The sequence below is a fragment of the Dokdonia sp. Asnod1-B02 genome, from assembly GCF_045063955.1.
Lineage (GTDB): Bacteria > Bacteroidota > Bacteroidia > Flavobacteriales > Flavobacteriaceae > Dokdonia.
Map to the genome: position 1 here is coordinate 1 of NZ_JBEFNW010000002.1, position 57,671 is coordinate 57,671.

The window sequence follows — 57,671 nt, forward strand, 5'->3', positions numbered from 1 at the left end:
GCTCTATGCGCGGCGACAGATTCACAAATAAGTGTATATTTAAACAATCAATTAATAAACAAAAAATATAGGCTAACCAGCAATCCCGATAGCTATCGGTAGCCGCACTCGCTTTATGTAGTGGTCTATTGTACCCAATTAACCCAAACCACAAATTCCCTACTCAAATTGAGCTAAATACTTTGAAATTCAAAAATATAAGTTAAAATATTTTTTTTGTTTCTAATCGTTTGATTAGTTTGCAAAGTAATTTAGTTTTATGCCTAGAGAAAAGAAATATAAGGAAGCTGAAGTAATAGAAAAGGCAATGGGTCTGTTCTGGAAAAACGGCTATAGAAATACATCATTAAGGATGCTATCTAAAGAAATGGGTATCAATCAATTTTCTATAAACGCTAGTTTTGGAAATAAACAAAAGCTTTTTCTAGAAAGCTTAAAATTGTATAGAAGCAAGTTGCAAAAGTTAATCAATGTATTTGAAAACTCTTCAAACGGCATTGAAAGTATTAAACACTTCTTCTATCAGTTTGCTGAATTTGCTGACCAAAACAACTCAAAAAAAGGATGTTTAATGGTTAATACTATGTCAGAATTTGGTTTAGAGGTAGACCAAAAAGTGGGTAGTCTTATTTCAAATTATGAGGAGCAATTAAGAACCTTGTTTAAACACAATCTTGAGTTAAATAGCACAAAGGACAACCAAACTATAGAAAGACACATAAATTATCTTGTTCTAGCATTAAGTGGTTTGGCTTTAGCAACAAAAATTCAAAATGAAATTACCATTAACAACTATATAGAAACCACATTTCAGCACTTATAATATTTTTTTACCATAAAACTAATCAAATGATTAGAAATAAATTTAACAAAATACAAATGAAAACAAAAAACACATTCAGAAAAACAATAGTACTAACCTTAATACTCGCACTAAGTATGGCTAATACTTCTCAAGCTCAAGAAATCTATAATAAAGATGAAACAAATCAAAAACAAAGACCATTTATAGTAGATAAAAAGGAATATCCTTTTAAAAGTAATTGGTTCACTAAAGACGAAATATCAATGCATTACATTGATGAAGGAGAAGGAATCCCTATTGTATTAACACACGGAAACCCAGATTGGTCATTCTTAAATAGAAACATCATTAAAGAACTTTCAGGCGAAGCAAGAATTATAGCTTATGATTTACCAGGATTTGGCTTTTCTGACACACCAAAGGATTATGGTTTTACACCACAAGAACACGTTGAATGGATTAGTGCATTACTTTTTGAACATTTAAAATTAGAGAAGTTCATAATTGTGGTTCAAGATTGGGGTGGACCAACGGGTTTATCAGTAGCTACAAGTCATCCAGATAAAGTTTTAGGAGTTGTTATTAGTAATACTTGGGCTTGGAAACCTGAAGGGAAATTGGTTGAATTTTCAATGATGATGAGATCTTCTGAAATGGAATCCAAAGTTATGGAAGAGAACTTTTTTGTAACAGGACTTATGCGAGGTTCTATCAAAAAGGAATCTAGCAGTAATAAAGCAATTATGGATGCCTATGAAATGCCATTCCCAACAAAAGAATCTAGAAAAGGAACAGCAGTTTTTCCACAACAGATTACATTGGCATCGGATTGGCTAGGAGAATTAGAAAGCAAATTATCTACGCTACAGGAGAAGCCAGTTGAGCTTATTTTTGGATTAAAAGATGATGTTGTCGCTTCGCAAGATATTCAAGATAAATGGCGTTCGTATTTCCCAAAAGCACCTGTGCAATTGTTGCCTGATGCTGGCCACTTTACACAAGAAGATAGTCCAGAGAGTTTTGCTTTCTCACTAAGACGACTGCTTAAGAATTTATAACAAAAAAATGGAACCATCAACAGATTTTAAAGATTTTATTTTTGACCAATTACAAAGTTGGAGAAGAGTACGAATCAAAAGAATGTTTGGTTGTGTTGGTTTGTATGCAGATGATTTAATGTTTGGAATTATAGCCAAAGAAGTCATTTTTTTTAAAGTAGATAAAAGTAATATTTCTAATTATTTAGAAGCTGATTCTCAACCTTTAAAGTTATTCAAAAATGAAAGTAAAGTACTGTCATTTTATGAAGTTCCTATTGAAGTTTTAGAAGATGCTAATCAATTTGTCCTTTGGGCAGAAGAATCATTAAATATTCAAAAAAATAAATCAAAATGAAAAAATCAACAAACATATTTAACAAAATAGTATTAATAGCTGGTATTTTAAATTTTCCAATTGGACTTGGAACTGTGTATCAAGCAGTTTCAACAAAAACAGGTGAAGATTTAATTCACAGTGCAGTAGTTGGCTTATTTATAATGTTCGCAGGAGCAGCAATAATTTGGGCTACTAAAAAACTAAACACAAGAGCTCCGCTAATTGTTTGGAATGGTTTAGTTCGCTTAATTAACGTGTTTATTGTAGCCTATGCAGCTTTGGGTGATGGAGTTTCGCAAATGACATTAACCATAACAGGAATGGATTTAATGCTAGCTATAATCTTTACGATAGGAACAGTAAAAGTTACTGAAATTCCATTTTCAAAATTAATAGTAGGAAAAACAAATAATTTATAATTAACTGGGTACAACAACCTATATAATTTATTGCTGGCTTCTCGCCTACTTACGAAAGTCCTCGCGGACTTTCTTGGTCAGTAATTATTTACTAAGTTAGTTGCATAAAGCACGCAACAAACCATATACAAACACGTGGACGGCTGATTGCCAAAGGACATGTTTTTCATCTCAAGATAAGCCACATCCAAGGCAGTTGTATACTTGCAAATTCCCGCCGTCGTATGGCTCCGCTTCAAAATAAAAAAACCTCAAAAGTCGTTGAAATATCGAAGAGTTGGGTATAGATCAAGTAAGAGTAAATCCGCAAGGATTTTAAAGCTCTTAGTGTCTTTTTATTGAATATCGGTTATGGCATGACTAAGCGGTTCTTTGATGCCTTCCTCTCGCTATGCTCGTCGGAGGCAGGACTCAAAAATGTCTTTCATTTGTACATCATAATTATAGAAAGCTCAAACATTGTTGCGCCTGTGCATTCCTCTCGTTCGTTCATCACTCGTCGGATGCAAGAACTACAGCATAAAGCGAATGTTGTGCCTTATTATAAATCTCATCCAGCATCATTCTCTCAGTCGCTAACTCCTTCGTCGATGATGGGAGAGGCAAGTTTGAAAGCTCTATGCGCGGCGCACAACTCCAAAATTCATTGCATATTTAGATCAAACAAACAAGACCATAAATTAAAGCAAATCAGCAAGGCTTTTACTGAGCCTGTCGAAGTATGCCACACTCGCTTTATGCAGTGGCCTGTTGTGTATAATTTGGCTACGTTACCAAGAATTGGTATGTTTGAGTAAAAATTTAGTCAAAATGGGAAAAAACACATCAATATCACTCGGAAATCATTTTGAGGATTTTATAAGAGAAGAAGTAAATTCTGGAAGATATGGTTCGGTTAGCGAAGTAATTCGTTCAGCTTTACGTTTGTTAGAACGTGAAGAAAAAAAGGAAAGGGAACTGATTAAAGCTCTCGATGTTGGGGAAAAAAGTGGGTTTGTTGAAAATTTTGACCCAAAACAACATCTGAAAGAATTACATCGTAAACACTTATGAGTAAAAACAAATATCGTATAAGTCAACAAGCGATTAAAGATTTAGATAAAATTTGGATTTATACGCTTGATAAATGGTCTAAAGAACAAGCTGACCGATATTACGACTTGATAATTACAGAAATTGAATTTATTGCTGACAACTTTATGACTGGGAAGTCAGCGGAACAAACTCGAAAGAATTATCGAGTGACTAAATTAAAATCCCATCTGATTTTTTATAGAAAAGTGGAAAATGATATTGTGGAAATAGTTAGAGTTTTGCATCAAAGAATGGATATTAAAAAACGACTGAAATAGAAAAACTGTACACAACAATGGCTATAAGTAATTGCTTGTTCTCGTCTACTTCTGAAAATCCTCTCGGATTTTAAGCTTGGTGTGTACTTGTAAAGTTAACCGCTAACCCACGCAACTACGCTTAACCGAGCCGTGGACGGCTGATTGCCAAAGGACATGTTTTTCATCTCAAGATAAGCCACATCCAAGGCAGAAGCATACTTGCAAATTCCCGCCATCGTATGGCTCCACTTCAAAATCAGAACACCTCAAAAAGTCGTTGAAATGTCGAAGAGTTTGGTATAGATCAAGTTAGAGTAAATCCACTAGGATTTTAAAGCTCTTAGTGTCTTTCTATTGATTATCGGTTATGAGGTGTCTAAGCGGTTCTTTGATGCCTTCCTCTCGCTATGCTCGTCGGAGGCAGGACTCAAAAATGTCTTTATTTGTACATCATAATTATAGAAAGCTCAAACATTGTTGCGCCTGTGCATTCCTCTCGCTCGTTCCTCACTCGTCGGATGCAAGAACTACAGCATAAAGTGAATGTTGTGCCTTATTATTAATCTTATCAGCATCATTCTCTCAGTCGCTAGCTCCTTCGTCGATGATGAGAGAGGCAAGTTTGAAAGCTCTACGCGCGGCGCACAACTCCAAAATTCATTGTATATTTAGATCAAACGAACAAGACCGCAAATTAAAGCAAATCAGCAATCCCGATAGCTATCGGGAGCCGCACTCGCTTTGTGCAGTGGCCTGTTGTGCAACAATATTACAAAAATTTGGTTTTGGTTCGATTTTGGTGTAAATTAGCATCAAAATATATTTCTTATGGCTAGACAAAGTATATCTTTCACGCAACCCAATGACGAGTGGTTAAAGACACAAGTAGACAATCAGGAATACTCAAGTAAAAGCGAGCTTGTGAATGATTTAATTAGACAAGCAAGAAGCCAGCAAGTCCAAATTGATTGGATTAAATCTAAGCTAGATAAAGCAGAAAATAGTGGGTTTACAAGTGATACCAAATCCGAAATACTAAAGCAGTCTAAAGCCATTCTTAATGGCTAAATATAGATTAAGCAATTCCGCAAAAGAAGACCTTATAAGAATTCATCATTACGGAGTTAAAAAGTTCGGAATGAGTCAAGCCGACAAATATTTTGATTCATTTTTTAAATATTTTGACATAATTGCTCAAAGACCTTATTCGTTTGAATCGGTAGATTTCATAAAAAACGGATATCGAAGATGTGTTTGTGGGTCGGACAGTATTTACTATCGAATAAATGATGATACTGCTGAAATAATGGCGATTGTTGGAAAACAGGACTTGAAAAATATACTATAAACTATTCGCAAAAAAAATACTGTTGCCAACAAAACCTATAGACAATACGGGCTTCGGGCTTAAACGAATGGTTTGTGTATTTTTATAAAGTCCGCAAAATCTTTCGGATTTTGCTTTAAACAAGAAAAAGAAAAAACAAAACAAAAAGATTTCGCTACGTGCGTGGCGGAAAGCAAACGCTAGTTTCCTCCCGTACTGTTCATAGCTAAACCGTGGCGGCTGATTGCCAAAGGACATGTTTTTCATCTCAAGATAAGCCACATCCAAGGCAGTAGCATACTTGCAAATTCCCGCCGTCGTATGGCTCCACTTCAAAATCAGAATACATCTAAAGTCGTTGAAATATCGAAGAGTTGGGTATAGATCAAGTTAGAGTAAATCCGCTNTCTGCATCCGTCTGTACCATTGTAGCTCCAGTTGGAACTACTAAACTCACAGTCGTTACATCTAAAGTTCCATCAGGATCGGCATCTACACCAAAACCATTATCAGCGGTTGGATCGATACTCACCGTAGCGCCAGGTGTACTCGGAGTGCTTACATCATTTTGTGCTACTGGTGGAACAGCATAAGCTGCAGTTACTTTTGTAGGAGTTGTCGCATTACCTTCATTATCTGATACTATATAAGAGATGTCCATTGGACTACCTTCAAATAATCCTGTACAACTAGCATCTGGAACTCCGGCTGCAGTACAAGGTGCGAACGTAATCGCTCCGCTTGAAGGATCGACAGTCCATACTCCTACTCCAGGCTCTACCAAACTTGTCACAGGAACTCCCGGATTTGCTGGGTCTATTATCATTACTGTAGTAGGATCAACAAGGTCACCATCAACATCATTTGCTAATACATCAATTACAGCATCCATGCCAGGCATAACGTCAGTAATCTCATCTACTGTTGCAACAGGCAAATAATCAATTGTTACAGTAGCTACATTCGATGGGTTACCATCATTATCATCTATCGTATAACTAGCAGGATCTGTTGGATCATCGTTAAAACCAGCTTCTGGTGCAAAACTAATCTCACCAGTTACAGGATTAACTTCCCAAGCGCCTTCACCAGGTACTGTGTATCCTATAATATCACCGTCTGCATCCGTCTGTACCATTGTAGCTCCAGTTGGAACTACTAAACTCACAGTCGTTACATCTAAAGTTCCATCAGGATCGGCATCTACACCAAAACCATTATCAGCGGTTGGATCGATACTCACCGTAGCGCCAGGTGTACTCGGAGTGCTTACATCATTTTGTGCTACTGGTGGAACAGCATAAGCTGCAGTTACTTTTGTAGGAGTTGTCGCATTACCTTCATTATCTGATACTATATAAGAGATGTCCATTGGACTACCTTCAAATAATCCTGTACAACTAGCATCTGGAACTCCGGCTGCAGTACAAGGTGCGAACGTAATCGCTCCGCTTGAAGGATCGACAGTCCATACTCCTACTCCAGGCTCTACCAAACTTGTCACAGGAACTCCCGGATTTGCTGGGTCTATTATCATTACTGTAGTAGGATCAACAAGGTCACCATCAACATCATTTGCTAATACATCAATTAGTCCATACTCCTACTCCAGGCTCTACCAAACTTGTCACAGGAACTCCCGGATTTGCTGGGTCTATTATCATTACTGTAGTAGGATCAACAAGGTCACCATCAACATCATTTGCTAATACATCAATTAAAGCATCCATGCCTGGCATAACGTCAGTAATCTCATCTACTGTTGCAACAGGCACATAATCAATTGTTACTGTAGCCTGATTAGAAGTATTACCCGCATTATCATCTATTGTATAAGTGGCAGGAGATGTTGGATCATCATTAAATCCAGCTACTGGTGCAAAACTAATCTCACCGTTTACAGGATTAACTTCCCAAACTCCTTCACCAGGAACTGTGTACCCAATAATATCGCCATCTGCATCCGTTTGTACCATCGTAGCTCCAGCTGGAACTACTAAGCTCACGCTCGTAACATCTAATGTACCGTCAGCATCATCATCTATACCAAAACCATTATCGGCGGTTGGATCTAAACTTACTGTAGCTCCTGGAGTACTCGGAGCACTTACATCATTTTGTACCACTGGTGGAACACTAGGAACTGCTCCTTGATTATTTGCATCTGTTGATAAATCTTGATTATTGGCAGTATTCGGATCATCTTGATCTGCTTCTACAGTAGCACCATTTGAAAAGGCTCCCTCACTATCAATTGTTGCTGTAACTGTTATCGTCACATCATTAGCAACACCCGCAGCAATACTTGCTATAGTACATGGGAATGCCGTACATCCTCCTCCAGATACATTTGTAATAGTTAAGTTTTCAGGAATATCTGTTACCACAACATTTGTTGCTCCATCAGGCCCTGCGTTACTTACTGTTAATATATAAGTCACTGCATCTCCTACTAAATAAGGGCTACTATCGACTAACACTTTATCAATACTTACATCGGATTCTGCGATAGTAAGTATAGCTGAACGAGTTTCTGTAAAACAAACATTATCATCATGAGTAACTACAACAAAATACTCCGTAGCATCTAAGCCTGTTACATCATTAACCGTTAAAGCATTTGTATTCTCGCCACTATAATTAGTATCGGCTGCAGTAATAAGAGTTCCTGATGTATCTGGATCACCTATGTACCACATATAATTTATTCCAGCATTTGCATTTCCAGGAGTTCCGTAATCTGGAACACCTGCTGTAAATCCAGTCGAATTATCTGCTGTTGCCATAATTGTAAACGTAGCAGACTCACCAGTTGTAGCCGTTTGGTCGGCAGGTTCCATTGCTGTAACATTAACTTGTGTTGCTACAATTTCATTTCCGTTTGCTCCATCATAACCTCCAGTTGCAGGAGAACTTCCTATTACTAACCCATCATTATCTACCATAGTTGGTATTGCCCCTAAGATTCCGTCTCCATTTGGATCAAGACCGCCAGATTCTAAAACGTCATTACACAAGTCATTATCACTATCTAAATCAAATGAATCAACAACTCCATCTCCGTCTACATCTGAACAACCTATTGGAATAAATGCAAAACCTTCAAAATTTGTATTTACATTAGAATCAGTATCGTAATTTAAGACAAAAGGATACGTAGCACCTTCTAAGTCAATATCTAAAGTCCATCTAGAAAACTGAATTTGACGAGTTCCTGAATTTAAGCTTAGTACATCTCCAGAAGAAATCACAGCTCCATCTGCATGACTCACTATTTCACCTAGAGGATCATTTAACACTGCAGAGGTACCTCCCGGCCAAGTTAAAGTTATTTCTTTGACTGCATTTTGCCCAGCAAACGTGGTCCCTGGAGCAGCACTTGCTACTCTCAAACTTGTTAATTTTCCATTCTGTAAATTATCTAATGTTAGTGTTAGATCCATTTCACTCAACCCAGCAAGTTGTGACCGGCCATTATCACCTTCATCCCAAGTAATCTGCATCCCTTCTGTTATCCCAGCTATTTGCCTTGTAAGCGTGATTGGCTCCATGGTTCTTGGATCTACAATAAGCGTTGGTTGACGTTGAAAAACAAACGGATTCACAGTAGTAGTAGCCAATTGAAAATCTAAAGTGAATAGATCTCCTGCGTATTGTCCGGATATGGTTTGAGTGCCAACTCCCGTAACTCCAACTGGCAGTAATACTCCACATTCTTCCGTATCTAAAATACCATCATTATCATCATCAAGATCACAACTGTCACTAATACCATCACCATCATTATCTGGATTTCCAGATGCTAGTGCATCACACGGATCTGGAAGAAATGTCAACACTGCTGATCTATTTTCGGATACACAAACATTCTCATCATGACTAACAACAACAAAATAATCAGTATTGTTTAATCCAGAAGAGTCATTAACTGTTAAAGTATTTGTGTCTGCGCCACTATAGTTAGTATCTCCAGGAGCAATAGGCACTCCTGAAAAATCCGGATCACCTATATACCATTGATAGCTCAAACCTCCATCCGCATTACCAGGAACACTATAAGTAGGTGAACCACCGGTATAAAACGTAGCTTCATCTGCACTAGCTGAAACTGTAAAGCTCACAGGATCACCCTCAAACACAGTTTGATCCATAGGGTTGCCAGCAGCAACATTAACTTGCACCGCGTTCAACTCATTTCCACTAAGCCCATTATACCCTCCAGCTACCGACCCAGAACCTGTGACACGGCCAGCACCATCAACAGTTGTGGGCAGTACACCAAGTATTCCATCGCCATCAGGATCTAATCCACCAGACTCTAAAACATCACTACAGCCATCACCATCACTATCAGTATCAAAACAATTTGCAATTCCATCATCATCTGTATCAAAAGGAGCATCTGTGGTAAATCTAAAACTATCTATTCCGTGAAAATCAGTACCAGTTGCAAGAGGGTTTGAATTATCATAAATTGAAGTTCTCCTTATTTCAACTTGACCTACTGCTTCACGCCCTATAAAGCCAATAAAATTTTCAGTATTCTCACCCTGAGTTACGTTACCCAAAGGAACACCTTGATCACTGAAAACAGGAAAAGGACCTGTTGTACCTGCATCGATAGACAACTCAGGCCCCAACTGATAGACAAGAACACCATCTACAAAAACCTCCCAAGTATCTGTAAAAAGCCCAGTTCCATGATCATTAAAGTCAATCAAATCGAAGCCAAAGGCATAGACCGGTGTAGTAAAATCTATAATTGTCGAAAACACTAAACTTTGATCTGCCTCTAAATTCGCAGTACCTGGATTGACACCCAATGTTCGCGTATCACTACCTGACGCCCAAGCTCCATTATTAGTAGCAAAAACACTATAAGGATTTGCCACAGGATTAGCAGCATCGTTAGACCCACTAACAGTTCCGTTTGAAAATGTGGTACTCGTCAAATTAAGCTGACTCTGTATGCTCGCTCCAGTGCCGGTAACGGCCACATCCCAACCGGTTTCAGAAAAACCTAAGCCGTTGGTATTTCCACCAATAGTAAAAACCTGCTTGCCACCTAAAGTAGTATAGACAATTGCATCAGACTGCACTGCACCACCAGTAGGAACGACAAACGGACACTCTAAATCATCCAAGATCCCATCATTATCATCATCTTCATCCACAGTATTAGACACCAGGTCACCATCACAATCTGTAGCAGTACCCACACATTGACCATACAAGGAAGATGTAAAACAACCAAATACCGCAATTAGGACAATTATCTTTTTTGAGATAATTGACAATTGCAACTTTTCAATCTGTCCGGAAGGAATAGTAATTTTTCCCATATATATAAATTATAACTTAATTCAACTTTTAATACAACCTGAGGCCTTAACAAACATCAGATATCATTTTCTTTTTTGCGTTATCTCAATGTGAAATTAAAGTCAAAAATAACACACTTACATTTGCACAAACAAAATTAGAATTTTATACTAATACAGTGTTAAAAATAAACACTTAATCGATTAAATTTAACCATTAGTAGACATTCTACATGTATATTTCGATGAAATGCGCGTTTGTGTCGACGAATGACACAAAAAACACATAAACACAACTGTCTTTATATCAGTGTTTTACGAAATGTGACGAATTAAAAACATCAAACTTACCGACAATTCCTACAACAGACAATCAATCAGACTGTTATTTTTCTAAAAAATAATGGTTAGATGTCACAGAGAATAGCTCAAAAAAGTTTGAAAAAAATTTGGAAAACCCTTTGCCAAAAGAAGAAAAAGATTAAATTTGCATCCGCTACGAGAAATAGCGTCGTTCTTATAGAATGCAATGCGAAAGTAGCTCAGGGGTAGAGCATCACCTTGCCAAGGTGGGGGTCGCGAGTTCAAATCTCGTCTTTCGCTCTAGTTTGAAATTATAACGCTTTCGCGAAAGCGTATAAAAATAAATACCAATTTTTTTCACATTTGTGAAAATGCTCGAGTGGTGGAATTGGTAGACACGTTGGACTTAAAATCCAATGTCCATTAGGACGTACGGGTTCAAGTCCCGTCTCGAGTACAAAAGGCTTCCATTAGGAAGCCTTTTTTATTTTTATATATTTCAACAATGGCAACAGTCTACATACTTTATTCTAAAAAGATTAAAAGATACTACATCGGGAGTTGTTTAGACTTAGACCAGAGAATAAAAGAACACGCAACAAACAGATACAAAGGGTTTACTACTAAAGCTCAAGATTGGGAGATATTTTTCGAAATAACCAATTTAGAATATCAACAAGCACGGAGCATCGAAAAACACATTAAGAGTATGAAAAGCACAACATACTTAGTGAATATCAAAAAACATAAAGAAATAGCACAAAAACTAGTTCAAAAATATAAGTAACGGGTTCATCCCGATAGCTATCGGGACCCGTCTCGAGTACAAAAGGCTTCCATTAGAAAGCCTTTTGTATTTTTATATATTTCAACAATGGCAACAGTCTACATACTTTATTCTAAAAAGATTAATAGATACTACATCGGGAGTTGTTTAGACTTAGACCAGAGAATAAAAGAACACGCAACAAACAGATACAAAGGGTTTACTATTAAAGCTCAAGATTGGGAGATATTTTTTGAAATAAGCAGTTTAGAATATCAACAAGCCAGAAAAATCGAAAAACACATCAAGAGTATGAAAAGCACAACATACTTAGTGAATATCAAAAAACATAGAGAAATAGCACAAAAACTAGTTCAAAAATATGAGTAACGGGTTCATCCCGAGTACAAAAGGCTTCCATTAGGAAGCCTTTTTTATTTTTATATAGTTTAATTAACCTTCTAAGAAGTAGCACTACCTTTCTTTTTAACCAGCATTCTCTTTATCTCGTTAAGTTTCATAAGCGCTTCTACCGGCGTAAGTGTATCAATATCTATATGTAAAATCTCCTCTTTAATATCTTCTAGCAATGGATCATCTAGATTAAAGAAACTAAGCTGCATTTCTTCTTCGCCAGCTTCTTTAAGTTTACCTGTAAGCTCCTCACTTCCGTGAGATTTCTCCAGCTTCTCCATCATTTTTGTCGCTCTACGTAGTACCTGTTGAGGCATTCCCGCCATCTTCGCGACATGTATCCCAAAACTGTGTGCACTACCTCCTGGCACTAGTTTACGTAAGAACAATACATTATCCTTAAGCTCTTTTACGGAGACATTGTAGTTCTTTATGCGGTCAAATGTCTCACACATCTCATTAAGTTCATGATAATGCGTAGCAAAGAGCGTTTTAGGTCTTCCCGGATGTTCATGTAAAAACTCACTGATAGCCCAAGCAATAGAAATTCCATCATAAGTACTGGTACCACGACCTATCTCATCTAGCAAGACTAAACTACGGTCACTTAAGTTATTAAGAATGCTAGCCGTTTCATTCATCTCTACCATAAAGGTACTTTCACCCATAGAGATGTTATCGCTCGCTCCTACTCTTGTAAAGATTTTGTCTACCACGCCTATATGTGCCGCTTGGGCTGGTACAAAACTCCCCATCTGGGCGAGCAAGACTATTAAAGCTGTCTGTCTTAAGATGGCACTCTTACCAGACATGTTAGGCCCAGTAATCATAATCATTTGTTGATCACCACTATCTAAATACACATCATTTGCCACATAAGCCTCGCCTAGTGGGAGTTGCTTTTCTATTACGGGATGTCGTCCTTCTTTTATATCTATTGCTTGTGACTCATCTAGCGTAGGTCTCACATAATTGTTTTCCCTTGCTAATTGTGTAAAGCCTAATAAACAATCTAGTTGTGCTATCTGAGAGGCATTTGCCTGCACTTGAGGAATAAAACTACTCATCCAGTTTACCAATGCAGAAAATAGCTGCTGCTCTATCGCCTGAATACGCTCTTCGGCTCCTAAAATTTTGCCTTCGTATTCCTTAAGCTCCTCGGTGATGTAACGCTCTGCGTTAACTAGTGTTTGCTTTCTTATCCACTCTTCTGGTACTTTGTCACGGTGGGTGTTACGCACCTCTATATAATACCCAAAAACATTATTTGACGCTATCTTAAGCGAGGTAATCCCTGTACGCTTAGTCTCTCGCTCTAGCATTTGCTCTAGGTAATCTTTACCTCCTTGAGACAACGCTCTCAACTCATCTAGCTCTTCATGAAAGCCAGCTGCAATTGCTCCGCCTTTTATTATAGAAACTGGAGCCTCTTCTTTAAGTGTTTCTTTTATTTTATCTCGTAACACCACACAATCTTGAAGTTGCTCGCCTATAATTTTAAGTGATTCATTATCCGTACTAAGCGCTAACCCCTTTATAGGAACGATTGCTTCTAGCGAATTCTTAAGCTGAATAACCTCTCGCGGACTTATTTTACCCGTAGCAACTTTACTTATAAGACGTTCTAAGTCTCCTATTTTCTTAATATTAGACTGCATTTTATCAAAAATCCCTCCATTATCTGAGAGAAAAAACACCACCTCATGACGCCTTTCAATTTCATCAAGACGTTTGAGGGGTAATGCTAGCCAACGTTTAAGTAGACGCCCTCCCATAGCCGAAGTGGTCTTGTCTATAATATCTATTAACGTAATGGCCTTTACTCCAGAAGCCGAGTTATAGAGTTCGAGATTTCTTATGGTAAAGCGATCCATCCAGACATAATCATCTGCAGCAATACGGCTTATTCTCGTGATATGCTGTAGCTTGTGATGCTGTGTTTCTCCTAAATAATGAAGCGCTGCGCCAGCCGCAACCACTCCTTCTGAAAGATGCTCTACCCCAAATCCTTTTAAAGAATTTACATTAAAGTGCTTATGCAGAGATTCTGTAGCATAGTCTATATGAAATACCCAATCCTCTTGATAAAAAGTGTGGTAATCTGAGCCATATGCTTCTAAAAAAGTCTTTTTTTGCTTTTTACATACTAGCAGTTCGCTAGGAGCAAAATTTTGTAATAGCTTATCTATATAAGCGATATCACCCTGAGCAGTGAGATACTCACCAGTAGATACATCTAAGAAAGCAACTCCTACCTTTTCTTTATTAAAAAAAACAGCCCCAAGAAAGTTATTTGTTTTTGCAGAGAGTATATCATCATTCATTGCAACACCAGGCGTTACAAGCTCTGTCACACCACGCTTTACAATTTTTTTAGTCTGCTTTGGATCTTCTAGTTGGTCACAAATAGCCACCCTACAACCTGCCTTTACAAGCTTAGGCAAATAGGTATTTAGAGAATGATGTGGGAAGCCAGCAAGCTCCGTGCGATCACCACCATTATTGCGACTTGTTAATGTGATATTGAGAATTCCCGCTGCTTTTACAGCATCCTCTCCAAAGGTTTCATAAAAATCTCCTACTCTAAAAAGCAACAAAGCATCCGGGTATTTTGTTTTAATACCATTGTACTGCTGCATTAAGGGGGTCACTTTTTTCTTAGCCAAATCATTTATTTTAAGAAAAATAAAAGTACACTATTCTATTGGGTTCGCTTTCTCAAAAATGACCAGACTTTCCTAGTTTTTCCACATTTTATACACACGCTTTCGCGAAAGCGCAAAATAAGGCGTTTTAACAGCACTTCAAGCTCGCCATGATTATAGACTCATAAAATTGAATACTTTCTCTTAAAAAAGAGCTTAAAGATTAAAATTAGATAGATTATAATTATCACAAAATTAGATTTAATAGATAAAATTTAGTTATTCAATTTTTAACATTTTAAGGTGATACTTAATAACCGTGAGAGTAAAAAAGCCAAAGACATTTTTACAACACCCTTGTAATCATCAATCTAATCAATAATCGTATGAAAAGTTCTCAAAAGAAAGCTGATTTATTTGAAGAATCAAGATGACGATTGGCAAATTCGCTTATTTCGTGTAATTTTTAGAATATTATTAGCATATAGTTAACTATTAGTTAAATAAGTTAAATATTATTTATAATTTGGATTATAAACTAAATCAAATATCAAATGAAACAAAAGTACCCATTACTCAAAATGGTCTATTTCTTGTTATTTTTAATTCCTTGTGCCCTGATGGGTCAGTCTGTTGTTACAGGAGTTATTAAAGATGCTGGAAATAACCCAATTCCCTTTGTCAATGTTATTGAAAAAGGAAGTTCAAACGGAACCACCTCAGATTTTGACGGTAATTACTCCATTACATTAAACGGTAATTCTGGAACCTTAGAATTTTCATACCTAGGGTATGCTACACAAGAAAAATTAATTTCAAGTTCACAAACATTAAATGTAACTCTTGAAGAATCCTCAGAGTCACTAGATGAAGTAGTAATTTCTGGACTAGCATCTTCTGTAAAGAGATCTAATGCTGCAAATGCTGTAGCATCAGTATCAGCAGAGCAAATTACTGGCACCACACCACCACCTACATTAGATGGAGCGCTGTATGGTAAATTTGCTGGAGCACTAGTAAGCCAAAATTCTGGGGCACCAGGAGGAGGACTTTCTATCAAACTTCGTGGAGCTACTTCTATCCAAGGTAACACACAACCGCTTTATATTGTAGATGGTGTTTATGTAGATAACTCTTCTATCTCTGCAGGTCTTAATGCAGTTTCTGCAGCATCTGCTGGAGGAAGTGCTTCAAACCAAGATAATCCTACAAACAGGATAGCAGATATTAATCCAGATGATATTGAAAATATCGAAATATTAAAAGGAGCATCTGCTGCCGCTATATATGGTTCTAGAGCTGCTGCCGGAGTTGTTATCATTACAACTAAGAAAGGTAAAGCAGGAGAAACTCAGTTTAAATTTGGACAATCTTTTGGATGGACTCAGGTAACTAGATTATTAGGACTACGTGATTACAATGAGCAACGCGTAGAAGATAGTTTTGGAGCAGAGGCAGTGCCGCTTTTTGTAGCTGCAAGAGATGAAGGAAGACTTGTAGATTATGAAGAAGAAATTTATGGAGAAAAAGGTCTTATAAGTAGAACTAACTTTAGCATGAGTGGTGGAGATGAAAAAACACGCTTTTATGCTGGGGTTACGCACAGCAATGAAAATGGTATTGTAAAAAATACAGGCTACGAAAAGACTTCACTTCGTCTTAACTTAGATCATAGAGCTACAGACTTTTTAAAAGTATCACTTAACACAAACTATATTAATTCTAGATCTAATCGTGGCTTCTTTAATAATGATAACTCTGGAACTACTATTGGTGTGACTTTAACTGGTACAACTCCATGGTTACAATTATTTCCAGATGAAAATGGTGTATACCCGGATAATCCTTCAGGAGCATCAAACCCATTACAAACTAGAGACAGAGTAACTAACAGAGAGATTGTAGATCGCTTTATTATTGGTGCTTCTGCAAATCTAGATATCTTCAAAAAGGAAAAATCAAGCCTTGAATTAATTTTACGTGGAGGTTTAGATACTTATGGACAGAAATCTAGAGCTATTTTCCCAAAGGATTTACAATTTCAAAAACCTGCTAATGGAGGTCAAAATGGAGTTGCTGTGCAAGGAGATACTCAAAATAGAAACTACAATCTAGCGGCTTTCTTAGTACATAATTATAGAACAGATAATGATTTATCTTTTAGAACGCAAGCCGGTGTTACAAGAGAGTATTTTGACAGAAACACGCAGCTTATTACTGCGAGCGGACTTGTAGCTTCAGAAACTAATGTTGATCAAGCTGCAAATACTGGAACTAACCAGTTTAGACTACTCCAAGAAGATGCTGGATTTTTTGTACAAGAAGAAATCAATTTTCAAGATAAGCTTATAGGAGCGATAGGATTAAGAGGAGATAAATCTTCAAATAACGGAGATGCAAACGAACTTAACTATTACCCAAAAGCATCACTTGCAGCAAACTTTAATGAGTTTGATTTTTGGAAAGAAGATAGCTTTGTAGACAAATTTAAACTACGTGTAGCTTATGGAGAGGCAGGTAACTTTGCTCCTTTTGGTGCATTATTTACATCATACACATCATTCTCTACAGATGGTCTATTAGGAATAAGCCTTGTAGGGGTGCGTGGAGATGCTGGTTTAAGCCCAGAACGTCAAAAGGAATTAGAATTTGGTACAGACCTTAGTATTCTTGATGGTAAAGTAGATTTTTCTGCTACATACTACATCAAAACTGTAGATGACTTAATTCTTAACTCTGCACTACCTCCTTCTTCTGGATTTACAAGCGAATTTGTAAATGCTGGTGAATTACAAAACAAAGGACTTGAATTATCATTGAATAGTAATATCATTGAATCAGAGAATTTTGTGTGGAATGCGAGTGTAAACTGGTTTAAAAACACTTCAAAAATCACTCGTTTAGATGTTGACCCTTTTAACGTAGGAGCCTTTGGAGCAACACTAGGTACATTTAGAATTGAAGAAGGTTCTAGTGCTACACAGATAGTAGGAATAGGCCCTAACCCAGGTGCAAATGGATTCCAGAAATTTGGAGATTCAGAGCCAGATTTTCAAATGGCATTCAATAACAGTCTTCAATACAAGGATTTCCAATTATCATTCTTATGGCAGTGGAAAAAAGGTGGTGATAACATCAACTTGACTACATTATTATCTGACCTCAACGGTACAAGTGCAGATTATGATGATTCTGGACTTGATCCTTCTGGAGCACTTGCAAATGGTCCTTATAGAGTGAGCCAGCTAGGTTCATCTGCAGATGTATTTGTAGAAGATGCATCTTACCTAAGATTACGTGAAGTAGGATTATACTATACAATCCCAACTACAGCATTAACTAACTTCTTAGGAGGAAATATAGATAACATTAAAGTAGGATTTTCAGGAACAAACCTAATCAACATATTTGATTACAATAGTTATGATCCAGAAGTTTCAAACTTTGGAGGTGGAGGTATCTTTACTGGTGTAGAGGTTACGCCTTTCCCATCATCAAAGCGCTTCTTATTTAATCTCGCTGTAAACTTTTAAAAAAAAAAGATGAAAAAATATATAACTAAAAGCCTACTTGCACTGAGTATTTGTGCTGGGCTTTATTCTTGTGACGTACAAGAATATTCAGACTTAAACAACCCCGAGGTTGATGCCTTTGAGGACAATCTAACTCGCGGAGACTTACAAGACCTAGTGGGCGGAGTGCTATATAGCTCTCGCGTAGGTCTGGGAACTTACTTTGATGATTGTGGGGTTATAGGTAGAGAATATTATAGATTCTCAAGCTCAGACCCTAGATTTACAAGTGATTTACTAGGGGGAGAAAATGCCGTTTTAGATAACAATACCTTCTATATCACAACCCCATGGGCTGCAAGATATAGAACCGTAAAAAACGCTAACCTTATCTTAGGATTTATTGAAGCACAAGATCTTTCTGCAATATTTGCGGCGGAAGAATTGAGTGCAACAACTGGATTCTTAAAAACAATGATTGCTCATGAACTTTTACTCAACCTCAACCTAGTAGACGAAGGAGGTATACGTGTAGATGTGGCAGATGAAACTAACTTAGGACCATTTGTATCAAAAAGCGAAGCACTTACTTTTATAAGAGCTACTCTAGTAGATGCCGCAGCAGATCTAAGTGCTGGAGGTGAAGAGTTTCCGTTCTTACTTTCATCTGGATTTGATAGTTTTAGCGTGCCAACTGATTTTGCTTCAGTAAGTAATGCCCTCGCAGCAAGAGTAGCAGCTTATCAAGGAGATTTTCCTGGAGTATTATCATTACTTGATGACTCCTTCTTAACATTGGATAATAATAATCTTGATCTTGGTGTTTATCACAACTTTACACAAAATCAGACAGATATTCTTAATCCTATGTTTTTTGCTGTAAACTCTTCTACTGCGGGTGCACGTATCGCACAACCATCTTTTATCACAGATGCAGAAGCAGATGACGCTCGACTTAGTAAGGTTGTCTTACGTAGTGCGGTGGATGAGAATGGAAATCCAATCGCAAACCCATTAACACTTGACGGTCTTACTGGTGAATATGACGTTTTTCGTTATACTTCTAACGTTGATGATATTCCAATTATTCGTAAGGAAGAGTTATTATTACTATATGCAGAAGCAAATATTACTGTAAATCCTGCCGAAGCGATAGTTGCACTTGACTTAATTAGACAAAGTGCTGGTCTAGATCCATATTCTGGGACTACAGACCCTACAGAGCTTACTGATGAGATGTTAACACAACGTAGATATTCTCTATTTGCCGAAGGACACAGATGGATAGATGTACGTCGTTACAATCGTCTTGATGAGTTACCTATTGATAGAGCAAATGATGATGTGTTTTCTCAATTCCCAGTACCACTTACTGAGAATCAATAAAACTCAGATAATTCATTTAAACCCTCTCAATTTCTATTGAGAGGGTTTTTTTATGCTTTCGCGAAAGCGAGACAACTCACAATAAACATCTCTAAGTCAGATTATTTAATGAGCAAAAAGCTAATGCAATTACCTTCCTATTAGCTTTTAATACGCTTACCAGTTGAAACTAATTAAGACGAACGGCTTTACTAACGCACAAAAAAATGCCCTCAACAATTACGTTGAGGGCATTTTATATATATCAGAAGTCAGTGTTATGCTGCTTCTTTAAGTGCTTCATTGTTTCTATCTGTTGCTGCACTTCCTCTTACTTTCACCTTAATACGATATACTATGTAATATAGCAATGGTACGATAATAAGAGTAAGAAAGGTTGCTATGATTAATCCGTAAATAACTGTCCACGCAAGTGGCCCCCAGAAAATCACGTTATCACCTCCTACATAAATACCAGCATCAAACTCTTGGAACAACCCAAAGAAGTCAATGTTAATACCAATAGCAAGTGGTATCAAACCAAGTACCGTTGTTATCGCTGTAAGTAATACTGGACGCAAACGTGCACGACCACCTTCGATAATGAGTTCTTGCATGGTCTTTTTATCAAGCATTTGCTTTCCTTCCAGATCCTGCGCTACTTCCTTACGATCTACAAGCAGCTGTGTATAATCAAGTAATACCACTCCATTATTTACCACAATACCGGCGAGGGAAATAATACCCATCATGGTCATAATAATCACAAACGGTGATCCACTAATAATAATTCCTCCAAATACTCCTATAAAACTTAAGAAGATGGCTATCATAATAATGATAGGCTTTGATATGGAGCTAAATTGAAATATCAACAAGAAAAATATCAATGCCAATCCGCCAAAAAAGGCACTTACCAGAAAGTTCATTTCCTTTGCTTGGTCTTCAATTTGACCTGTATAATTCACCTTAATATCCTTAGGAATATCATCAAAGTTTTGCATCTCTTCTTGCACTGCGGCAACTACTACTCCTGCATCTGTAAATCCAGCGGCAAGATTAGAATATACTGTCACCACACGTTTAGAATCTCTATGCTTTATCGCACTAAATGAAGAGGTATTTCTTGTAGTGGTTACTGCACTTACAGGCACTTCTTTTACTTGTCCCGTAGCAGGATCTCTAAAGGTAATATTCTGATTAAATAAAGCAGATTTATCATATCGCTGCTCTTCATTAAAGCGCACGTAGATATCATAATCTTCTCCATCCTTTTTATATACTCCTGCTTTATCTCCAAAGATAGAACGACGTAGTTGCAGCCCTACTTGACCAGTTGCTACACCTAGTTCTCCTGCCTTCTGGCGATCTACAAGAACTTCTGTTCCTGGCTTACCTCTATTTACATTAATCTTAAGTTCATCTACTCCAGGAACGTTACGGCTATTAATATAGTTACGCATCTTTTCTGCTGCGATGATGAGTTCTTGATAATCCTTACCTTCTAATTCAATATTGATAGGATATCCCTGTGGTGGTCCTGCTGCATCTTTTTCTACTGTAATTACAACTCCTGGATATACTCCTCTCACGGCGTCTTGCACCTTAAAACGTAGCTCTTCACTATCTGCTTCATTACGGTACTTATACTCACGCATAGTAGCTGTAATTTTTGCTCTGTGTGGCATTTCGGCGGCGCTTCCTCCGTCTGTTTGTGGGTTACCTGCGCCTTCTCCTACTTGTGACACAGAAGTTTCTACAAGTGCATTGTAATCTTCACCTTCTAAGTATGCCTCATCATTAAAGACCTTAAATACACGTTGTTCTATCTCCTTCGTGATTGCATCTGTTTTGGTGATTGCAGTACCCTCTGGATACTCTATATAAACTGTAATCTGGTTAGGTTTGTTATCTGGAAAAAATTCGATTGCCGTACGTCCAGCACTTACAGATCCTCCAAATGCCATAAAAGTGAGGATAAGCATAAGGAAAATCCCTACTACAAAGCCTATAGGTTTATAGCCTCTAATCGCCCATCCTAAGAATCTCTTATAAATATCTTCTAACCATGTTAAAAAACGCTTTTGAAAAACATCGGCAGCACCTTTAAGCACATACTTATATATCCACATGAAGATGATGGTTGCAATCACGAGACTTCCTAGTCCGCGTATGCTTCCACCTAAAAATAATATCATTAACCCAATAGGCAACATGATGAGTGAGGTGCGGATAAGAAATTTTCGCGAAAGCGCCTTCTCATCTGTTTTCATAAACTGTGATACGAGCATCGAGTTTATAAAAATTGCAACAAATAATGATGAACCAAGTACAACAGATAGTGTGATAGGGAAGTAAATCATAAACTGCCCCATAATCCCTGGCCACAATCCTAGTGGCACGAAAGCTGCTACCGTAGTAAGTGTGGAAATAATGATAGGAAAAGCTATCTCTCCGATACCTTTTTTGGCCGCTTCTATACGTCCCATTCCTTCTTCGTCCATGAGACGATACACATTTTCTACTACCACAATACCATTATCTACTAGCATCCCTAGTCCCATAATGAGGGCAAAGAGAATCATGGTATTCATCGTATAACCCATCAAATTGAGGATCATAAAACTCATAAACATTGACATAGGAATTGCAAACCCTACAAAAAGTGCATTTTTAAATCCTAAGAAGAACATAAGTACGCCTACCACAAGTATAATCCCAAAGATGATATTGTTTACAAGGTCGTTTACTTGGTTTTCTGTCTTTGCACTCTGATCATTTGCTGTACGCACTACAACATCTGGAGGAAACACCTCTGCCGTAGCAGTTGCTATAATCTCGTTGATTTGCTCTACGGCTTCAATCATGTTTTCACCAGATCGCTTTTTTACGTCTAGCATTACCACCGTCTCACTTATCTCCTCGTCATTTACCGTATCTCCTTCATATAATGTGAGATCTCTAGCATAGGTAGTTTTATCTTCTTCAGAAAAAGTTACCTCTGCAATATCTTTAAGATACACAGCACCGTTATCTGATTTGATCACAAAATCTTCAAGCTCTTCTGGGCTCTGAATTTCTCCTATCACACGAATGTTACGACGTTGCCCACTACTCACAAGGTTACCTGCAGATAGGGTCATATTTTCATTACCTATAGAAGCAAGTATGTCATTAAAACTTACTTGAGCAGCAATCATTTTATACACATCTACTGCTACTTCTACCTCACGCTCTTGTGCACCACGTATGGTCGCCTCCTTTATTTCTTTAAGGCTTTCTATCTCATCTTGTAAATACTCTGCATACTCTTTAAGCTTTATAGTAGGATAGTTACCAGATACATTTACATTAAGAATAGGCGTTTCCTCAGAGATACTTAAGTCAAATACGTTAGGCTCCACCTTTGCGTTGTTAAACGTAGGCCAGTCTTCATTTGCTGTTTCTGAGTCTACCTCATCTTTTACACGTTGCTTTGCAACTTGTACATCAACTCCTTCCTTGAACTCTATGGTGATGATTGCATAATCTTCTTGCGAAGTAGAAAGCACCTCAACCACGTCAGATAGATTCTGAAGTTTATCCTCCAGCGGATCAACAATAAGACGCTCTATATCCTCTGCTGTGTTCCCTGGATAAGGAGCCGAAATATAAATTTTAGTCTCATTAATTTCTGGGAAATTCTCACGTGCCATACCTAAATATGCACCCATTCCTAAGGCCAGAAACAGCGCCATAAGAACGTAAATAATGGTAGGATTATCAATCGCCCAACTGGAGATTGCAAATTCCTTATCTACATTTTTCTTTTTCTTATCTGTCATCGCTTAGTATGTTAAGATTTTTACAGCTTGGTTGTCTTTTACAGATCGTGCTCCTTCTACGATGATCTTATCGCCTACTTCTATACCAGAAAGTACTTCAATGCGATCCCCTTGAGATTTACCCGTGGTTATGATTTTTTGCTGCGCTATCATTTCGTCCGCTTTCGCGAAAGCGATATATACATATTGCTCACCATCTGCATTTTCATTAATCACATTGAGAGGAATTAAGATTGCATTCTCTGCTGTATAATCATTGATAGAAAGTCGCGCAGTAAGGTTAGGTTTTACTTTACCATCCTTATTAGGAACATCTACTTCTATAGCAAAACTTCTATTTGATGGTTTAATGTAGTTACCCGTCTGGCGTACAGTAGCATCAATACTCTCTCCTAGCACTGGAAACTCTACTTTTACCGTTTTACCAGCCGTAACTGTAGGTAAGTAGCTCTCAGGAATCTCTGCAGCTACATACATATTATCAAGATTTACGATTCTAAAAATGGCTACTCCTGGAGCAACTACGGTACCCTGGTCTGTAATCACCTCATCTATCACACCAGAAAAAGGTGCATTTACAGTAGTCTTACCTAGCTGACTTTTAATCTGATTCACCATATTTTGTGATGACTCGTATTGTGTTTTTGCTTGTAGATATTGAATTTCAGATCCTATTTTTTGATCCCATAAACGTTGTTGACGCTCAAAAGTAGTCTTTGCAAGTGCTGCCTGAGACTCTACTTGTGCCACTTGACTTCCTAAACCTCCATCATCTATACGAGCTAGCAACTGCCCTTTTCTTACGCGCTGCCCTTCTTTTACGAGCACTCTTGAGAGTGTTCCTTGATACTCTGGATATATAAGTACGTTTTGCTTAGTTTCCACATTACCTTGTACTTCTATAAAGTGGTTGAATAAAGTATCCTTAACGGTCATTGTAGTAATAAGAACCTCTTTCTTGTCTCTAGGTGTTTTTTCTTCTAGCACTTTTTCAATTTGTGCCAGTTGCTCATTACTAGTAGTTATTTCTGCCTTAAGCGCTTCTTTCTTAGACTGAAGCTCTTCTACTGTGCCAGATTCTAGGAGTGTCTCTACAGATTTTCCGCTAGAGTCTCCTCCACAAGAAACGAGTGCGATACTTAAGATAGCAAGTGTGATATATTTTTTCATCATTATTTTATTTCTGATTGGTAGCTTATTAAAATCTCTTGTTGAGAGAACTAGTTATTGGTATAATTAGGCATATTAAGTATGGTCTCTAGATCTGCCTTAGTTGTAATTATTTGTAACATTGCTTGCAGTAACTCTTGTTGTACTTGGTAAAGTTGCGTTTGCGCTTGTCTCAAATCAAAACTTGTACTTAATCCTTCTCTAAATTTTATTTGATTCTTATTCTCAATACGCTCTGCTAGCGTGATATTCTTAAGAGATGTATTGTAGTTATCTATGGCAAGCTCATGATCACTTTTTGCCGATGCATATGCAAGTTTAATTTGCTGTGCTGTCTCCTCTTTTTGAGTTTTGGCTTGATCCAGTGCTATTGCAGCTTGTGCCGTTCTCGCATTACGCATGCCAGAACTAAAAATTGGAATATTAAGTTGGAAACCAGTAATAGATTGCGGGAACCACTTCTCATCACTATCAAAAAAGTTAAACTCGTTACGCCCTGCAAATGTTCCTACATTTATGAACGCTCCTAATGTAGGTAATGCTTTACTTTTCTCAAGTTTAAGCTCAAGCTCGCGTTGCTCATTAAGATTATTTACAATCTTATAATCTACGTTTTGCTCTAAGTTTACGGTATCATTAAGAAGTCCTAATGCTGGTAGTGCGAGCCCTTCTAGCGTTTGAGTGAGTACCGTTTCTTCATTTACATCGATGCCTATTGCTAGATTAAACATTTGCTTAGCAATAGTTACCATACGCTGTGCATTTGCTCGCTGGTTCTTGAGTGACAAAAAGGTAATCTGTAGTTGCTCTACATCTTCCTCCTCTGCAAATCCATTTTCAAAAATGATTCTTGTCTCTCTCAAGTTGTCTTCTAGTGTCGCGATATTCTTGTCTAAAATTGCTACGCTCTCTTGAGCAAGAAGCACTCCTCCATATGCGTTTATGACACCCTTGCGCACTTCAAGTTGTGTCTTTTCATTAGCATTTTTAGAATAATCTAGAAAAGTCTTGGCTGCTTGTAATCCTACAAGGTATGACCCATCAAAAATAAGCTGACTCAACGTTGCCGTTGCAGTCGCATTCTGTTGTGTTCCAAAAACTACAGGAATAAAAGTACCTGCATCACCACCTACAAACTCGGCTGGAATAAGCTGTGTAGGCTGTTTTATCTGGTAGTTATAATCTAGACTAGCGCTTACCTGTGGTAATCCGCTAGCGGTGGTTTCCCATTTTCTCTTAATTGCCTTTGCGATGTCTCGGCGGCTATTGATAGCTGTATAATTGCTATCTAGAGCAAAGGTTACAGCCTCTTCTACGGTAAAACTTCTAGTTTGTGCTACCGTGGCAACACTTACTAGTAATAATATCGCTATAGATAATCTCTGTATCATTAGTTGTGGTTAGATTTGATGAGTTTATTTAAAATTTTTCTTCCTTTAGGTGTTACAATACCACGTATGTGATACTCTAGATACATATCATATAAGTCTGACACGGGAAATGTAGATTTAGGAAAAATAGTCTCATCCTTAATACCCGTCATCCCTGTGAAGTAAATATTTACTACAAACTCTACACTTATATCACTTATAAAAAGTTCTTGTTCTATCCCTTTTAGCACGTTTCTAGTCACACAACTTTGCATGTAATCATACTGACTCTTTCTAAGTGTCTGGTGTATTTTAGGATAATATTTTTGAAGCTGATACATAGAAGAAGTACGCTCTCCATTAATGTGCTCAAGTACATATTTCTTAATGTCATATAATTCCTCAATAGGATTTAACTCACGCTCAAATATGGTATCTATCCCTCCGCATACATCTGTAAACATCTGCATCGCACTTGCAGAGACTATTGCTTCTTTATTTGAATAGTAGCTGTACACTGTTTTCTTAGACATACCCATTTCTTTGGCTATATCATCCATTGTGATGCTCTTAAATCCCTGACTTAAAAACAATTCGGTGGCAGTGTGTAATAATTGGTCTTTCATATTTCGAGTGCAAAAATACGCAGGAAACTTTTAAAGTTTTTATAGTTTCCAATTATTTTAAACAAATTTTAACAGTTGTAGGGGTTTACGGTACGCTTTCGCGAAAGCGTAATAGGGCATAATCATCTCTTATCACTTATTTTTACAAAAAAAATTGCAATTCATGCGCAGCATTCCAGAATACACAGAGGTATTTATTGATTATTTAAATAAACACACCCTAGAGAAAGAGCCGAAAAATTTATACGACCCTATAAATTATATACTTGGTTTAGGAGGTAAGAGACTGCGCCCTGTACTTACACTTATGGCTTGTGAACTGTTTGAAAAAGACCATGCTATCGCACTTGATGCTGCACTGGCTATAGAGATTTTTCACAACTTTTCTTTAGTGCATGATGACATCATGGATGATGCTCCATTACGTCGTGGTAAGGAAACTGTACATGAAAAATGGGATATAAACACAGGTATACTTTCTGGAGATGCAATGCTTATAAGAGCTTACCAGTTATTTGAAAATTATGAAGGAGATACGTTTAAGGAGCTAGCAAAGCTCTTTTCTAAAACGGCAATTGAAGTTTGTGAAGGACAGCAGTATGATGTAGATTTTGAAACTCGTGACGATGTTACTATCCCTGAGTATATGAAAATGATTGAGTATAAAACAGCTGTACTCGTGGGCGCTGCTCTTAAAATGGGAGCTATAGTTGCTGGCGCTTCAAAAACTTGTCAAGAAGCAATTTATAATTATGGTCGTGATTTAGGTCTCGCATTCCAATTACAAGATGATTATCTAGACGCTTTTGGTGATCCAGAGAGTTTTGGAAAGCAAGTAGGCGGTGATATTATAGAAAACAAAAAGACTTTCTTATATCTTACTGCGCTTATAAACTCAGATAAAGATGATGCACAACAACTAGAGCATTTCTTCTCTATCTCACCAGCAGATCCTGCGGAGAAAATAGAAACAGTTAAGCAACAGTTTTTAGACTCTGGTGCAGCAAAAGCTACTGAACAAGAAATTGCCAAATACACGCAGAAAGCATTTACAGCACTAGATAACGTTGATATATCTGAAGATAAAAAAGAGGTGCTACACCTTTTTGGAGAGAGTTTAATGAAGCGTACTTACTAAGAATACGTAACATAATTATAACGCATTAATAGCTCTTACTCTCAAACTTAAACCCACGCTATCTTTAACTGGGAGCAAGGTAATCTTAAGTTGATCTCTTTCTAGTCCCTGACTTATGAGATACTCTCCTACTTCACCAGCTCTTGCCTTGGCAAGGCAAGCATCTGTGGTGTCACTGGCGCTTGAAGAATAATAACTTTTAACTTCTAGTGAGAGCTTACGTTCAAGTAATACACGCACTCTTTTATTGATGTAATGCTTATCATAATTAGATAATCTAGGCTCCATGCTATCACTAAGAATATCTAAAGTTTGATACTCTTTCCACTCGCAGAGTACCGCTTTCCATAATTTATCTTCACCTCCACCGTCACGTGAAAGGTAGCAAACCCCTGGTTTTGGGTTAGGAGGACCCAGTGCTACACTTGATGTTACGCCTTCTTGACCCATCAAAAGCGTAGTACAAAAGCAGAGTAAAAAACTAATTATCAATCTCATAGCATAAAAGTACACTTTTATAAGACTCTCAAAATTTCCTTAACATTCATTTGTGGCATTTCAATTGCATTATCTTTACTGTAAATCAATCTATTGTGAGATATTATACTTTTCTATTATTAGTAGCATGTTCTATAAGCTCTTGTGCTCAAGTAACCTTTACTTCACAAAGCGTCGCAATAGACGATTCTCTTAATATTGCGATTATCCAAATACCTAGAGGGACCCCAATAAAAGACGGTGATTTCCAGATTAACGGACTATCATATACTCTTAATCTTTCAAGTAAGGATTCTATTTATACTGCCTCGCACTTACTTAAGCATGGCGCAACTACTTATAAAACTTATTTTACTTCATATCCTCTTATACAGATAGATGCTCCACAGGGGATTGTAAATGAGCCTAAACGTATGGCAACAATCTCTTATGCATATAAAGACACACAGTTTACAAGTCACGCAGGGATAGAACTGAGAGGAAGCAGCTCTCTTGTGTTTCCAAAAAAGACGTACGACCTCAACTTTTATAAAGATAGCCTAGGTTTTGAAAATCAAGATTATGAGCTTGCAGGTATGCGCAGTGATGACGACTGGATTCTAGATGGGCTTTACAATGAGCCACTGAGAATGCGTTCTTATCTATCTCTCAATTTATGGAATGACATCTATACACCACATTATCTAGATAAAGAACCAACAGCCAAAGCTGGCGCAACGGCCGCCTATTCCGAGGTTTTTGTAAATGGAAGCTATCAAGGGATTTTCTTACTGCAAGAACAAGTAGATCGCAAACTCGTACAAGCAAAAAAGAATCGTGACGACACGGTGCGTGGTGAGATTTTTCAAGGGGCACGCTACCTAGGCGCTAGCTCTTTTGACTCCATACCTCCTAAAAAGAATTTCTTAGCAAGCTGGGGCGGTTATGATATTAAATACCCATCTGAAACTAATGCTCCGTGGGATAATGTGTACCCCTTTACAGACTTTGTCGTGAATAGTAATAATGAAGCTTTCGCGAAAGGAATTTCAAAACAATTTGTAATCGATAATGCGATTGATTATTTCCTATACATCAACGCTGTGCGCGCACCAGATAATTTAGGTAAGAATTTATATCTCATACGTTACGACGCAGGAGAACCTTACTTCTATGCGCCCTGGGACCTAGATGGAAGCTTCGGGACTATTTTTAGTGGTAAACGAATAAAAACCACCGACGATTTTCTCACAAACGGTCTCGTGAGAAGACTTATCAAAACAAATGCAGATGATTTTAACGCACGTTTTAAAGCACGATGGGCAACACTGCGCACTAAAGTATTAAGTGAGGAAGAACTACTCGCAAGACAACAAAACGTATATGAAACACTCTCGTCACATCTAGTTTTTGAAAGAGAAAAGCTGGTATGGAAAGATTTTATTTCTGACCATGAAGGACTAGACTATATGCAGCAATGGACTAAAAAAAGACTCGCGTTTCTAGACGATTATATTTTCAAACTCTAAATTACTCGTTTGCAAATTGGTTGATAATTGATAAGAAATCCGCTCTATTTTTTACAAAATCTAACTCTGAAATATCAATAATCTTTACATTGAGATTATGCTGAGTCTTTATAAAATCAAGGTACCCTTGGTTTATTTTTTCTAAGTAAGTAGGATCAATACTCTTCTCATAACTACGACCACGCTTCTTTATATTCTTAAGTAAACGCTCTGTATTTTGATAAAGGTAAACGTATAAGTCTGGCTGCGGCATATCTTTATACATCATCTCATGGAGACGTTTGTAAAGCAAAAACTCCTCCTCTTGTAAGGTTACCTGTGCAAATATGAGCGATTTGTAACGATCATAATCTGCGCACATAAAATCCTTAAAAAGATCATATTGTCCTAAATCATCTAGTAGCTGCTGGTACCTATCTGCCAGAAAAGACATTTCTAACGGAAATGCAAATCTATCTGGGTCTTTGTAAAACTTAGGTAAGAACGGGTTGTCTTTAAAACGCTCAAGAATAAGCTTTGCATTAAACTCATCTGAGATCATCGTGGCGAGGCTTGTTTTTCCTGCTCCTATATTTCCTTCTATAGTGATATAGTTGTAACCACCTAAATCAATACTGTCTTGTGGTTTCTTAAGCCACTTAGCCTGTTTTATAAGAATACTATCATCGTTACAAGCTTCTAATAACTCTAAGTAAGTGACTGGATTTTCAGGTGTAGATAATGCCTCGCAAACCTCATCACCTGCGATATCTGCAAGTGGCTGTAGTACAAACAACCGCTCTTGCATATGCTTATGAGGAACCGTGAGTTGCTCTGACAGCTTTACAACATCGTCATAAAGCAATATATCTATATCTATTATTCTTGACTGATAAGCTGTCCCTTCCTTTTCCTTACGACCTAGTAATTGCTCTATAGCCTGTGTCGTGTCTAAGAGTTTTTTAATAGGTAATGATGTTTCCATCCTCACCACACAGTTGTGAAAATCTGGCCCATCAAAACCCCAAGCAGGACTTTGATACACAGGGGAGATTTTCACAACCCTACCTACACGCTCAAAAAGCAATTGTATCGCTTTATCGAGTGCTTCATAAGTGTTTCCTTGATTACTGCCTAATGATAAGAATGTGGTATGCAAAGATCTAGCTGTTGAATTACGAGAATAACATTTCACAACAAATTAAGGAAATCAAAATCACAATGCGCTAATTTTGAAATCGAAGTTATTAAGAAAATGCAACTACCCTCTAAGGATTTAAATACAAAGGATTTACAACTTGCATATCGCATTTACGTGATTTTAGGCGCTCTTTTTATCTGCGCACTAGTTGTATCTAATCTAATTTTTCAAAAGTTCTTTTCATGGGACTTTTTTGGAATCTATACTTTTGAGATTTCGGTAGGGATACTTCCTTACCCAATTACCTTTTTAATTACAGATATAGTAAGTGAGATTTATGGTAAGAAAAAAGCAAACCAAATGGTAACTGCTGGTATTTTTGCCTCCCTATTTTCACTCTTAATCGTTTATATAGGTAACGCTGTTCCCGCTACGAGCTGGTCTCCTGTAGATGACACACTATTTACTAAGGTTTTTGGAGTTACTGCGCTGGCAGTTTTTGCGAGTATGATAGCCTATTTACTAGCACAATACGTAGATATTCACATCTATCACTTTTGGAAACGTATAACTAAGGGCAAACATCTCTGGCTCAGAAATAATTTTTCGACATTCTTATCTCAGTTTATAGATACATTCTCGGTCCTATGTTTACTCTGTATCTTTGGACTCATTGAGTGGCAATTGTTTGGAGGTCTTCTCTTAGGAGGATTTCTATTTAAAGTGATTATTGCCGCTTTTGACACCCCATTTCTATACCTAGGTGTAGGACTATTTAGAAAGAGATTTAAACTAGAGGAAGGTGAAGAATTAAAGCTACCTATTTAGGAGGTTGTTTATAAAAATTACAGATATGCTTTCGCGAAAGCGTACTAAAAACAAAGTAGTACAATAAAAAAGGGATGTAAATCTTGCTCGAAAGAGCCAATAAATATTATGAAAAAAGCACTCAAAATTACAGGTATTATACTTCTCGTTGTTGTGATACTGCTTGCAGCGTCGCCATTCCTTTTTAGAGGAAAACTAGAAGACCTACTCAAGAAAACCATCAATAATAATCTAAACGCTCAAGTAGAATGGTCTTCTCTAGAACTAAGCCTCTTTAGAAGTTTTCCTGATGCAACGGTTATAGTAAACGACTTTACGGTAATTAATAATGCACCATTTGCTGGTGATACACTTGCGAGTGGTAAAGAAATACGCATTGAGATGGGCGTTACCCAACTCTTTAAAAACACAGCAGATGAGCCTATTGCTGTAGACGCTTTATCACTGCTGGAAGCAAACGTACACGTACAAGTAGACTCCTTAGGCAATGCAAATTATGATATTGTAAAACAGACACCGACTACAGAGACTACTACTGAGGAGAGCTCAGAACCTTTTGTTTTTAACTTACAAGAGTACAGCCTCATAGACTCAAAAATAATTTATGATGATCACTCTACACAAACCCACTTAGAACTTACGGAGATAAACCATACTGGTTCTGGAGATTTTTCGGCTATTGAGAGTGAACTTGATACGAAGACCCACGCTGTAGTATCTTTTGATTATGGTGGCACACACTATCTAGACGGACACGAGCTCGACCTAGAAGCTGTAATCCAAATGGAGCTAGAAAAACAGAAGTATACTTTTAAGGAAAACTTAGCCAAAATAAACGAACTCCCACTAGAGTTTAATGGTTTTATAGAGCTTCTAGAAGATGGCAATCTTATGGACTTATCGTTTGAAACACCTTCATCAGATTTTAAGAACTTTCTAGCTCTAATCCCTAAGGAATATAGAGCAAATCTCGATGGGGTGGAAACGAGTGGCGATTTTCGCGTAAGCGGAATTATAAAAGGGAAAACAACGGAGACTAACATCCCAAATCTGGATATTGAGATTGTGTCTAACAATGCTTCTTTTAAGTATCCAGACCTACCTAAAAGAATGAACAACATCAATATAGATGTAAAGATTAAAAACGATACAGGCATCACAGAACTTACTTATATTGAGATAAACGATTTACGTTTTAAGATTGACCAAGACACCTTTACCGCAAAGGGAACGCTCAAAAACTTGATGGGTAACATGCTTGTAAATCTAGACTTAGATGGTGCGCTAGATTTAGGAAATATAGACAAAGTCTACCCACTTAATCTAGACCAGCCGCTACAAGGTAGACTTGTTGCAGATATTGTGACGAGTTTTGATATGAACTCTGTTGAGAAACAGCTGTATCAAAATATAAAAAGCTCTGGTAACGCTACGCTTAGTAACTTCACTTACAGCACTCCAGAACTACCTAATCCCATTGCTATACAAAATGCAGCTGTAAGTTTTAAAACAGGCAATATCACGCTTAACTCATTTGCTGCTACAAGTGGGACTTCAGATATAAATGCAACGGGATCTATAGAAAACCTCATCCCGTTTGTAATGTCTAAGGAAGATTTAAAAGGGCGTTTTGACGTGACCTCAAAGGTGTTCAACCTTGATGATTTTGCAACTAGCACAGCAACTACATCTGGCACTACTCAAGCTAGCACTAGCTCAAGCAATACAGCTATACAAATTCCAGATTTTCTAGATGCCTCTGTAAACTTTAATGCCGCAAAGGTAATTTATGATGGGTTAGAACTTAGTAACACAAAGGGTAGTGTGACCATTGCAAATGAGCAGGCATCATTAAGCAATCTTAACTCTGGCATCTTTGGCGGTGCGGCAGGACTTTCTGGATCTGTCACCACACGTGATGGTGCTCCTACTTTTAATATGACTGTAGATTTGAGCAGCATAGACATAGACCGCTCTTTTAAGGAGCTAGAGATGCTGCAAGGACTTGCTCCTATTGCAAAGGCACTACAAGGCGCGCTCAACACCAAGATACAATTGCAGGGACAGCTGGATGATAATTTTAGTCCTATCCTAAGCACTATTTCTGGGGATGCCTTTGCAGAGATATTGACTGCAGATGTAGATGCAGACAAGATGCCGCTTCTTAATCTATTATCTCAAAAACTTGATTTTATAAACCTTGATGACCTTAAACTAGACAAGCTCAAAACGAGCCTTACGTTTAATGATGGTCAGGTTGTTGTAAAGCCATTTGATTTTAATGTGAAAGGAATCAATGTGCAGGTAAGCGGTGGGCATAGCTTTACAAACGAGATGAACTACACCCTCAACCTCGATCTCCCAGCAAAATACCTAGGCGGAGACGTGAGCGGATTACTTTCAAAACTTACAGATGCCGAAAAAGAGAATATCCATATAGACGTTCCTGTTTCCCTTTCGGGAAATTTTACTTCGCCTAAAGTAGATCTTAATCTAAAAGCAGCTACCACAGCGCTTACTAACCAGATTATAGAGATCCAGAAGCAACGCGCAAAAGACAAAGTAGAAGATAAACTTACTGATGTATTAGGAGGTCTATTAGGTGGAAACAAAACAACACCAAATACCACTACAACAGATAGCACAACTACTAACACACAGACTCCTCAAAACACCACCACAACCCCAAAAGCCGAAGACGCCATTAAAGATGTTACCACGGGAATATTAGGTGGTCTCTTTGGGAAAAAGAAAACAACAAAAGAAACGGTGAAGGATACGGTTAATTAATGCTGTAGTAACTCAAGTTATGATGTGATATATAAATATGCTGCTTTCGCTAAAGCGGGATACTACCCCTCATCATCCACCTTAATCTCGTTGAGTTCTTCGTTTTTATACTTAGCATAGTCAAAGCCGCTTTGCCACCATATTTTCATCTTTTCTTTGTTAAAAATCAATGAATTTGTGGTGAGTACTGTAGGCGTATAATAGAAGTTAATTATTGCCTCTTTTTGATTGGCTGCATATTTACCTATGGTAATATTTTGCTTTTCTATACGGTCCATCATGAAACCATGCAGATTACTCAATAATGAAAATACATTTGTAGAAGGGAGGTTATTGTAATAAGTAACTTCTGTTTCTAGTATGATTACATCGACCTCCGTTGCACCGCGCTCTACAGCTTCCTTAATGGGCACTAGCGCGCCAAAACCTCCATCTGCATACTCACATCCATTTTTAGTCGCAAGACTCATAAAAGGGATGTAATTACACGACATCCACACCCAGTCGCAAAAATCTTCATAGGTTTCTACGTTACTAGATTTATACTCTGTTTTATGTAATGATAGATTTGAAACAGTGACTAGCACTTCCTTACCACTAGCCTGTAGCTGCGCATAATCCTCACGAGTAAAAGTACGCTCTATGAGTTTGCGTAATTTTTTACTCTCTCCAAAAGTTTTAGATCCTTTTAAGAAATTGCGCAACACACTCCAGTGATCAATCGCAATGGTTTGCTCTCCCCATTTATCTTTTTTGATTACAAATGGACACACATTAAAAATGGCATTCTGATTAACAGAAGTATACACATCCTTTATCTTTTCAATATTTTGAAGTGCGAGATGAGGCACTAGCAAACTGCCTGTAGAGGTTCCCACCAGCATATCATAATCCTTACCCATTTCTTGCATAAGGTATTGGGCTACGCCTCCGCCAAAAGCGCCTTTACTTCCTCCTCCTGAAATGACTAATGCTCGCATTGTGGGTTCTCTTTGAGCTCAGAAAAATAAGGTTTTTAATTAAGAAATGAGTGTTTTGTTGAGGTACGCTTTCGCGAAAGCGTTAAAAGAAAAATACCCCACCATCATTTGTTTCCCCCTTTTTACCTAGCGTGTTGAATTTCCAACTAAGACTGAGCATAAAATATTGCTCTAGTACAGTGCTCTGTACATCTTGTATAAAGTTTGCATTTGCAGTACGCCTTGCGTTTGTATTTTGATCTAGTACATCATACACTTTTAAGGTTGCGGTAGCGCGATCTTTTGCAAATGAATAAGCAAGTGTCGAGTTCCAAAACACTGCACTTCGCTGAAAATCTGATGCAATGTTAGGGTTGTAATTATAGTTAATATCGTTACGCCACTCCCAGTTTTTAGGAACAAACAAAGCCGTTCCCAATGAAACATTATGAGATATGAAATCTTGATCTTCAAAAGCGTCTAGACCAAACTGAGTTTTTGAAATAGAGATATTATAGCTAGGTTTAACTTCAAACAGATTTTTCCAAGTGTATGTAAAATTTACACGCGGCGTTAGAGATCTCGTTTTACTAGCGTATTGTACTTCGTTGTTAAAATTTACATTACGCCCAAAGTTTGTATAAATACCTCCTCCATATTTTATACTACGCAAGGAATCTATTTTTACATTTTTATTATAACCTCCTCCTGCTCCTACGCTATAATTCCCATTTACATTTACATAGGTAGTGCGACTTACTAGATTGTCATCTATGCTAGTTTTACGTACAATAGCATCGTTTGTAAATCTTCCACCTCCATTAACATACCATCCGCCTCCTTTTTGAAAGTCATAATTATTAAATCCTCCATAAAAATTATAATCATTTGCCGGAGCTAGATTAGGATTACCCTCTACAATATTAAGTGGATCCGACACATCCACAAAAGGATTAAGCTGCGTGACTTCTGGAGGTCTATTGCTCTTACCTAAACTTGCATACATAGATGCTTTAGGGCTAAACCTGTAATTCACATACGTATCAAGTTCTAGTGCTTCAAAATTTTGCTTGATGTCCAATTCTGGACGCAAGTTGTCGTTATTCTCTAGGGTGCGAAATACGTAACCTGCACTCACGTTCACATTGAGTTTCTCTCCATCAAGATTAAGTCCCAGTTTCGGAGTTGTGCGTGAATTGCGACCTTCAAAGTCTGTACTTAGCTCTTGATTGAGGATGCTATACTGCTGTGCTACCTCATCAAAGTCAAAGGTGCTTCGCTTGCGTTTTCTAGTATCGCTACGGTGACCAAAATCTACATCAAGAAATAACTTTTTAGCAACTAAAGGAACTCTATAAGTGAGGTTAAGATTATAACCGTCCAGTGTAGTTTCTCCATCTGTAAACTGATTACGATTAATTTCTGATGGGTTATCGCCAAATATCTCTGTGTTTGACACTATAAAGTCTTCACTTTCTTGTCTATTGATTTCGTTTTGTACACGTGCTCTCACATAAGCTCCTTTGTCTCCCCATTTCTTGGTAACACTTAAGGTGTTTTCAAAATTCTTCCCTTCGTCTGTCACGAAGTTGTTTGTTGCCGACTCATTGATTCTCTCACCGTCTTCATTAAGTGACTCCTCTGTACGGCGGAAGCGTGTCTCACTATTTGCAAAAGAGAACTTTGGTTTTATATTAATGAGTAGTGTAGAATCCTTTTTAATATTAATAGTGGTATTAATACTATGGTTATCTGAATTTGAGTCATTACGAGAATCGCTGTTTGTAAAGAATCTTCTATCTGGAAGAATATTCTCTCGCTCTACACGAGTCTCATCAAAAGAGTTTGCAGCCGAGTAGAAATAATCCATATTGGCATCAAATCCTTTTGCATACTCATCTGTATAATTTGCCCCTACACTACGGCTGTTTACAATTCCTTGTCCGCCACCAAAGCTTCGACCGTCAATACCAAAGCTTCCGTTGCCGTTGAAGTAGACACTTCTTCCTCCTCCAAACATTTTTCTTATCTCTCCAAAACTAAACCCAGCCGAGTTGATATTGTTACCACCAGCAAGCACACTGATGCGTCGCTCGTTATCAAAGGCATTTACAATACCTGCATATTCAAAACGATTATCTGTCCCGCCACCAGCAGCCACCCTACCAAAGACTCCTTTATTCTTTTCTTCGGAGATGGTGAGGTTGATAGTCTTACTTTCTTGATCACCATCTTCGCCAGCGAAGGCCTCATCATCTGTCTTAGTATCTACTACTTGTATTTTCTCTACAATCTCTTTAGTAAGGTTGCGCGTAGCAATCGTAGGGTCATCGCCAAAGAACGGCTTACCATTAACTAGAATTTTATTTACTTCCTTACCATTTACTAAAATCTTGCCGCTCTCGTCTACCTCAACGCCTGGCAGCTCCTTAAGCAAGTCTTCTATATTTGCATCTTTCTTGGTTTTAAAAGAAGAAACATTAAACTCGAGCGTGTCTTTTTTTACGGTTACCGGAGCTCTACTTTTTACAACGACTTCGCCCAAGGTGTTTGTAGAAGGTGCTACTTCTATATCTCCAAGCGCTATATCACCAGTACTTAAATCTACATTTTTTGTGAAGTTCTCATAACCTAAAAAAGAGATGTTCACACGTGCATTTTTCTCTTGCGCTCGACCTTCGAGTTGAAAGAACCCATCTTGATTTGTAATGGTATAAGTAATGAGTGTGCTATCCTTAACAGTCTCTAAGAAAACTGTGGCAGCCTCTAAGGTTTGCTTTGAATCTTTGTCTTTAAGAGTTCCAGTAATTGAAAAGTTTTGCGCCTGCATAGCTACAGATAAGCATAACCCTATCGCAAGGAGTACTAGTTGATTAATTCGCATTATAAACGGTTGATTGATTGATGTCTATCAAATAAACAATGTTTACTTCCAAATGATATGCTGACAGTTAAAATTTAGTAAATATTTAACAAGTTATTCTTCTTAAAATCTCAACTCATAACAGATTATTAACTCATACTAGAAATAGAGAAGTGTAAGTTTGTGTAACTAACCCTTAAACCAATTATCATGAATAAAATCATCAAAGGACTTATTGCCGCATATGGCGCAAAAAAATTAGGTGGCGGTTGCATAAGCACCATCATCATCTTCTTTATTATTTTCTGGCTTTTAGGGTTACTAGGCTAACATTCGGGAGATGCATTACAGGCTGGAAAGAGCCATTAGCAAACTATTATAAATAACAAAAGCTATCAGATGTCTGATAGCTTTTTGTTTTATGTTTCGTTTTCACGAAAGTGTACTTTTAATTATTTTTTTCTAAAATATATAGAAATAGGCACTCCTGAGAAGTCGTAAGCTGCACGAAGTTTATTTTCTAAGAATCTTCTATAACCTTCTTTAAGATACTGTGGCAAGTTACAGAACAACGCAAATTGTGGTTGTGGTGTAGGAAGTTGCATACAGTACTTAATCTTTACATATTTACCCTTAATTGCTGGTGGCGGGAATGCTTCTACTAGCGGCAAGAAGAACTCATTGAGTTCGCTTGTTTTGATACGCTTCGTTTTGCTTTCATATACTTTTACAGCAGTTTCAATTGCTTTGAAGATACGTTGTTTCTCCAGCACAGAGATAAATACAATAGGCACATCTGTAAAAGGCTCTATCTGTTCTCTAATGTGCTTTTCAAAATTCTTCATCGTGTTAGTCTCCTTTTCTACAAGGTCCCACTTATTTACAAGAATCACGATTCCTTTTCTGTTACGCTCTGCTAGCCAAAATATATTTTGAACCTGACCATCAAAACCTCTTGTCGCGTCTACTACTAGTAAAATCACATCTGCGTGCTCAATAGCTCTTACAGATCTCATTACTGAGTAAAACTCAAGATCTTCTTTTACTTTTGCCTTACGTCGTATTCCAGCTGTATCTACAAGGTTAAACTCAAACCCAAAGCGATTGTACTTTGTATCCATTGAGTCACGAGTAGTACCAGCGATATCTGTTACAATATATCTGTCCTCACCTATCAGCGCGTTAATGAAAGACGATTTTCCTGCATTAGGACGACCTACTACAGCAAATCTTGGTAATTCATCTTTTTCTTCTTCCTCAACTTTTGGTGGAAGTGCTTCTACTACAGCATCAAGTAAATCTCCTGTTCCACTACCATTTGTTGCGGCAATAGTATAATAATCACCTAATCCTAGGTTATAAAACTCAACAGCATCTGCTGCTCTTTTATTATTATCTACTTTATTTACAGCAAGGAAAATAGGTTTTTTTGATCTACGAAGTAGTTTTGCAACCTCTTCATCCATCCCTGTCACACCATGCTCTACATCTACCATGAAGATAATAGCGTCAGACTCATCTATCGCAAGTTCTACTTGCTTATCAATTTCGGCTTCAAAAACGTCATCACTTCCTACTACATATCCTCCTGTGTCAATAACGGTAAATTCGCGACCGTTCCAGTCTGTTTTTCCGTAATGACGATCACGCGTCACTCCACTTACGGCATCTACAATCGCCTCACGACGTTGCACTAGACGGTTAAAAAAAGTAGACTTCCCTACATTAGGGCGTCCTACGATAGCTACTATGGTACTCATTGTAAATTTTTTAGGTGTGCAAAGATAGCGTTAATCTACAGTCTTATGCATTTAAATGATTGTTCTCTTTAAACCAACATTTTGGGAGGTAAATTTCGTAAATCCTAAGGATATGATAAACTCTTGTCTATACATATGATTATAACGTAGCTTTGCCAACTGCTATGATCATTATCGCATATATACTCACCCTTTCTATAGGACTTATAGGAGCCATAATCGCCACGTTACCACCTAGCGCGACGAATCTTGCTGTTGTAAAATACACAAGTGACAAAAGCCTCACCAAAGGACTTCACCTAGCCTATGGAGCTGCGCTAGGAGAGGTGATAATAGCTGGACTTGCTCTTGCTTTTGGAGTTCTTGCAAAGCGAATATTTGAAAAACATGAGTGGATACAGATCACTTTTATAGTTATCATGATAGCTGTAGGGATCTATTTTCTCATAAAAAAAACAACAGAAAACGATAGTGAATCATCAAGCAGACCTAAGCGTTTCATTAATGGTCTCTTACTAGGAGGACTTAATATCCCGATGTTTATTTACTGGACTGCTATATTTTCTATAAGCTCCAGATATGTTGTTTTAGATAAAAATTCTCCATGGCTACTCATCCTATGCTTTTTAGTTGGAGTTTTTGCCGGTAAATTTGGACTGCTTTATTTGTATGGAAAAGCTAGCGAGTATATGACTTCAAATTTTTCAAAGTTCAAAGGAACGCTTAATAAAATTATAGGCGTAGTTCTTATAGTTGCTGGTATGATACAAGCTATCAAACTCCTTATTGCATAATATTTCAGTAATAATGAGTAAGCTTTTATAAAAGCGCACTACTAAGTGTTTATGATTCTTATAGCTTTACTTATTGGCACTATCGCTACCATTCTGGGAGCACTTCCTCCTGGCGCATCAAATCTCGCTGTAATTAAAACTTCCCTAAATGAATCACATCGTGAGTCTCTAAAAATAAGTTATGGTGCTGGACTAGGCGAGGTATTACTTGCCTTTATAGCATTTTCCTCTGGAATGGTTGTACAAGATTTTTTTGAAATGAATCTTTGGGTACAATATTTAGTTGCAGCAGTTCTTGCAACTGTAGGGCTTTACTTTACACTTAACAAAAAAGAAAATACTGAGTCCAAACAAAAAAAATCATCTAAATACCTCCTAGGATTCACACTTAGTGTCATCAACCCGCCTGTACTTATCTATTGGATTTTAGTATTTTCTCTATTAGGCAAGTGGTTATCAAGCGCTGCATCTATCTCTGCATTATGGCTTGGTTTATTCCTTAGTGGTGTATTTATTGGAAAGGTTGCAACACTCTATGGCTACAGTAGATTTGGCACTCATATTCAAAAAAAGAAATCTTCTTCAGGAAGTAACATTAATCGTTACATAGGTATAACCCTCATAATATTAGCTTGTATACAAGTTATCAAGCTGACTGTTATTTAAGAAAGTACTTCTAGACGTACCACATATCCTTCCCAACTGCGCACATTAAATACAGTGTCATCTTCAAAAATGAGATACTGCCCTTTAATTCCTTTTAGTACACCTTCATAAGCAGGAGTTTTATCAAGATTGAGTGTTTTTAACTTTTCTGGATACCTATCTACTGGAAAGTGAATGTGAGTTTCTTCGTTGCTAGGTATAAAATACTGCTGTGCTTCTTCTGGTATATATTTTTTAAGTTCATCGCGATATTCTGCTAGACTTACATCTTCTATATCATTCTTAAGCATCTTGCGCCAGTTTGTTTTATCTGAGACATGCTCTTTAAGCGCTAGTTCTGTTATACCAGCCAGGTATCTATTAGGCACCTCAACAATCTCTACTGCTTCATGAGCACCTTGATCTATCCACCTTGTAGGCACTTGTGTCTTACGAGTTACTCCAACTTTTACATTGCTTGAGTTTGCTAGGTAAACAATATGCGGCTGTAATTGTACCTTCTTCTCATACTCTAGATCCCTCTCTTCTTCACCTAGATGCGCTTTAGAAAGCTCAGGTTTCATAATCCAATCGGCAGCTTGTGGAACTTTATAAAAATCATCATAGCAATACCCCTGACGGAAAATCTTTTTATTTTCTCCACAAGCGAGGCATTCGTATCTTACAAATTCTATATGCAACCTTTTTCCTAAGAGTTGATTCATTTGTATGAAGTCACCATCCATTACTAAATAGTAATTTATAGGATCTGTGTGCTCCGTTTGCATTTTTCTAAGGACACCTTGGTATTGCATTTAAGAAAACTTTGATTACAAAATGTGGGGAAATAAGGTTAAATTAGCTTTCGCGAAAGCAATAATCTATCCCGTTATATACGTGTAAATATACCAACTTTATGGCTATCCCTTTAGTGCATTCCATTGCTTCTTGGTTCTTAAAAAAACGCATTCACCAGATGGAACTTTTTATGAAGTACCCCTCTGAGGTTCAAGAAGAATTGCGCACTAAACTCATAGAGAAAGCAAAAGACACCGAGATAGGTAGAGCTTATGACTTTAAATCTATAAAGTCATATCGTGAGTTTGCAGACCGCATTCCAGTGACTTCTTATGAGGAAAATCAAAAATATATAGAGCGTAGCCGCAAAGGTGAGACAAACATAATGTGGCCTACACCTATCAAATGGTTTGCGCAAAGTAGCGGTACAACAAATGCTCGTAGCAAGTACATTCCCGTAAGTCCAGAATCACTTGAAAAATGCCACTATGCAGCTAGTAAGGATTTATTGTGCATGTATCTCAATAATAACGAAGGCTCACAGCTATTTTCTGGCAAAGGACTAAGACTAGGCGGCAGCAAGCAGTTGTATCAAGATAATGGAACTGTTTATGGTGATTTATCGGCTATACTGATTGATAACATGCCTTTTTGGGCAGAGTTCAGCAGTACGCCTACTAATGGCGTTTCACTTCTAAGTGATTGGGAAACCAAGATGCAAGCCATTGTAGACGAGACTATCCAGCAAGATGTAACTAGCCTCTCTGGAGTTCCTTCTTGGATGCTAGTTTTATTAAATAATGTTCTTGAAACTACTGGTGCATCAAATTTACTTGAAGTGTGGCCTAACCTTGAGGTTTACTTTCATGGAGGCGTTAGTTTTGATCCTTACATGGAGCAATATCAAAAATTGATTCCGTCTCATTCTTTTAAGTATTACGAGATCTACAATGCCTCAGAAGGCTTCTTTGCTATACAAGGTCAGAACGACTCTAAGGAGTTACTACTCATGCTTGACTATGGTATTTTCTATGAATTTATACCCATGACGACCTATGGAACTCCTAGGCAAAACGTAATACCACTTACAGAGGTAGAAGTAGGAGTAAATTATGCGATTATTATCACTACAAACGCTGGTTTATGGAGATATAAAATAGGTGACACCGTAAGATTTACAAGCACTAGCCCGTATAGAATTAAAGTTACGGGGAGAACAAAACATCACATCAACGTTTTTGGAGAAGAGCTTATCATTGAGAATGCAGAAGAAGCGCTTAAAAAAGCGACTAGAGAGACAGGCTCCGAAATAAAAGACTATACCGCCGCACCTATATTCATGGAAGGAAAGGAAAAGGGTGCTCACGAGTGGATTATAGAATTTAAGAATCCACCTGAGGATATCGCACTATTTAATCACAAACTAGATCTTGCACTTCAAGAAGTAAACAGTGATTATCAAGCAAAGCGTTTTAATAACACTACCTTAAACGCGCCCACGATTCATAGTGCTAGAGAAAATCTATTTTATGACTGGCTTAGAAAAAATAATAAGCTTGGCGGCCAGCACAAAGTACCTAGATTATCAAACAAAAGGGATTTTGTAGAAGCACTACTTGAGCTTGCATAGCATTGCAATCTGCATTTTTAAGTAGGTTTCATATTAAAAAATACGACCGCTAAGCAAAATTAATTGTTTTTTACGCTTTCGCGAAAGCGTACTCACCACAATACATTCTCCTTTTAAAACCTAAAACGCTAACTCAAAACCATAAAAAAAGGCACTCATAAGAGTACCTTTTTATTCTATTTATATAACCTCATTATTATGAAGCTGCTTTCAATTTTTTGAGCGTAGATTTATTCAATTTACCCTCTGCGTACGTCTTAGTTACATTCAGCGATTTCTCGTCAGAACTAGGAAGATCGAACATAGCATCTGTAAGGATGGCCTCACACAAACTACGCAATCCTCTTGCACCAAGTTTGTACTCAATAGCTTTACCTACCATATAATCCAAAGCTTCATCTGTAATGGTAAGCTCTATATCATCCATGCTAAAAAGCTTCTTATATTGCTTTATAATAGCATTTTTAGGCTCTGTAAGGATAGCTCTCAATGTTCCAGCATCTAGTGGATCCATGTGTGTCAATACTGGCAGACGACCTATGATTTCTGGGATAAGACCAAAATCTTTAAGATCCTTAGGAATAATATATTTAAGCATATTATCCTTCTCTACTACATCTTCACTTTTACTAGCCACAAACCCCATTGCTTGCATATTTAAACGCTTAGAAATGTGGCGTTCAATACCATCAAATGCTCCTCCAGCGATAAATAAGATATTTTCTGTATCTACCTCGATAAACTTTTGATCTGGGTGCTTACGTCCTCCCTTAGGCGGCACGTTTACTACGGTACCTTCTAATAGTTTTAATAACGCTTGTTGCACACCTTCTCCACTCACATCACGAGTAATAGATGGATTATCACTTTTACGCGCGATCTTATCTATCTCATCTATAAAAACGATTCCTCTCTGTGCTTTTTCAAGATTATAGTCGGCTGCTTGTAGAAGACGTGTCAAAATACTTTCAACATCCTCACCTACATAACCTGCTTCTGTAAGCACTGTAGCATCTACAATAGCAAGAGGCACATTAAGCATACGAGCAATTGTCTTTGCTATAAGTGTTTTACCAGTTCCTGTTTGTCCCACCATCACGATGTTACTCTTCTGGATCTCTATATCATCATCTGTCGCAGGCTGTAATAATCGCTTGTAGTGGTTGTATACCGCTACAGACATTACTCTTTTTGTAAATTCTTGACCTATAACGTACCCATCAAGAAACTCTTTAATTTCTTGTGGCTTTCTTAACTTAAGCTCTCCTTCAAGATCATTTGTAGCAACATCCTTAGACTCTTCTATCACAATACCATGTGCTTGCTCGATACATCTATCACAGATGTGCGCGTCAAGCCCAGCAATTAGTAAGCTAGTCTCTGGTTTTTTTCTACCACAAAATGAACATTCTAAATCTTCCTTTGCCATTTTATTTACTGTTTTGAGATATTATACGCTTTCGCGAAAGCATAAACCTCATTAGTCTCTCTTCAATATTTCATCTATCATACCATACTCAAGCGCTTTATCTGCCTTCATCCAGTAATCACGATCGCTATCGTTATATACCTTATCGTAATCCTGACCAGAATGCTTTGCGATAATATCGTAAAGTTCCTTTTTAAGTGTCAAGATTTCCTTTGCAGTAATCTCGATATCTGATGCTTGACCTTGTGCTCCACCCATAGGCTGGTGAATCATCACACGGCTATGTGGTAAACCACTACGCTTACCTTTTGCTCCTGCACAAAGTAATACAGCCCCCATAGATGCTGCCATACCTGTACAGATGGTAGCAACGTCTGGCTTGATAAACTGCATTGTATCATAAATACCTAGACCAGCATACACACTTCCTCCTGGAGAGTTGATGTAAATCTGAATATCCTTATTTGCATCTGTACTTTCTAAAAATAGTAACTGTGCCTGTACAATATTTGCAACCTGATCATTAATTCCTGTTCCCAAGAAAATGATGCGATCCATCATTAAACGAGAGAATACATCAAAGATAGCTATGTTCATCTGGCGCTCTTCAATGATATTAGGAGTAAGGCCTTGTGGCAACATACTCGTAATAATTTTATCGTAATAATTAGAGTTTACACCCTGATCTTTGATTGCAAAATCTTTAAATTCTTTTCCGTAATCCATATTTTTATAGCAATATATATTTTAAAAAAAAGCGTTTTACTAATACAAGTAAAACGCTTTAAAGATACTTATTATATAGGAAGTATTCTAATTGTAAACTTCCTTAACAAATTCGTCAAAGGTTACTTCCTTCTCCTTAAGTTTTACATTTTCTTTGAAAAATGCAAGCATTTTTACATTCATAAACTGCTCAGATAAGCGCTTTACTTCTTCTTGATTACCAAGTATACGTGCTGCGATATCTTCAAGTTCTTTATCTTCAGGGTTCATTTGACCATACTGCATCATTTGCCCTTTGATCATATCTTTTGCATAGTCTTTTAATTCTTCAAAAGTTACTTGAAGTTTATTATCTGTGACTACTTTCCCTTCTATAAGCTGCCATCTTAGACCTTTTTCAGAACGAGTAAACTCTTCTTTTGCCTCCTCATCTGTCATAGGCTTCTCACCACTAGATTTTATCCATCTAGCAAGAAAGTCTGAAGGAAGGTCAAACTTAGTTTCATCTATAAGACGCTCAGTAACGTCATTCATAAGTTGTTGATCGCTCTGTTGTACAAACTGGCGCTCACCATCTTCCTTAATCTTCTCTTTAAGCTCTGTTGTACTTTTTACAACATCCTTACCAAATAACTTATCAAAAAGCTCTTGATCAAGGTCTGCTTGCTCACGCTTATTTGTTTCGGCTAGTGTAAAGGTAACTTCTGCGTTCATTTCTTTAGCTTGATCTTCAGAGATCTTTAAAGCCGCCTGGTAAGTTCCTGGCTCAGAAAATAAACTTTTAGTTTTTAACGTAATTACATCACCAGGCTTTGCTCCTACTAATGCATCTACATTCTTCTTTCCTTTTACTTGCTCTATTTCAAAAGTCGCTTGGTTATCAATTCCCGCTTCTTCGTTTACAAAAGTACCAGTGATTTCACTATCCTTTGCTACTTCAGTTTGAGAAACTAGCGTACCGTATTGCTTTCTTATGGTAGTGACCTGGCTATCTACCATCTTGTCATCTACTTTGATTTTATAACTTGTAACGGCTTTCTTAGGAGTAAGATTTACATCAAACTTAGGAGCCATTCCTAATTCAAATTCAAAATTATAGTCGTCTGCATCCCAATCAAAACCTTCTTGATTTTTAGGAAGTGGATTACCTAACACATCTAGCTTTTCCTCCTGCAAAAACTTACCTAAAGCCTCTTGAAGTATTTTATTTACCTCATCAACTCTCACTGCTGTTCCATACTGCTTTTTAATCATTCCCATAGGGACATGACCTTTTCTAAAACCAGGAATATTTGCCGTTTTACGGTAGTTCTTAAGGATAGACTCTACTTTCTCGTTATAATCTTCTTTAACGATTTCTACCTTTACTACTGCGTTCAGGTCGTCTATTTGCTCTTTTGTAATATTCATTATGATGTAATTTTGAGGGCGCAAAAATACAATATTTTTACGAGTACAACAATCTTTTAAGATGTGCTTAACTAGCTCTTGCTGTCGTCTTTAATAAGTGAAAACAATATACTTTGAAAAATACTAAGCAAGATACTAAAGAGTAATGCCACCCAAATACCCCTCACCGAAAAGCCTCCTATAAAGTAATCTGCTATCAAGATTATGAAAGCATTGATGATAAAAAGGAACAATCCAAAGGTCAAAATCGTCACTGGCAATGTAAGTATGACTAGTATAGGTCTCACGATAAATTTAAGCAATGCTAGTATTATAGCGACAATAATCGCCGTCACAAAACCATCTACAGCAACACCTGGAAGCAGCTTCGAAAGCACTACTACCGCAACGGCTGTTAGTAAAATTTTGATTATAGATTTCATAAGATTGAGTTTTAAGGGTTACGCTTTCGCGAAAGCGCAAATTTACACATAAAAAAAGCGCCCTTTAAAAAGGCGCTTTTTACATATTATTAGTAAACGTATTCTAGTTTACATCATTGCTTATTGTTACCGTAGCATAGTCACCTATATCTACACCTGGAATCGTTGATCCATATGTATTATTAATGGCACTGATAACAGCGTTTGCAGTAAAAGCATAACCTCTAGGTGATGGATGTACTCCATCTAGTGAGAATGCACCTCCTGTCACAAATTGTGAAGAGAGAATACCACCACTAAAAGCAACACCACCGTTTGCTACATTTTGTAGCGCAGTTCTAGCATCTACATAAGCAAGTCCGTTGGCACTTGCTAGTGCCTGGATAGTTGCATTATATTGAGTTTGTGCTGCAGTTACTAATGCTTGCTCTTGCGTAGTAAGTACAAACTGATCTTGTAATGGTCTAGACACACCGTTAATAGCTAGTAAACCAGCTTGTTCAACAGGAAGACCTTGAGAAACTAAGAATCCTACATAAGCCTCATCTATTGTTCCTAAAACTCCAGCAGTTGTAAGTGGAATTAAATCATCATTTGTAGTTTGACGCAACTGAGATAATAATGCAGCTGTAATAGGATCTAAGTTAAAAGGCGCTCCTTGAACAATAGTTGAAATATCAGTTAAAGCTTCATCTTGAATAGTGATAAAGTTTGCTCCTGCACTAAAGTTAATTTGGCGAGCAGCAGCTTCTTCTGCTGTAATTACCCCAAAAGAAGCAAGTCCTGGCAATACTTGTGTGTTATAAGCTGCAAAACTAGCGTTAAGTGTTGCTGCCGTTTCCTCATCTAGCGGTATTGCTTGAGAAGGAACCGTTGTAAAGAAAGGAATAGAAGTTACATCTGGAATGTTTATCAATGCACCTTGTGCCCCCGTGCTTGTAAGTGCCGCAACCTCTTGAGAGTATACACTTGCAAATACGTTAGGATCTGTGATGTCATTAGGTCCATAAGTAGATGGATCTAAATTTCCTGCTTGATCTGCTCCTGCTCCACCTGATGTTGCAAAACCTAAGATGTCGTTGTTACCTATCCATAAAGAGAAAAAAGTAGGATTTGCAGCAACTGCTTCTGCCATAACTGTCGTATTTGCTGTACTAGCAAAACGAGCAAAATAAGGGTTTGCTTGACCTGTAGCTACTCCAGCAACATTACCATAACCCGGCGCTACAAGGTGAAAACTTTTTGCTCCTGGCACACCTACGTTATTAAATGGTCCAGCAACAATATTTGAAACCTCTGTAGTAGGAGTCCCTGCAAGACGTGCAGGTCCTGGGTTACCTTCTGCATCTGTAGCAAGTACAAAACGATTTTCTGTAATTTGCATACCTCCTAAAGTAAGTCCACCAAGGTTATCGCTTACTAGTGGTTGAGAGAAACCACCTCCTCCTGCAAGCGCAAACTGCTGCGCCATAATGTTAGGATAAGAGTTTTCTTGACCTGTGATGTACAAAGCTCCATCTGCAAAACCTGCAGTAAGAGAGTTTCCTACAGAAACGTAGCTTGAGAAATCAGCACTACCACTAGTGTAAAAATCCTGATTCTCTGTTATATCGTTGTCAAATTCTGGCTCACATGCAACGAGCCCAAGTGCAAGTGCCGGAAGTGCTATATAATTGAAATATTTTTTCATCAATGCTATTTTTATAATTTATAACTAAGACCTAAACCTGGTGCAAACGCACTTGATTTGTAAGTTCCTCCAAAAGGAACACGCTCTCCACCTTCTACATAAGAATCGTAAGAAGCATCAATTTCCTTAAATGTCAAGTAAAGGAAAGAAGCGTCAATCGCTAACTTATCTGTTACATTATAAGTAAATCCTCCTGTAAATCCGTAAGAATCGTTACGTGGAGTTTCTGGAGCAAAGAAACCATCTTGTACTGGAGACTCATCAAAGTAAACACCTCCACGAAGAACGAATTTTGAACTCACATCAAACTGAGCACCTAGACGGTAACTTGAAGCGTTCTTATAATTACGAGGGTTAATAGACTCTAGTGCAAGAGAACCATCTGTATTAAGGAACATAATATCTAATGCTTCATAAGCATCCCACTCTGCATAATTCCAATCAAAGTTAAGTGTCCACTTATCTGATGGCTTGTAAGAAACTCCTACTGTCCACTCAGCTGGTAATGGTAAAGTTGCAGTGAAGTCAAAAGTTCCGTTAGTAATAGGAGCAAGTGGAGAGTTAGGTACGTTTGAGAATACGGCATCACCATCTCCTTGCTCTACATCAATATCGATTCTAGACCTGTAGTTAACTCCAAAAGACCACTGATCATTAGGAGTAATTAAAGCTCCTACAGAAAAACCAAAAGCAGTTAGTCCTTGCGAGTCAAGCTCAACATTAGAACGATTACCATCAATATCTGTAAGGTTACGAGATAAATTACGATTAAAGTTAACCCCACCAATAGCTAGGATAGGTCCTCCTCCAATACTTAAATCTTCAAGTAATTTTACAGAAACTAAAGGCTGTACAAAAATAGCTGACAGATCAATACTATTAACAAGATGTGATCCAGACCAGTCTGTTGGGTACTCTACAGTACTTCCATAAGGAGTATATACAGCTAGACCTACTGCTAGTTTTTCACTCACGTTATAACTTGCATATAGATACAAAGGCGTTCCTGTAGGACTCTCTGTTTGTGAAGTCTGTCCAAACTCAGCGTTCTGGAACTTTACATCAGAGAATACACCAAAACCTCCTACGGCTATATTTAATTTTCCTTCTAGGTGAACTAAACCTCCTGGGTTAAAAAATGCAATCTCTGCATTATTAACCATTGCCACACCAGTGTGACCCATCGCTAGACCGCGTTGTCCTTGTAAACTTACTCGGTATCCACCGGCATACGTTACAGCACAAACGAGTAGTAGCACAACGACACTTAATACTTTTTTCATAATTTAATTTAAGGTTAAGGGAAATGTGTTATTCTTAAAAATCTACCCTCAAAAATACAGTATTTACAAGGGATTTATAGATTTATTATCAATTTACTATGCATACATAGTAAATTTGCTGAAACAATGTTATAAAAAAATTATCACTTCTTTATAAAAATCTTTAGGATTTTCTGCGTGAAGCCAATGTCCAGCATTTGAAATAGTGCTTAATTTTGCTTTCGCGAAAGCGTTATAAAGACCTTTTTCATCTTCATCAAGAATATAATTTGACTTATCTCCCCTTAAAAAAAGCACCTCTCCTTCGTATGAAGATCCCTCCGGAAGCGCCTTCCCTATTTGTTCTATGTTTTCTATAAGCGCCTTGAGATTCATTCTAAAACCTAGCACACCCTTTTCTTTCCAATAAAGATTCTTGAGCAAGAACATTCTAGTCCCGTCATCTGTAATATATTTTGAGAGAAAATCATCTGCTCCTGAACGACTTGTCATTGCTTGTGCGTCGTTTGACAATGCAGTTAATCCTTCAAGAATGATCTGGTGATGTTGTGGATATTCTTTTACACCTATATCTGCTATGATCAATTTCTTTACCATATCTGGATGGGTGGTAGCATAAAGCATAGCCACCTTACCTCCCATTGAGTGTCCAAGCAAATAGAATTCTTCTAGTCCATTTTCTACACAATAAGACTTGAGATCTTCTACCATTAACTTATAGCTAAAAGCATCACTATGGAAACTACGACCATGATTACGTTGATCTATAAGATGCACTTGAAAACCGTCTCCTGCAAATTGCTTTGCAAGCGTTTTCCAGTTATCACCCATTCCTAGAAAACCGTGTAATATTATGAGCGGCTCACCTTCTCCTATGATATTAGAATGCAACATAAACTATTGAAGTTTTTTGAGATAAGAAGCCACCACTGTTTCAAAACCTAGATATAAAGACTCCGCCATCAACGCATGACCTATAGACACCTCTAGTAAGTCTGGAATGCTATTATGAAAATATTCAATATTATCTAGTGACAAATCATGCCCAGCATTAATCCCAATTCCTAAATCACTTGCGTGAAATGCAGCAGCTATAAATGGTTTTATCGCTTCTTCCTTATTAAGCACATAACCATCTGCATACGACTCTGTATACAGCTCGATGCGGTCTGCGCCAGTTTCTTTAGCTCCTTCTACCATTTCTAGCACTGGATCTACAAAAATCGAGGTGCGTATTCCCGCATCTTTAAACTCTTGAATTACTTCTTGCAAGAAACTTTTGTGCTTTATAGTATCCCAGCCAGCATTACTTGTAATAGCATCTACAGCATCTGGAACTAGGGTAACTTGCGTAGGCTTAGTCTCGAGAACTAAGTCTATAAACTTCTGGATAGGATTTCCTTCTATATTAAACTCTGTAGTAACTACATCTACAAGATCTCTCGCATCTTGATACCTTATATGACGCTCATCTGGTCGAGGATGAATAGTTATTCCTTGAGCACCCATTTTCTCTAGGTCACTCGCTACTTTTAATAGATCTGGAACATTACCTCCTCTTGCGTTACGCAATGTGGCAACCTTATTTATGTTTACGCTTAATTTTGTCATAGCAATATGGTATTATTTGATATCACAAAAATACAAAGAGACCGCTGCTAGGCGGTTATTTTTTCATTATTTTGCAGTATGACGTTAACAGATTTCATTATAAATGATATTTCCCCAGTTTCTGAAAAGCAGAATATAGGAGAAGTACAGTCTATTTTTAGTCAAACTACCTACTCTCATGTTCCTATAGAAAGGGAAGGTGTATACGTAGGATCACTACCTGAAAATGACACTCATTGCCTAGATGCAGGTATTCCTATTAGCGAATACAGCCATGGGTATGAACAGTTTTTTGTGCGTTATGATACAAACTGGCTAGATGTACTCGAGACTTTTGCACGACACGGCTGCAATATGATGCCAGTGCTAGATGAAAAAAACACTTATCTAGGCTACTACGAGCTAGAAGACGTAATGAGCTTCTTTAACAGCACTCCTTTTATAAGTGAGCCAGGAAGTGTGGTAATTATAGAAAAAGGAATCCAAGATTACTCCTTTAGTGAGATAAGCCAGATTGTAGAGTCTAATGATGGGAAAATCTGGGGTATGTTTATCTCTAGAATAGAAAATGACGTTGCCGAAATTTCAGTAAAAATAGGCAGATCAAATTTTAATGATATTCTCGCAGCCTTTAGAAGATATAGCTATAATGTGGTGTCTAGTCACCATGAAGACACCTTTCTTACAGACTTAAGAGAGCGCTCTCAATACCTAGAAAAATACCTTAACATCTAATAAATTATGAAAATTGGTATTTACGGTCAGTTTTATCATAAAGAAGCGGGGCAATACATTCAGCAGCTTCTTGATATTCTTGACAAAAAACAGATAGAAGTCATTATAGAAAAGAATTTTCTCAAACTCATACATGAGAATGACACTATTGAAAAAGACTATAATCACTTCTCCACCTTCAAAGAATTAGACAACAGTTATGACCTCTTTGTGAGCATAGGTGGCGATGGAACCATCCTCAAGACGGTAACCTACGTAAGAGATCTTAACATCCCTATAGTAGGAATAAATACTGGGCGACTAGGTTTTCTTGCAACCATTAAGAAAAATGAAATTGAATCCTCTATTGATAAAATATTAACTGGAAAATACAGCATCTCTAAAAGGAGCTTGTTGCAGATTACAACTAGCAAAGCCTCAGAAGAAATAGGAGAGCTTAACTTTGCTCTTAACGAGATTGCTGTGAGTAGAAAAAATACTACTTCCATGATTTCGGTGAAGACTAAGCTCGATGGTGAAGACTTAACAAACTACTGGGCAGATGGACTTATTGTTGCCACTCCTACAGGCTCCACTGGATACTCGCTTAGCTGCGGTGGCCCGGTAATCACGCCGCACACCTCAAGCCTTATACTCACACCTATAGCTCCGCATAACTTAAACGCACGACCACTAGTAATCCCTGATAACACAGTGATAGAACTTAGCGTTTCAGGAAGAGAAGAGCAACATTTGATTTCGCTGGATTCCCGCATAGCAACCCTAGGTAATGAGACTATTATCACTTTGCAAAAGGCACCATTTCAAATAAGCCTCATACGTTTAGAAGGAGATAGTTTTTTAAAAACACTTCGTCGCAAGCTCCTTTGGGGAGAGGATAAAAGAAACTAGACAATATTTATGCATTTAATGTGTTTTCTGTAAGGGTTACCAGCATGTATTTGAGTCCGCTTTCGCGAAAGCGTAAACTAACCCACAGCATCTTAGCAATCCCTAATTGCTAGTACCAACACAGAATTGTTATATTTGCAAACTTTTAACACCATATGAAGTACCTGACGATTTTATTGATCGCCATTTTTTGGAATACTGAAACGCAAGCTCAGACTTATGAAATAGGAGGGTTTATAGGCGGATCTAATGTTGTAAGTGACATAGGCTCTACTAGCTACTTTTCTCCTAACAAGCCTGTTTTTGGAGCTATTTTGAAGTGGAATAGAAGTTCAAGACATTCCTTTAGATTTACAGCCCTATTTACAGAGCTAGAAGGAAATGACGAGGATAGTCATGAGGCAAGAAGACAAAGTAGAGGATTATCCTTTACTAATAGTCTTCAGGAAATTTCATTAGGATTGGAGTATACGTTTTGGGAATTTGACATGTTTAAAGATCGTAATGCAAACGCACCGTATTTATATACTGGTCTTACTGTTTTTAATCAAGAAAACATATCAAACATAGATGGTGTGACAGCAAGTGGAAACGCACTAGATGTAGCGATTCCAATTGTATTAGGATATAAAGTAGCAGTAAATAGTGCAATGGTCATAGCCTTAGAAGGTGGTGCTCGTTATACATTTACAGATAATATAGATGGCAGCGATCCAGCAGGAGAAGAGGCTTTAAGTTTAGGAAATAAAAATAATAATGATTGGTATGTATTTACGGGACTGACCGTGAGTTTTACCTTTGGCCGCAGACCTTGTTACTGCGGATTTTAAGAATATAATGGACGTACTTGCCCAGATTAATAAAGAAAAATTGCCCCAGCATATCGCCATTATTATGGATGGTAATGGTAGATGGGCAAAAAAACAAGGCCTTCTTAGAGCTGTAGGTCACAAGAAAGGATCAAAAGCAGTAAGAGAAGCCGTGGAAGCCGCAGCCGAACTTGGCGTGCCTTACCTCACCCTTTATGCTTTTTCTACAGAAAACTGGAATCGCCCTAAGGCAGAAGTAGATACTCTCATGAACCTGCTTGTATCTTCTTTAAAGAAGGAAATCTCAACCTTACAAGACAATGATGTTTCCCTTAACACCATTGGAAACACTAGCTCTTTACCTAAAAAGGCGCAAAGAGAACTTGATGAGGTTATAGAAAAAACAAAGAACAATAAAAGGCTTAAACTCACACTTGCATTGAGTTATGGCAGCAGAGAAGAACTAATAAAAACTGTCAAAGAAATAAGCGATAAAGTTAAAAATAACCTAATTTCGCCAGCTGAAATAGATGAATCTTGTATAAATGAGCATCTTTACACCCATGACATGCCGGATGTAGATTTGTTAATACGTACAAGTGGAGAGCAACGAATTAGTAATTTTTTGTTGTGGCAGATAGCCTATGCTGAGTTTTATTTTACAGAAATACTGTGGCCAGATTTTAGAAAGGAACATTTACATGACGCTATTTACAATTATCAGAAAAGAGAACGAAGATTTGGAAAGACAAGTGAACAAATTAAATAGTGCATCTACTTTTTCAAAAGTGACAAGCAAATGGATGATTTTTTTAGCCCTTTTGAGCTTCACTTTTGCACAAGCGCAAAGACAATTACCGTTAGATCCCGAAGTTAAATATGAAATTGCAGACATCAAAGTAAGTGGGGTTTCTACTTATAATGAGAACACTGTAATTGCATTTACAGGACTGCGAGTGGGAGAACGTATCTTTCTACCTGGGCAAAAGATTACAGATGTAATCAAAAAACTATGGGGACTAGAACTCTTTTCAGACATTAACTTATATGTTACTGCAGTTAATGGAGACAAGGTAGATTTACAATTAGACATCAAAGAAGTTCCAGAACTTAATGAAGTTAGATTTAAAGGAATCAAACAGAAAAAAGGAGCCAACTTCATCAAAGACAATGGTCTTAATAAAGGCGCAAAGGTTACAGAAAACCTAGAGACAACAGCCAAGAATTATATCGAGAATACTTACAAAAAGAAAGGATATCTCAACTCAAAAGTTTTTATCAACACTGTTCCTACCGTAGATAGTATAGGTGCAAACAAAGTCAATATGACTGTAAATATTGATAAGGGGGAGCGTGTAAAAATAGCTGATATCAATATTATAGGACGTGAGAAGCTCAAAGAAGGAACTCTCTTAGGCTCTATGAAAAGCACTAAAGAAAAGAAAATCTGGCGCGTATGGAAGCGATCTAAATTCATAAAAGCAGATTACGAAGAAGATAAAGTTTCACTTATTAATAAGTACAAAGAAAAAGGATACCGTGACGCACGAATTGTTTCTGATACTATCATCAAGAATAACGAGAAGAGTATTACGATAGAAATGAACGTAGAGGAAGGTAATAGGTACTACATAGGTGATATTGATTTTATAGGAAACTCTGTGTATACAGATGAACAATTAAGCCGTCAACTAGGCCTTTTTAAAGGAGATGTCTATAATGGAGTTCTCTTAAAAGAACGTATTCAAGACGACACAGATCCAGATTCAGACAACATCGCAAACCTTTACCAAAATAGTGGCTACCTCTTCTCAAATATTAATGCAGTAGAAACAAGTGTTCAAAACGACACTATTGATTTTGAAGTTCGTATTTCAGAAGGAAAACTCGCTTATTTCAATAAAGTAACTGTAAAAGGTAACGACAAAACTAAGGATAAGGTAATCTATAGAGAATTACTTACAAAACCTGGGCAACGTTATAGTAAAGCTGCCGTAGTTGGAACTATTAGAGAACTTGGTCAACTAGGATTTTTTGATGCACAACAGCTAACGCCTAATTTTGATAATTTTGATGCTGTAGGAGGTACTGTAGACTTAGAATATAATGTTGTAGAGCAAGGTGCCAGCCAGATAGAGCTTCAAGGAGGTTTTGGTGGTGGTGGTTTTGTAGGAACGCTAGGTCTTTCTTTCAACAACTTCTCTATCCAGAACATATTCAATAAAGACGCATACAAACCTCTTCCTATGGGAGATGGTCAGAAATTCTCTTTGAGAGCGCAAGCAAGTCAGTTTTTCCAAACGTATAGTGCTTCACTTACAGACCCATGGTTTGGTGGGAAACAACCAGTACAATTTTCTACATCTTTTTCACATACGATTCAATATCTCTTTACCGGAGTAAACAGTGGTAATGCTAGCGATCGTGTAGACAGGGATAGAAAGTTTTTAATCACAGGTGGTTCTGTTGGACTCTCAAAACGCCTTTTATGGCCAGATCGCAACTTTAGCTTGTCACACGCTATCAGTTTTCAGCACTTTGATTTGCAAAACTACAACACAGGACTATTTACCTTTGGTGATGGATCATCAGAAAACTTAGCGTATACAGTAGGTTTAAGTAGAAGAGAAGTATTTGGTGGACTTATATTTCCTACTGGTGGATCAGACATAAGCGTTACGGCAAAACTTACACTTCCTTACTCAGCCTGGAACGGTGTGGATTATAAAGGCTTAGCTGTAGAGCGTGACGAAGCA

General features: G+C 37.5%; 44 protein-coding genes and 2 tRNA genes (1 of these 46 running past the window's edge). 26 read left to right on the forward strand and 20 right to left on the reverse strand.

The window, feature by feature from the left end; all coding sequences use genetic code 11:
* Positions 1 to 259: 259 nt before the first annotated feature.
* The 8 genes from ACJJVU_RS00010 (at position 260) to ACJJVU_RS00045 (ending at position 5,283) form a co-directional block, all read left to right on the forward strand.
* Entirely contained in the window at positions 260 to 823 is a 564-nt protein-coding gene (locus tag ACJJVU_RS00010; protein WP_405220862.1) for a TetR/AcrR family transcriptional regulator, read from the forward strand.
* A gap of 26 nt (positions 824 to 849) precedes the next feature.
* Entirely contained in the window at positions 850 to 1,863 is a 1,014-nt protein-coding gene (locus tag ACJJVU_RS00015) for an alpha/beta fold hydrolase (RefSeq protein WP_405220865.1), read from the forward strand.
* A gap of 7 nt (positions 1,864 to 1,870) precedes the next feature.
* Positions 1,871 to 2,200 carry a TfoX/Sxy family protein gene (locus ACJJVU_RS00020; protein WP_178983650.1) on the forward strand — a complete coding sequence of 110 codons (330 nt, stop codon included), beginning with the start codon at positions 1,871 to 1,873 and terminating at the stop codon, positions 2,198 to 2,200.
* Positions 2,197 to 2,601: a hypothetical protein gene (locus ACJJVU_RS00025; protein ID WP_194534678.1), complete on the forward strand. Its 405-nt coding sequence runs from the start codon at positions 2,197 to 2,199 to the stop codon at positions 2,599 to 2,601. The genes ACJJVU_RS00020 and ACJJVU_RS00025 overlap by 4 nt, the downstream gene beginning before the upstream one ends.
* Positions 2,602 to 3,411: 810 nt before the next feature.
* Positions 3,412 to 3,654 (forward strand): type II toxin-antitoxin system ParD family antitoxin, encoded by a 243-nt coding sequence (locus tag ACJJVU_RS00030; RefSeq protein WP_405220869.1) that lies wholly within the window; start codon positions 3,412 to 3,414, stop codon positions 3,652 to 3,654.
* Positions 3,651 to 3,953, forward strand: coding sequence for a type II toxin-antitoxin system RelE/ParE family toxin (locus ACJJVU_RS00035; RefSeq protein WP_405220872.1), 303 nt, complete (start codon positions 3,651 to 3,653; stop codon positions 3,951 to 3,953). The genes ACJJVU_RS00030 and ACJJVU_RS00035 overlap by 4 nt, the downstream gene beginning before the upstream one ends.
* 810 nt (positions 3,954 to 4,763) lie before the next feature.
* Positions 4,764 to 5,003 (forward strand): type II toxin-antitoxin system ParD family antitoxin, encoded by a 240-nt coding sequence (locus ACJJVU_RS00040; RefSeq protein WP_405220875.1) that lies wholly within the window; start codon positions 4,764 to 4,766, stop codon positions 5,001 to 5,003.
* Positions 4,996 to 5,283 carry a type II toxin-antitoxin system RelE/ParE family toxin gene (locus ACJJVU_RS00045; protein WP_405220877.1) on the forward strand — a complete coding sequence of 96 codons (288 nt, stop codon included), beginning with the start codon at positions 4,996 to 4,998 and terminating at the stop codon, positions 5,281 to 5,283. The genes ACJJVU_RS00040 and ACJJVU_RS00045 overlap by 8 nt, the downstream gene beginning before the upstream one ends.
* A 1,565-nt stretch (positions 5,284 to 6,848) precedes the next feature.
* Here ACJJVU_RS00045 and ACJJVU_RS00050 read toward each other — a convergent pair.
* Complete coding sequence (locus tag ACJJVU_RS00050) at positions 6,849 to 10,604, reverse strand: hypothetical protein (RefSeq protein ID WP_405220880.1); 3,756 nt, start codon at positions 10,602 to 10,604, stop codon at positions 6,849 to 6,851.
* Between the two features lie 510 nt (positions 10,605 to 11,114).
* Here ACJJVU_RS00050 and ACJJVU_RS00055 point away from each other — a divergent pair.
* The 4 genes from ACJJVU_RS00055 (at position 11,115) to ACJJVU_RS00070 (ending at position 12,042) form a co-directional block, all read left to right on the forward strand.
* Positions 11,115 to 11,186, forward strand: a tRNA-Gly gene (locus ACJJVU_RS00055).
* Between the two features lie 73 nt (positions 11,187 to 11,259).
* A tRNA-Leu gene (locus ACJJVU_RS00060) sits at positions 11,260 to 11,343 on the forward strand.
* A 48-nt stretch (positions 11,344 to 11,391) separates the two neighbouring features.
* Positions 11,392 to 11,673, forward strand: a complete 282-nt coding sequence (locus ACJJVU_RS00065) for a GIY-YIG nuclease family protein (RefSeq protein WP_405220883.1) — start codon at positions 11,392 to 11,394, stop codon at positions 11,671 to 11,673.
* 87 nt (positions 11,674 to 11,760) lie between these two features.
* The gene (locus ACJJVU_RS00070) at positions 11,761 to 12,042 is read left to right on the forward strand and encodes a GIY-YIG nuclease family protein (RefSeq protein WP_405220886.1); all 282 of its coding nucleotides are present in this window, start codon (positions 11,761 to 11,763) and stop codon (positions 12,040 to 12,042) included.
* Positions 12,043 to 12,113: 71 nt separating this feature from the next.
* Here the strand turns inward: ACJJVU_RS00070 and mutS are convergent, their stop codons facing one another.
* Entirely contained in the window at positions 12,114 to 14,705 is a 2,592-nt protein-coding gene (gene mutS, locus ACJJVU_RS00075; protein ID WP_405227399.1) for a DNA mismatch repair protein MutS, read from the reverse strand.
* A gap of 560 nt (positions 14,706 to 15,265) precedes the next feature.
* Between mutS and ACJJVU_RS00080 the strand changes: the two genes are divergently transcribed.
* A complete protein-coding gene (locus tag ACJJVU_RS00080) occupies positions 15,266 to 18,244 on the forward strand; it encodes a SusC/RagA family TonB-linked outer membrane protein (protein ID WP_405220889.1) in 2,979 nt (992 codons plus the stop codon).
* 9 nt (positions 18,245 to 18,253) lie between these two features.
* Positions 18,254 to 19,609 (forward strand): RagB/SusD family nutrient uptake outer membrane protein, encoded by a 1,356-nt coding sequence (locus ACJJVU_RS00085; protein ID WP_405220892.1) that lies wholly within the window; start codon positions 18,254 to 18,256, stop codon positions 19,607 to 19,609.
* A 257-nt stretch (positions 19,610 to 19,866) separates the two neighbouring features.
* On the opposite strand, the gene ACJJVU_RS00090 is transcribed toward ACJJVU_RS00085, so the two are convergent.
* Genes ACJJVU_RS00090 through ACJJVU_RS00105 form a run of 4 tightly spaced genes read right to left on the reverse strand, consistent with a single transcriptional unit; the run spans position 19,867 to position 26,578 of the window.
* The gene (locus tag ACJJVU_RS00090; RefSeq protein ID WP_405220895.1) at positions 19,867 to 23,412 is read right to left on the reverse strand and encodes an efflux RND transporter permease subunit; all 3,546 of its coding nucleotides are present in this window, start codon (positions 23,410 to 23,412) and stop codon (positions 19,867 to 19,869) included.
* A gap of 3 nt (positions 23,413 to 23,415) precedes the next feature.
* Entirely contained in the window at positions 23,416 to 24,582 is a 1,167-nt protein-coding gene (locus tag ACJJVU_RS00095; protein WP_405227402.1) for an efflux RND transporter periplasmic adaptor subunit, read from the reverse strand.
* A gap of 50 nt (positions 24,583 to 24,632) precedes the next feature.
* The gene (locus tag ACJJVU_RS00100) at positions 24,633 to 25,973 is read right to left on the reverse strand and encodes a TolC family protein (RefSeq protein ID WP_405220898.1); all 1,341 of its coding nucleotides are present in this window, start codon (positions 25,971 to 25,973) and stop codon (positions 24,633 to 24,635) included.
* A complete protein-coding gene (locus tag ACJJVU_RS00105; protein ID WP_298322424.1) occupies positions 25,973 to 26,578 on the reverse strand; it encodes a TetR/AcrR family transcriptional regulator in 606 nt (201 codons plus the stop codon). Before ACJJVU_RS00105 ends, ACJJVU_RS00100 begins: the two co-directional genes overlap by 1 nt.
* Before the next feature lie 163 nt (positions 26,579 to 26,741).
* On the opposite strand from ACJJVU_RS00105, the gene ACJJVU_RS00110 reads away from it, so the two are divergent.
* Positions 26,742 to 27,716: a polyprenyl synthetase family protein gene (locus tag ACJJVU_RS00110; RefSeq protein WP_405220902.1), complete on the forward strand. Its 975-nt coding sequence runs from the start codon at positions 26,742 to 26,744 to the stop codon at positions 27,714 to 27,716.
* Between the two features lie 15 nt (positions 27,717 to 27,731).
* Here the strand turns inward: ACJJVU_RS00110 and ACJJVU_RS00115 are convergent, their stop codons facing one another.
* Positions 27,732 to 28,166: a hypothetical protein gene (locus tag ACJJVU_RS00115; protein WP_405220905.1), complete on the reverse strand. Its 435-nt coding sequence runs from the start codon at positions 28,164 to 28,166 to the stop codon at positions 27,732 to 27,734.
* A 143-nt stretch (positions 28,167 to 28,309) separates the two neighbouring features.
* Here ACJJVU_RS00115 and ACJJVU_RS00120 point away from each other — a divergent pair, with 143 nt between their 5' ends.
* Positions 28,310 to 29,722 (forward strand): CotH kinase family protein, encoded by a 1,413-nt coding sequence (locus ACJJVU_RS00120; RefSeq protein ID WP_405220908.1) that lies wholly within the window; start codon positions 28,310 to 28,312, stop codon positions 29,720 to 29,722.
* A gap of 1 nt (position 29,723) precedes the next feature.
* Here ACJJVU_RS00120 and folK read toward each other — a convergent pair whose 3' ends face one another.
* Positions 29,724 to 30,860: a 2-amino-4-hydroxy-6-hydroxymethyldihydropteridine diphosphokinase gene (folK, locus tag ACJJVU_RS00125; RefSeq protein ID WP_405220911.1), complete on the reverse strand. Its 1,137-nt coding sequence runs from the start codon at positions 30,858 to 30,860 to the stop codon at positions 29,724 to 29,726.
* Between the two features lie 96 nt (positions 30,861 to 30,956).
* On the opposite strand from folK, the gene ACJJVU_RS00130 reads away from it, so the two are divergent.
* Both ACJJVU_RS00130 and ACJJVU_RS00135 read left to right on the forward strand, forming a co-directional pair.
* Positions 30,957 to 31,670, forward strand: coding sequence for a queuosine precursor transporter (locus tag ACJJVU_RS00130; protein ID WP_405220914.1), 714 nt, complete (start codon positions 30,957 to 30,959; stop codon positions 31,668 to 31,670).
* Positions 31,671 to 31,778: 108 nt separating this feature from the next.
* On the forward strand, positions 31,779 to 34,460 hold the full coding sequence (locus ACJJVU_RS00135) for an AsmA-like C-terminal region-containing protein (protein WP_405220917.1): 2,682 nt from the start codon (positions 31,779 to 31,781) through the stop codon (positions 34,458 to 34,460).
* 62 nt (positions 34,461 to 34,522) lie between these two features.
* Here the strand turns inward: ACJJVU_RS00135 and ACJJVU_RS00140 are convergent, their stop codons facing one another.
* The 3 genes from ACJJVU_RS00140 to der all read right to left on the reverse strand — a co-directional run bounded on the left by ACJJVU_RS00140 (position 34,523) and on the right by der (position 40,042).
* Entirely contained in the window at positions 34,523 to 35,440 is a 918-nt protein-coding gene (locus ACJJVU_RS00140; RefSeq protein WP_298322451.1) for a patatin family protein, read from the reverse strand.
* 82 nt (positions 35,441 to 35,522) lie between these two features.
* Positions 35,523 to 38,303 (reverse strand): outer membrane beta-barrel protein, encoded by a 2,781-nt coding sequence (locus ACJJVU_RS00145; RefSeq protein ID WP_405220920.1) that lies wholly within the window; start codon positions 38,301 to 38,303, stop codon positions 35,523 to 35,525.
* Positions 38,304 to 38,734: 431 nt separating this feature from the next.
* Positions 38,735 to 40,042: a ribosome biogenesis GTPase Der gene (gene der, locus ACJJVU_RS00150; RefSeq protein ID WP_298322457.1), complete on the reverse strand. Its 1,308-nt coding sequence runs from the start codon at positions 40,040 to 40,042 to the stop codon at positions 38,735 to 38,737.
* A 164-nt stretch (positions 40,043 to 40,206) separates the two neighbouring features.
* On the opposite strand from der, the gene ACJJVU_RS00155 reads away from it, so the two are divergent.
* Both ACJJVU_RS00155 and ACJJVU_RS00160 read left to right on the forward strand, forming a co-directional pair.
* Positions 40,207 to 40,836: a LysE family transporter gene (locus ACJJVU_RS00155; protein ID WP_405220923.1), complete on the forward strand. Its 630-nt coding sequence runs from the start codon at positions 40,207 to 40,209 to the stop codon at positions 40,834 to 40,836.
* 51 nt (positions 40,837 to 40,887) lie between these two features.
* On the forward strand, positions 40,888 to 41,502 hold the full coding sequence (locus ACJJVU_RS00160; protein ID WP_405220926.1) for a LysE family translocator: 615 nt from the start codon (positions 40,888 to 40,890) through the stop codon (positions 41,500 to 41,502).
* Here ACJJVU_RS00160 and ACJJVU_RS00165 read toward each other — a convergent pair.
* A complete protein-coding gene (locus ACJJVU_RS00165; protein ID WP_339845394.1) occupies positions 41,499 to 42,296 on the reverse strand; it encodes a DUF2797 domain-containing protein in 798 nt (265 codons plus the stop codon). The two genes, ACJJVU_RS00160 and ACJJVU_RS00165, sit on opposite strands and share 4 nt — an antisense overlap.
* Before the next feature lie 101 nt (positions 42,297 to 42,397).
* On the opposite strand from ACJJVU_RS00165, the gene ACJJVU_RS00170 reads away from it, so the two are divergent.
* Entirely contained in the window at positions 42,398 to 43,909 is a 1,512-nt protein-coding gene (locus tag ACJJVU_RS00170) for a GH3 auxin-responsive promoter family protein (protein WP_405220929.1), read from the forward strand.
* Between the two features lie 196 nt (positions 43,910 to 44,105).
* On the opposite strand, the gene clpX is transcribed toward ACJJVU_RS00170, so the two are convergent.
* The 8 genes from clpX to ACJJVU_RS00210 all read right to left on the reverse strand — a co-directional run bounded on the left by clpX (position 44,106) and on the right by ACJJVU_RS00210 (position 52,480).
* Positions 44,106 to 45,338 carry an ATP-dependent Clp protease ATP-binding subunit ClpX gene (gene clpX / locus ACJJVU_RS00175; RefSeq protein WP_013750315.1) on the reverse strand — a complete coding sequence of 411 codons (1,233 nt, stop codon included), beginning with the start codon at positions 45,336 to 45,338 and terminating at the stop codon, positions 44,106 to 44,108.
* Between the two features lie 51 nt (positions 45,339 to 45,389).
* Positions 45,390 to 46,064, reverse strand: a complete 675-nt coding sequence (clpP, locus tag ACJJVU_RS00180) for an ATP-dependent Clp endopeptidase proteolytic subunit ClpP (RefSeq protein ID WP_013750316.1) — start codon at positions 46,062 to 46,064, stop codon at positions 45,390 to 45,392.
* Positions 46,065 to 46,151: 87 nt separating this feature from the next.
* On the reverse strand, positions 46,152 to 47,474 hold the full coding sequence (gene tig, locus ACJJVU_RS00185) for a trigger factor (protein WP_298322484.1): 1,323 nt from the start codon (positions 47,472 to 47,474) through the stop codon (positions 46,152 to 46,154).
* Between the two features lie 71 nt (positions 47,475 to 47,545).
* Positions 47,546 to 47,896, reverse strand: coding sequence for a phage holin family protein (locus ACJJVU_RS00190; protein WP_405220935.1), 351 nt, complete (start codon positions 47,894 to 47,896; stop codon positions 47,546 to 47,548).
* Between the two features lie 103 nt (positions 47,897 to 47,999).
* On the reverse strand, positions 48,000 to 49,586 hold the full coding sequence (locus tag ACJJVU_RS00195; protein WP_405220938.1) for a G-D-S-L family lipolytic protein: 1,587 nt from the start codon (positions 49,584 to 49,586) through the stop codon (positions 48,000 to 48,002).
* A gap of 11 nt (positions 49,587 to 49,597) precedes the next feature.
* Positions 49,598 to 50,869: an outer membrane protein transport protein gene (locus tag ACJJVU_RS00200; protein WP_339845417.1), complete on the reverse strand. Its 1,272-nt coding sequence runs from the start codon at positions 50,867 to 50,869 to the stop codon at positions 49,598 to 49,600.
* Positions 50,870 to 50,998: 129 nt separating this feature from the next.
* A complete protein-coding gene (locus tag ACJJVU_RS00205; protein WP_405220941.1) occupies positions 50,999 to 51,763 on the reverse strand; it encodes an alpha/beta fold hydrolase in 765 nt (254 codons plus the stop codon).
* A gap of 3 nt (positions 51,764 to 51,766) precedes the next feature.
* Positions 51,767 to 52,480, reverse strand: coding sequence for a pyridoxine 5'-phosphate synthase (locus tag ACJJVU_RS00210; protein WP_298322497.1), 714 nt, complete (start codon positions 52,478 to 52,480; stop codon positions 51,767 to 51,769).
* 78 nt (positions 52,481 to 52,558) lie between these two features.
* Between ACJJVU_RS00210 and ACJJVU_RS00215 the strand changes: the two genes are divergently transcribed.
* The 5 genes from ACJJVU_RS00215 to ACJJVU_RS00235 form a co-directional block, all read left to right on the forward strand.
* Entirely contained in the window at positions 52,559 to 53,215 is a 657-nt protein-coding gene (locus ACJJVU_RS00215; protein WP_108877769.1) for a CBS domain-containing protein, read from the forward strand.
* Between the two features lie 6 nt (positions 53,216 to 53,221).
* Positions 53,222 to 54,106, forward strand: a complete 885-nt coding sequence (locus ACJJVU_RS00220) for an NAD kinase (protein WP_405220950.1) — start codon at positions 53,222 to 53,224, stop codon at positions 54,104 to 54,106.
* A gap of 155 nt (positions 54,107 to 54,261) precedes the next feature.
* Positions 54,262 to 54,936 (forward strand): DUF6089 family protein, encoded by a 675-nt coding sequence (locus ACJJVU_RS00225; RefSeq protein ID WP_405220953.1) that lies wholly within the window; start codon positions 54,262 to 54,264, stop codon positions 54,934 to 54,936.
* A 7-nt stretch (positions 54,937 to 54,943) separates the two neighbouring features.
* A complete protein-coding gene (locus tag ACJJVU_RS00230) occupies positions 54,944 to 55,684 on the forward strand; it encodes an isoprenyl transferase (RefSeq protein WP_108877766.1) in 741 nt (246 codons plus the stop codon).
* On the forward strand, positions 55,617 to 57,671 hold the 5' portion of the coding sequence (locus tag ACJJVU_RS00235) for an outer membrane protein assembly factor (RefSeq protein WP_405220956.1). 627 nt of this gene lie beyond the right edge of the window; only the first 2,055 of its 2,682 coding nucleotides appear in the window; the start codon lies at positions 55,617 to 55,619; its stop codon lies off the right edge, out of view. The genes ACJJVU_RS00230 and ACJJVU_RS00235 overlap by 68 nt, the downstream gene beginning before the upstream one ends.

Excerpts from the sequence above, each read along its gene's own strand:
- ACJJVU_RS00010 (WP_405220862.1), top strand. The coding sequence starts at position 260 with ATGCCTAGAGAAAAGAAATATAAGGAAGCTGAAGTAATAGAAAAGGCA.
- ACJJVU_RS00015 (WP_405220865.1), top strand. The coding sequence starts at position 850 with ATGATTAGAAATAAATTTAACAAAATACAAATGAAAACAAAAAACACA.
- ACJJVU_RS00020 (WP_178983650.1), top strand. The coding sequence starts at position 1,871 with ATGGAACCATCAACAGATTTTAAAGATTTTATTTTTGACCAATTACAA.
- ACJJVU_RS00025 (WP_194534678.1), top strand. The coding sequence starts at position 2,197 with ATGAAAAAATCAACAAACATATTTAACAAAATAGTATTAATAGCTGGT.
- ACJJVU_RS00030 (WP_405220869.1), top strand. The coding sequence starts at position 3,412 with ATGGGAAAAAACACATCAATATCACTCGGAAATCATTTTGAGGATTTT.
- ACJJVU_RS00035 (WP_405220872.1), top strand. The coding sequence starts at position 3,651 with ATGAGTAAAAACAAATATCGTATAAGTCAACAAGCGATTAAAGATTTA.
- ACJJVU_RS00040 (WP_405220875.1), top strand. The coding sequence starts at position 4,764 with ATGGCTAGACAAAGTATATCTTTCACGCAACCCAATGACGAGTGGTTA.
- ACJJVU_RS00045 (WP_405220877.1), top strand. The coding sequence starts at position 4,996 with ATGGCTAAATATAGATTAAGCAATTCCGCAAAAGAAGACCTTATAAGA.
- ACJJVU_RS00050 (WP_405220880.1), bottom strand. The coding sequence starts at position 10,604 with ATGGGAAAAATTACTATTCCTTCCGGACAGATTGAAAAGTTGCAATTG.
- ACJJVU_RS00065 (WP_405220883.1), top strand. The coding sequence starts at position 11,392 with ATGGCAACAGTCTACATACTTTATTCTAAAAAGATTAAAAGATACTAC.
- ACJJVU_RS00070 (WP_405220886.1), top strand. The coding sequence starts at position 11,761 with ATGGCAACAGTCTACATACTTTATTCTAAAAAGATTAATAGATACTAC.
- mutS (WP_405227399.1), bottom strand. The coding sequence starts at position 14,705 with ATGCAGCAGTACAATGGTATTAAAACAAAATACCCGGATGCTTTGTTG.
- ACJJVU_RS00080 (WP_405220889.1), top strand. The coding sequence starts at position 15,266 with ATGAAACAAAAGTACCCATTACTCAAAATGGTCTATTTCTTGTTATTT.
- ACJJVU_RS00085 (WP_405220892.1), top strand. The coding sequence starts at position 18,254 with ATGAAAAAATATATAACTAAAAGCCTACTTGCACTGAGTATTTGTGCT.
- ACJJVU_RS00090 (WP_405220895.1), bottom strand. The coding sequence starts at position 23,412 with ATGACAGATAAGAAAAAGAAAAATGTAGATAAGGAATTTGCAATCTCC.
- ACJJVU_RS00095 (WP_405227402.1), bottom strand. The coding sequence starts at position 24,582 with ATGAAAAAATATATCACACTTGCTATCTTAAGTATCGCACTCGTTTCT.
- ACJJVU_RS00100 (WP_405220898.1), bottom strand. The coding sequence starts at position 25,973 with ATGATACAGAGATTATCTATAGCGATATTATTACTAGTAAGTGTTGCC.
- ACJJVU_RS00105 (WP_298322424.1), bottom strand. The coding sequence starts at position 26,578 with ATGAAAGACCAATTATTACACACTGCCACCGAATTGTTTTTAAGTCAG.
- ACJJVU_RS00110 (WP_405220902.1), top strand. The coding sequence starts at position 26,742 with ATGCGCAGCATTCCAGAATACACAGAGGTATTTATTGATTATTTAAAT.
- ACJJVU_RS00115 (WP_405220905.1), bottom strand. The coding sequence starts at position 28,166 with ATGGGTCAAGAAGGCGTAACATCAAGTGTAGCACTGGGTCCTCCTAAC.
- ACJJVU_RS00130 (WP_405220914.1), top strand. The coding sequence starts at position 30,957 with ATGCAACTACCCTCTAAGGATTTAAATACAAAGGATTTACAACTTGCA.
- ACJJVU_RS00135 (WP_405220917.1), top strand. The coding sequence starts at position 31,779 with ATGAAAAAAGCACTCAAAATTACAGGTATTATACTTCTCGTTGTTGTG.
- ACJJVU_RS00140 (WP_298322451.1), bottom strand. The coding sequence starts at position 35,440 with ATGCGAGCATTAGTCATTTCAGGAGGAGGAAGTAAAGGCGCTTTTGGC.
- ACJJVU_RS00145 (WP_405220920.1), bottom strand. The coding sequence starts at position 38,303 with ATGCGAATTAATCAACTAGTACTCCTTGCGATAGGGTTATGCTTATCT.
- der (WP_298322457.1), bottom strand. The coding sequence starts at position 40,042 with ATGAGTACCATAGTAGCTATCGTAGGACGCCCTAATGTAGGGAAGTCT.
- ACJJVU_RS00155 (WP_405220923.1), top strand. The coding sequence starts at position 40,207 with ATGATCATTATCGCATATATACTCACCCTTTCTATAGGACTTATAGGA.
- ACJJVU_RS00160 (WP_405220926.1), top strand. The coding sequence starts at position 40,888 with ATGATTCTTATAGCTTTACTTATTGGCACTATCGCTACCATTCTGGGA.
- ACJJVU_RS00165 (WP_339845394.1), bottom strand. The coding sequence starts at position 42,296 with ATGCAATACCAAGGTGTCCTTAGAAAAATGCAAACGGAGCACACAGAT.
- ACJJVU_RS00170 (WP_405220929.1), top strand. The coding sequence starts at position 42,398 with ATGGCTATCCCTTTAGTGCATTCCATTGCTTCTTGGTTCTTAAAAAAA.
- clpX (WP_013750315.1), bottom strand. The coding sequence starts at position 45,338 with ATGGCAAAGGAAGATTTAGAATGTTCATTTTGTGGTAGAAAAAAACCA.
- clpP (WP_013750316.1), bottom strand. The coding sequence starts at position 46,064 with ATGGATTACGGAAAAGAATTTAAAGATTTTGCAATCAAAGATCAGGGT.
- tig (WP_298322484.1), bottom strand. The coding sequence starts at position 47,474 with ATGAATATTACAAAAGAGCAAATAGACGACCTGAACGCAGTAGTAAAG.
- ACJJVU_RS00190 (WP_405220935.1), bottom strand. The coding sequence starts at position 47,896 with ATGAAATCTATAATCAAAATTTTACTAACAGCCGTTGCGGTAGTAGTG.
- ACJJVU_RS00195 (WP_405220938.1), bottom strand. The coding sequence starts at position 49,586 with ATGAAAAAATATTTCAATTATATAGCACTTCCGGCACTTGCACTTGGG.
- ACJJVU_RS00200 (WP_339845417.1), bottom strand. The coding sequence starts at position 50,869 with ATGAAAAAAGTATTAAGTGTCGTTGTGCTACTACTCGTTTGTGCTGTA.
- ACJJVU_RS00205 (WP_405220941.1), bottom strand. The coding sequence starts at position 51,763 with ATGTTGCATTCTAATATCATAGGAGAAGGTGAGCCGCTCATAATATTA.
- ACJJVU_RS00210 (WP_298322497.1), bottom strand. The coding sequence starts at position 52,480 with ATGACAAAATTAAGCGTAAACATAAATAAGGTTGCCACATTGCGTAAC.
- ACJJVU_RS00215 (WP_108877769.1), top strand. The coding sequence starts at position 52,559 with ATGACGTTAACAGATTTCATTATAAATGATATTTCCCCAGTTTCTGAA.
- ACJJVU_RS00220 (WP_405220950.1), top strand. The coding sequence starts at position 53,222 with ATGAAAATTGGTATTTACGGTCAGTTTTATCATAAAGAAGCGGGGCAA.
- ACJJVU_RS00225 (WP_405220953.1), top strand. The coding sequence starts at position 54,262 with ATGAAGTACCTGACGATTTTATTGATCGCCATTTTTTGGAATACTGAA.
- ACJJVU_RS00230 (WP_108877766.1), top strand. The coding sequence starts at position 54,944 with ATGGACGTACTTGCCCAGATTAATAAAGAAAAATTGCCCCAGCATATC.